The organism is Micromonospora sp. NPDC047740, from assembly GCF_043204735.1.
Taxonomy (GTDB): Bacteria; Actinomycetota; Actinomycetes; order Mycobacteriales; family Micromonosporaceae; genus Micromonospora.
Genome location: NZ_JBIDCT010000030.1, coordinates 1 through 56,684 on the forward strand (window position 1 = coordinate 1; position 56,684 = coordinate 56,684).

General features: G+C 72.0%; 50 protein-coding genes and 2 pseudogenes. 18 read left to right on the top strand and 34 right to left on the bottom strand.

Annotation, left to right across the window (positions count from 1 at the left end):
* Positions 1-233, bottom strand: a pseudogene (locus tag ACGF4F_RS34655) (hypothetical protein); the annotation flags it as partial.
* 1,011 nt (positions 234-1,244) lie between these two features.
* On the opposite strand from ACGF4F_RS34655, the gene ACGF4F_RS34660 reads away from it, so the two are divergent.
* Both ACGF4F_RS34660 and ACGF4F_RS34665 read left to right on the top strand, forming a co-directional pair.
* Positions 1,245-1,571 carry a hypothetical protein gene (locus ACGF4F_RS34660; RefSeq protein ID WP_393084396.1) on the top strand — a complete coding sequence of 109 codons (327 nt, stop codon included), beginning with the start codon at positions 1,245-1,247 and terminating at the stop codon, positions 1,569-1,571.
* A complete protein-coding gene (locus tag ACGF4F_RS34665) occupies positions 1,568-2,221 on the top strand; it encodes a nucleotidyl transferase AbiEii/AbiGii toxin family protein (RefSeq protein ID WP_357447812.1) in 654 nt (217 codons plus the stop codon). Before ACGF4F_RS34660 ends, ACGF4F_RS34665 begins: the two co-directional genes overlap by 4 nt.
* A 21-nt stretch (positions 2,222-2,242) precedes the next feature.
* Here ACGF4F_RS34665 and ACGF4F_RS34670 read toward each other — a convergent pair whose 3' ends face one another.
* Positions 2,243-3,145 (bottom strand): SDR family oxidoreductase, encoded by a 903-nt coding sequence (locus ACGF4F_RS34670; RefSeq protein WP_393084399.1) that lies wholly within the window; start codon positions 3,143-3,145, stop codon positions 2,243-2,245.
* A gap of 221 nt (positions 3,146-3,366) precedes the next feature.
* Between ACGF4F_RS34670 and ACGF4F_RS34675 the strand changes: the two genes are divergently transcribed.
* Complete coding sequence (locus tag ACGF4F_RS34675; RefSeq protein WP_357447806.1) at positions 3,367-5,160, top strand: 5'-nucleotidase C-terminal domain-containing protein; 1,794 nt, start codon at positions 3,367-3,369, stop codon at positions 5,158-5,160.
* Between the two features lie 59 nt (positions 5,161-5,219).
* Here the strand turns inward: ACGF4F_RS34675 and ACGF4F_RS34680 are convergent, their stop codons facing one another.
* Both ACGF4F_RS34680 and ACGF4F_RS34685 read right to left on the bottom strand, forming a co-directional pair.
* Positions 5,220-5,408, bottom strand: coding sequence for a hypothetical protein (locus ACGF4F_RS34680; protein ID WP_357447803.1), 189 nt, complete (start codon positions 5,406-5,408; stop codon positions 5,220-5,222).
* A gap of 210 nt (positions 5,409-5,618) precedes the next feature.
* The gene (locus ACGF4F_RS34685; protein WP_393084403.1) at positions 5,619-6,797 is read right to left on the bottom strand and encodes a geranylgeranyl reductase family protein; all 1,179 of its coding nucleotides are present in this window, start codon (positions 6,795-6,797) and stop codon (positions 5,619-5,621) included.
* A 148-nt stretch (positions 6,798-6,945) separates the two neighbouring features.
* Here ACGF4F_RS34685 and ACGF4F_RS34690 point away from each other — a divergent pair, with 148 nt between their 5' ends.
* Both ACGF4F_RS34690 and ACGF4F_RS34695 read left to right on the top strand, forming a co-directional pair.
* On the top strand, positions 6,946-7,182 hold the full coding sequence (locus ACGF4F_RS34690; RefSeq protein ID WP_073839276.1) for a hypothetical protein: 237 nt from the start codon (positions 6,946-6,948) through the stop codon (positions 7,180-7,182).
* Positions 7,183-7,252: 70 nt separating this feature from the next.
* Entirely contained in the window at positions 7,253-8,704 is a 1,452-nt protein-coding gene (locus tag ACGF4F_RS34695; RefSeq protein ID WP_393084406.1) for an MFS transporter, read from the top strand.
* 249 nt (positions 8,705-8,953) lie between these two features.
* Here ACGF4F_RS34695 and ACGF4F_RS34700 read toward each other — a convergent pair whose 3' ends face one another.
* The 3 genes from ACGF4F_RS34700 to ACGF4F_RS34710 are packed head-to-tail and all read right to left on the bottom strand — an operon-like array spanning position 8,954 to position 11,327.
* The gene (locus ACGF4F_RS34700; protein WP_393084409.1) at positions 8,954-9,832 is read right to left on the bottom strand and encodes a phytanoyl-CoA dioxygenase family protein; all 879 of its coding nucleotides are present in this window, start codon (positions 9,830-9,832) and stop codon (positions 8,954-8,956) included.
* Between the two features lie 26 nt (positions 9,833-9,858).
* On the bottom strand, positions 9,859-10,128 hold the full coding sequence (locus ACGF4F_RS34705) for a phosphopantetheine-binding protein (protein ID WP_357447790.1): 270 nt from the start codon (positions 10,126-10,128) through the stop codon (positions 9,859-9,861).
* Positions 10,129-10,145: 17 nt separating this feature from the next.
* Positions 10,146-11,327, bottom strand: coding sequence for an acyl-CoA dehydrogenase family protein (locus ACGF4F_RS34710; protein WP_393084412.1), 1,182 nt, complete (start codon positions 11,325-11,327; stop codon positions 10,146-10,148).
* Between the two features lie 281 nt (positions 11,328-11,608).
* On the opposite strand from ACGF4F_RS34710, the gene ACGF4F_RS34715 reads away from it, so the two are divergent.
* Positions 11,609-12,988, top strand: coding sequence for an extracellular solute-binding protein (locus ACGF4F_RS34715; RefSeq protein ID WP_393084415.1), 1,380 nt, complete (start codon positions 11,609-11,611; stop codon positions 12,986-12,988).
* Positions 12,989-13,085: 97 nt separating this feature from the next.
* Here ACGF4F_RS34715 and ACGF4F_RS34720 read toward each other — a convergent pair whose 3' ends face one another.
* A complete protein-coding gene (locus ACGF4F_RS34720; RefSeq protein WP_393084418.1) occupies positions 13,086-13,433 on the bottom strand; it encodes a hypothetical protein in 348 nt (115 codons plus the stop codon).
* Between ACGF4F_RS34720 and ACGF4F_RS34725 the strand changes: the two genes are divergently transcribed.
* From ACGF4F_RS34725 to ACGF4F_RS34735, 3 genes and pseudogenes are all read left to right on the top strand, one after another.
* The gene (locus ACGF4F_RS34725) at positions 13,432-14,772 is read left to right on the top strand and encodes a condensation domain-containing protein (RefSeq protein ID WP_393084421.1); all 1,341 of its coding nucleotides are present in this window, start codon (positions 13,432-13,434) and stop codon (positions 14,770-14,772) included. The two genes, ACGF4F_RS34720 and ACGF4F_RS34725, sit on opposite strands and share 2 nt — an antisense overlap.
* A 12-nt stretch (positions 14,773-14,784) precedes the next feature.
* Complete coding sequence (locus tag ACGF4F_RS34730) at positions 14,785-16,026, top strand: acyl-CoA dehydrogenase family protein (RefSeq protein ID WP_357445102.1); 1,242 nt, start codon at positions 14,785-14,787, stop codon at positions 16,024-16,026.
* Between the two features lie 66 nt (positions 16,027-16,092).
* Positions 16,093-16,242: pseudogene (locus ACGF4F_RS34735) on the top strand (4-hydroxyphenylacetate 3-hydroxylase N-terminal domain-containing protein); the annotation flags it as partial.
* Positions 16,243-16,486: 244 nt separating this feature from the next.
* On the opposite strand, the gene ACGF4F_RS34740 reads toward ACGF4F_RS34735, so the two are convergent.
* From ACGF4F_RS34740 to ACGF4F_RS34770, 7 genes are all read right to left on the bottom strand, one after another.
* Entirely contained in the window at positions 16,487-17,047 is a 561-nt protein-coding gene (locus ACGF4F_RS34740) for a dihydrofolate reductase family protein (RefSeq protein WP_357445099.1), read from the bottom strand.
* A 52-nt stretch (positions 17,048-17,099) separates the two neighbouring features.
* A complete protein-coding gene (locus ACGF4F_RS34745; RefSeq protein WP_393084426.1) occupies positions 17,100-18,917 on the bottom strand; it encodes a zinc ribbon domain-containing protein in 1,818 nt (605 codons plus the stop codon).
* A 447-nt stretch (positions 18,918-19,364) separates the two neighbouring features.
* Entirely contained in the window at positions 19,365-19,931 is a 567-nt protein-coding gene (locus tag ACGF4F_RS34750) for a dihydrofolate reductase family protein (RefSeq protein ID WP_357445096.1), read from the bottom strand.
* 247 nt (positions 19,932-20,178) lie between these two features.
* Positions 20,179-20,769 carry a hypothetical protein gene (locus tag ACGF4F_RS34755; protein WP_393084429.1) on the bottom strand — a complete coding sequence of 197 codons (591 nt, stop codon included), beginning with the start codon at positions 20,767-20,769 and terminating at the stop codon, positions 20,179-20,181.
* An 885-nt stretch (positions 20,770-21,654) separates the two neighbouring features.
* On the bottom strand, positions 21,655-22,503 hold the full coding sequence (locus tag ACGF4F_RS34760; RefSeq protein WP_393084432.1) for a hypothetical protein: 849 nt from the start codon (positions 22,501-22,503) through the stop codon (positions 21,655-21,657).
* 233 nt (positions 22,504-22,736) lie between these two features.
* Positions 22,737-23,840, bottom strand: a complete 1,104-nt coding sequence (locus ACGF4F_RS34765; RefSeq protein ID WP_357445091.1) for a DUF3626 domain-containing protein — start codon at positions 23,838-23,840, stop codon at positions 22,737-22,739.
* Positions 23,841-23,890: 50 nt separating this feature from the next.
* Positions 23,891-24,355 (bottom strand): VOC family protein, encoded by a 465-nt coding sequence (locus ACGF4F_RS34770; protein WP_357445088.1) that lies wholly within the window; start codon positions 24,353-24,355, stop codon positions 23,891-23,893.
* A gap of 1,193 nt (positions 24,356-25,548) precedes the next feature.
* On the opposite strand from ACGF4F_RS34770, the gene ACGF4F_RS34775 reads away from it, so the two are divergent.
* Positions 25,549-26,289: a helix-turn-helix domain-containing protein gene (locus ACGF4F_RS34775; protein ID WP_393084436.1), complete on the top strand. Its 741-nt coding sequence runs from the start codon at positions 25,549-25,551 to the stop codon at positions 26,287-26,289.
* 57 nt (positions 26,290-26,346) lie between these two features.
* Here ACGF4F_RS34775 and ACGF4F_RS34780 read toward each other — a convergent pair whose 3' ends face one another.
* From ACGF4F_RS34780 to ACGF4F_RS34825, 10 genes are all read right to left on the bottom strand, one after another.
* A complete protein-coding gene (locus tag ACGF4F_RS34780; RefSeq protein WP_357445082.1) occupies positions 26,347-27,711 on the bottom strand; it encodes a cytochrome P450 in 1,365 nt (454 codons plus the stop codon).
* Entirely contained in the window at positions 27,708-28,244 is a 537-nt protein-coding gene (locus tag ACGF4F_RS34785) for a flavin reductase family protein (RefSeq protein ID WP_357445079.1), read from the bottom strand. Before ACGF4F_RS34785 ends, ACGF4F_RS34780 begins: the two co-directional genes overlap by 4 nt.
* A 30-nt stretch (positions 28,245-28,274) precedes the next feature.
* The gene (locus tag ACGF4F_RS34790; RefSeq protein WP_357445075.1) at positions 28,275-28,715 is read right to left on the bottom strand and encodes an acyl-CoA thioesterase; all 441 of its coding nucleotides are present in this window, start codon (positions 28,713-28,715) and stop codon (positions 28,275-28,277) included.
* Positions 28,712-34,489, bottom strand: a complete 5,778-nt coding sequence (locus ACGF4F_RS34795; RefSeq protein ID WP_393084441.1) for an SDR family NAD(P)-dependent oxidoreductase — start codon at positions 34,487-34,489, stop codon at positions 28,712-28,714. The genes ACGF4F_RS34790 and ACGF4F_RS34795 overlap by 4 nt, the downstream gene beginning before the upstream one ends.
* 46 nt (positions 34,490-34,535) lie before the next feature.
* A complete protein-coding gene (locus ACGF4F_RS34800; protein WP_357445068.1) occupies positions 34,536-35,525 on the bottom strand; it encodes an enediyne biosynthesis protein in 990 nt (329 codons plus the stop codon).
* Positions 35,526-35,530: 5 nt separating this feature from the next.
* Positions 35,531-37,504: a CRTAC1 family protein gene (locus ACGF4F_RS34805; RefSeq protein ID WP_393084444.1), complete on the bottom strand. Its 1,974-nt coding sequence runs from the start codon at positions 37,502-37,504 to the stop codon at positions 35,531-35,533.
* Positions 37,505-37,507: 3 nt separating this feature from the next.
* The gene (locus ACGF4F_RS34810) at positions 37,508-38,482 is read right to left on the bottom strand and encodes a DUF1702 family protein (RefSeq protein WP_393084447.1); all 975 of its coding nucleotides are present in this window, start codon (positions 38,480-38,482) and stop codon (positions 37,508-37,510) included.
* A 171-nt stretch (positions 38,483-38,653) separates the two neighbouring features.
* Positions 38,654-39,652: a DUF1702 family protein gene (locus ACGF4F_RS34815; RefSeq protein ID WP_393084450.1), complete on the bottom strand. Its 999-nt coding sequence runs from the start codon at positions 39,650-39,652 to the stop codon at positions 38,654-38,656.
* A gap of 112 nt (positions 39,653-39,764) precedes the next feature.
* On the bottom strand, positions 39,765-40,844 hold the full coding sequence (locus ACGF4F_RS34820; protein ID WP_357445056.1) for a carboxymuconolactone decarboxylase family protein: 1,080 nt from the start codon (positions 40,842-40,844) through the stop codon (positions 39,765-39,767).
* Between the two features lie 281 nt (positions 40,845-41,125).
* Complete coding sequence (locus ACGF4F_RS34825; RefSeq protein ID WP_357445053.1) at positions 41,126-42,238, bottom strand: carboxymuconolactone decarboxylase family protein; 1,113 nt, start codon at positions 42,236-42,238, stop codon at positions 41,126-41,128.
* 82 nt (positions 42,239-42,320) lie between these two features.
* On the opposite strand from ACGF4F_RS34825, the gene ACGF4F_RS34830 reads away from it, so the two are divergent.
* Positions 42,321-42,782, top strand: a complete 462-nt coding sequence (locus ACGF4F_RS34830; protein ID WP_357445050.1) for a helix-turn-helix domain-containing protein — start codon at positions 42,321-42,323, stop codon at positions 42,780-42,782.
* 43 nt (positions 42,783-42,825) lie between these two features.
* On the opposite strand, the gene ACGF4F_RS34835 is transcribed toward ACGF4F_RS34830, so the two are convergent.
* A complete protein-coding gene (locus tag ACGF4F_RS34835) occupies positions 42,826-44,481 on the bottom strand; it encodes a GMC family oxidoreductase (protein WP_357445047.1) in 1,656 nt (551 codons plus the stop codon).
* Complete coding sequence (locus ACGF4F_RS34840; RefSeq protein ID WP_357445118.1) at positions 44,478-45,008, bottom strand: DUF5987 family protein; 531 nt, start codon at positions 45,006-45,008, stop codon at positions 44,478-44,480. The genes ACGF4F_RS34835 and ACGF4F_RS34840 overlap by 4 nt, the downstream gene beginning before the upstream one ends.
* A gap of 440 nt (positions 45,009-45,448) precedes the next feature.
* Between ACGF4F_RS34840 and ACGF4F_RS34845 the strand changes: the two genes are divergently transcribed.
* The 5 genes from ACGF4F_RS34845 (at position 45,449) to tsaA (ending at position 48,515) form a co-directional block, all read left to right on the top strand.
* Complete coding sequence (locus tag ACGF4F_RS34845) at positions 45,449-46,045, top strand: hypothetical protein (protein WP_357445044.1); 597 nt, start codon at positions 45,449-45,451, stop codon at positions 46,043-46,045.
* A 40-nt stretch (positions 46,046-46,085) separates the two neighbouring features.
* Positions 46,086-46,658: a copper resistance CopC family protein gene (locus ACGF4F_RS34850; RefSeq protein ID WP_393084456.1), complete on the top strand. Its 573-nt coding sequence runs from the start codon at positions 46,086-46,088 to the stop codon at positions 46,656-46,658.
* Between the two features lie 30 nt (positions 46,659-46,688).
* Positions 46,689-47,492, top strand: a complete 804-nt coding sequence (locus ACGF4F_RS34855) for a TIGR03084 family metal-binding protein (RefSeq protein ID WP_393084459.1) — start codon at positions 46,689-46,691, stop codon at positions 47,490-47,492.
* Between the two features lie 77 nt (positions 47,493-47,569).
* On the top strand, positions 47,570-48,028 hold the full coding sequence (aroH, locus tag ACGF4F_RS34860; RefSeq protein ID WP_357445036.1) for a chorismate mutase: 459 nt from the start codon (positions 47,570-47,572) through the stop codon (positions 48,026-48,028).
* Positions 48,029-48,083: 55 nt separating this feature from the next.
* Positions 48,084-48,515: a tRNA (N6-threonylcarbamoyladenosine(37)-N6)-methyltransferase TrmO gene (gene tsaA / locus ACGF4F_RS34865; protein WP_357445033.1), complete on the top strand. Its 432-nt coding sequence runs from the start codon at positions 48,084-48,086 to the stop codon at positions 48,513-48,515.
* A gap of 35 nt (positions 48,516-48,550) precedes the next feature.
* On the opposite strand, the gene ACGF4F_RS34870 is transcribed toward tsaA, so the two are convergent.
* Both ACGF4F_RS34870 and ACGF4F_RS34875 read right to left on the bottom strand, forming a co-directional pair.
* A complete protein-coding gene (locus ACGF4F_RS34870; RefSeq protein WP_357445030.1) occupies positions 48,551-49,180 on the bottom strand; it encodes an MBL fold metallo-hydrolase in 630 nt (209 codons plus the stop codon).
* Entirely contained in the window at positions 49,177-50,265 is a 1,089-nt protein-coding gene (locus ACGF4F_RS34875; protein ID WP_357445027.1) for an S-(hydroxymethyl)mycothiol dehydrogenase, read from the bottom strand. The genes ACGF4F_RS34870 and ACGF4F_RS34875 overlap by 4 nt, the downstream gene beginning before the upstream one ends.
* A gap of 149 nt (positions 50,266-50,414) precedes the next feature.
* On the opposite strand from ACGF4F_RS34875, the gene ACGF4F_RS34880 reads away from it, so the two are divergent.
* Positions 50,415-50,834: a hypothetical protein gene (locus ACGF4F_RS34880; protein WP_387279017.1), complete on the top strand. Its 420-nt coding sequence runs from the start codon at positions 50,415-50,417 to the stop codon at positions 50,832-50,834.
* Between the two features lie 71 nt (positions 50,835-50,905).
* Here ACGF4F_RS34880 and ACGF4F_RS34885 read toward each other — a convergent pair whose 3' ends face one another.
* The 3 genes from ACGF4F_RS34885 to ACGF4F_RS34895 all read right to left on the bottom strand — a co-directional run bounded on the left by ACGF4F_RS34885 (position 50,906) and on the right by ACGF4F_RS34895 (position 54,049).
* Positions 50,906-52,213, bottom strand: a complete 1,308-nt coding sequence (locus ACGF4F_RS34885) for an MFS transporter (protein ID WP_393084465.1) — start codon at positions 52,211-52,213, stop codon at positions 50,906-50,908.
* Positions 52,210-52,872, bottom strand: coding sequence for a GntR family transcriptional regulator (locus ACGF4F_RS34890; RefSeq protein ID WP_393084468.1), 663 nt, complete (start codon positions 52,870-52,872; stop codon positions 52,210-52,212). Before ACGF4F_RS34890 ends, ACGF4F_RS34885 begins: the two co-directional genes overlap by 4 nt.
* Positions 52,873-52,942: 70 nt before the next feature.
* The gene (locus tag ACGF4F_RS34895; RefSeq protein ID WP_393084471.1) at positions 52,943-54,049 is read right to left on the bottom strand and encodes a CapA family protein; all 1,107 of its coding nucleotides are present in this window, start codon (positions 54,047-54,049) and stop codon (positions 52,943-52,945) included.
* A 65-nt stretch (positions 54,050-54,114) separates the two neighbouring features.
* Between ACGF4F_RS34895 and ACGF4F_RS34900 the strand changes: the two genes are divergently transcribed.
* Positions 54,115-54,912 (top strand): inositol monophosphatase family protein, encoded by a 798-nt coding sequence (locus tag ACGF4F_RS34900; protein ID WP_393084474.1) that lies wholly within the window; start codon positions 54,115-54,117, stop codon positions 54,910-54,912.
* Between the two features lie 13 nt (positions 54,913-54,925).
* On the opposite strand, the gene ACGF4F_RS34905 is transcribed toward ACGF4F_RS34900, so the two are convergent.
* Positions 54,926-55,780 carry an alpha/beta fold hydrolase gene (locus ACGF4F_RS34905; protein WP_393084477.1) on the bottom strand — a complete coding sequence of 285 codons (855 nt, stop codon included), beginning with the start codon at positions 55,778-55,780 and terminating at the stop codon, positions 54,926-54,928.
* On the bottom strand, positions 55,777-56,670 hold the full coding sequence (locus ACGF4F_RS34910; RefSeq protein WP_393084480.1) for an SDR family NAD(P)-dependent oxidoreductase: 894 nt from the start codon (positions 56,668-56,670) through the stop codon (positions 55,777-55,779). The genes ACGF4F_RS34905 and ACGF4F_RS34910 overlap by 4 nt, the downstream gene beginning before the upstream one ends.
* Between the last annotated feature and the right edge of the window lie 14 nt (positions 56,671-56,684).

Sequence of the window (56,684 nt, forward strand, 5' to 3'; positions counted from 1 at the left end):
GCCTTCGCGTTCGCGGTCTGCTCGTCGTTCAGGGTGATCTTCGACTGGGCGCCCTGCACACCATGCGGCACCAGCTTGCCCATGTCCGGCTTGTCAGCCTGCACCGCCGCCACCGGCTTCCCAGCAGCGATGGCCGGGGCATCGGCGTGAGCAGCGATCGGACCGGCGAACACACCACCGGTGAAAGCCAGACCAGCAAGACCAAGAACACTCTTACGCAGCATCGAGTTCATGACCAAAGCTCCATTCGGGGGATTGGCGCACACACCGATGGGGGTCGGACAGCGTGCGCAAGCACCGTCAGGCGCTCAAAAGGGGGAAAGTCTGTCGACCAGCGGCTCGCGGGGCTAGGGGTTCGCCTCTTCGCGGCGCCGGGACCATGTACAACGACCGGCGACCCGCCATCATTCCGGGCCCGACCACCCCACCACACGCGGGGCGGCTTCCTCGATCGCGAGTCATGTGCAACGACCGGCGGGCCACCAACATTCCGACCCGGGCCCACCCGGGCGACCCCGGCTCGCGGGGCGCCTTCCTCGGCCGTGCACCCGTGTTCAACGCTCCCGAGCCGGCCGCCATTCCGGGCCGGGGATCCCACCGGCCGCCCGCAAACCGGACACCGCGCACCGCAATCCGGGACGGGAGGAGTAGACGTGCTCCACGTCGCGGAAACGGCGGTATCGGACACCGCCCGATACCGCCACATCCCCGACCCGGAGTCGATCACGACCCCTACGCAACACCCGACACTTTCGGGAACGCGGCCCTTCGGACACCTTCGGGGAAAGTGGCCCTTCGACGCGCCAGGACACCCCCACCTTCGGCGCAACTGCGCCCCTGAACACACGCGGCGAACCGAGGACAGGCCAGCCAGGCCCAACCAGGGGGAGCCGCCCGCAGCAGAGGCACGCACTACGCACCCCGACAATCCGGACGGCGGATGCCACGACGTACACCGGACACGGACCACGCAGGCCGCACAGCCGGACGGCGCAGGACCACGACGCGGGTGTGGCCCGCCGTGACCGGCGCAGGGATCAAGCCTGACCGCCCGGAGCCGGGCACGGCGGGCCACACCCCACACCGCAACCAAGGACAGCAGCGACCCGTGACGGGGCGCAGGCCGCACCCCAACGGCGACCAACGCCGGCAGCGACCCGATGACGGGGCACGGCGGGCCACATCCGCACCACATCGACGAGCAGGACATCGGGAAAACCGGAGACAGGGGTTACCCTGACAGCATGTCGGCCGTCACCAGCGCGTACCTCGCCCGCCCCGGGCGTCCCGCCGTGGTGGCCCGCACCCTCGCCGAGCTCACCGGCCCCACTCGCGGCATCGTCGAGCTGCCGGTACGGCTGATGTGGAGCAGCGAGCGCGCCTTCGATCTCGGCGAGCCGGACGACCTGCTCTGGATGTACGAGAACGTGCTGCGGGAAACCACCCGCGTCGACGACCTGCGCGAGTTGATCGACGGGCGGACGTTGCGCCGGGTGTGGCGGCGGTTGAACCTGCCCCGGGGCGTCCGCGTGGCCTGGGAGAGCCGGCACCGGGATCTGCGTACCGCGTGAGCCATCTGCACGACTTCTACCGCGATGTGGCCCGGGTGGCCCTCGCTGCCGCCGGCCCGCACCGGTTCGTGCTCGGCGGCGGCGTGGCGTGGGCGGCGCACGGCCTGGTCACCCGCCCCACGGAGGACGTGGACCTGTTCGCGGACGTGGAGGGTGCCGCCGCCGCGGCGGCGGCCGGGGTGCGGGCCGCGCTGGAGCGGGCCGGCTACCAGGTGGTGGACGCGGATCCGGGCAGCGAGCTGGCGGAGCTCTTCGACGGCTTCGACCGGGACATGCGGGACTTCGTGGTGAGCCGGGACGGCCGGCAGATCCGGCTCAGCCTGGCCCGGCTGGACCGGTACCGCAGCCCGGTGGTGATGGACCTGGGGCCGGTGATGGACGTCCGCGATCTGATCGCCAACAAGACCGCCGCGCTGGTCAACCGCCGGGAGGTACGCGACTACATCGACGTCTCCGCCGCCCTGGACCGGTACGACGTGACGGAGCTGCTGGCGCTGGCCCGGCAGGTGGATCCGGCGCTGGACCTCGAGGACGTCCGGGCGGCGGGCCGCTACCTGGACGAGGTGCCGGACCGGCGCTTCAGCCGCTACGGGCTGGACGCCGACCGGGTGGCCGAGGTGCGCCGCCGGATGGCCGCCTGGCCCCGCTGACCGGGCAGTTCCGGCAGCGCCTCACCGGGTGAGCTTGCCGCCGGTGACCCCGAGGATCTCCCCCGTCACGTAGCTGGACTCCTGGGAGGCGAAGAAGACGTACGCGGGGGCGAGCTCGGCCGGCTGGCCGGGGCGGCCCATCGGCACGTCGGTGCCGAACTGCTTCACCTTCTCTGGGGGCATGGTGGCCGGGATCAGCGGCGTCCAGATCGGGCCGGGCGCGACGGCGTTGACCCGGATCCCCTGGTCAGCCAGGTCCAGCGCGAGGGCCTTGGTGAAGTTCGCGATGGCCGCCTTGGTGGTGGCGTAGTCGAGCAGTTGCGGCGACGGGTTGAAGGCCTGGATCGAGGAGGTGTTGATGATCGCCGACCCCTCGGGCAGGTGCGGCAAGGCCGTCCGGCACAGCCAGAACATGGCGTACACGTTGGTCTTGAACACCCGGTCGAACTGCTCGGTGGTGATGCCGGCGAGGCCCTTGTCCTGGGCCATCTGGAAGGCGGCGTTGTTGACCAGGATGTCGATGCCACCGAGGTCGGCCAGCGCCCGGTCGATCAGCTGCTGGCAGTGGCGCTCGTCGGTGAGGTCGGTACGCACCGCGACACCCTTGCGGCCAGCCGACTCGATCAGCCGGACGGTGTCCCGGGCGTCGGCCTCCTCCTGCTCGCCGAGGTAGGAGATGAGCACGTCGGCGCCCTCCCGGGCGTATGCGATGGCGACGGCCCGGCCGATGCCGGAATCACCCCCGGTGATGACGGCGCGCTTGCCGGCGAGCCGGTCGCTGCCCCGGTAGGACTCCTCGCCGTGGTCCGGCTTCGGTCCCATCCGCTGCTCGGAACCCGGCGGGGACTGCTGCTGCGTAGGTTGCCCCTGCTGCTGGCCGTACTGGCGGGTGGGGTCCTGCTGGGTGTACTGGTCCTCGCTCACCGGTTTCTCCTCGTGCCGCTTCATCCTGTCCGGTCCGGTTCCGCCCTACCCCCGGGCAGGAGGCGGAAACGACTTTCGGGTGTACCGGGTGTTACCGCCGGGCCACGTCCGGCGCTGACGTGGTGAAACACCGCAGGGCGATGTGGCGCAGGGGGCAGCAGGTCGTTATGGTGCGCAACGGCGCCCACGAGGCGTCTTACACCCCCATGGAAAGGCACCTCATGACTTCCTCCTCCGGCGCCTCGCGCCGCCAGGTGCTGGCCGTCGCGGCCGCCGCCGCGACCGCTCCGCTGCTCGCCGGCGCCCCCGCCCGGGCCGCCGGCGCAGCCCCTGCGAAGACCTGGGACCTGACGATCCTGGGCACCTCCGACACCCACGGCAACGTCTACAACTGGGACTACTACAAGGACGCCGAGTTCGACGACAGCAAGCACAACGACGTCGGCGTCGCGAAGCTGGCCACCCTGGTCAACCAGATCCGTGCGGAGCGCAAGGGCAAGGCGACCCTGGTGCTGGACGCCGGAGACACCATCCAGGGCACCCCGCTGGCCACCTACTACGCCAAGCAGGAGCCGATCACCGTCACCGGTGAGACGCACCCGATGGCCAACGCGATGAACGTGCTGAACTACGACGCCGTCACGCTGGGCAACCACGAGTTCAACTACGGCCTGCCGCTGCTGGCCAAGTGGATCGAGCAGCTCGGGTTCCCGGCCCTCGCCGCCAACGCGATCAACGAGAAGACCGGCAAGCCGGCCTACCTGCCGTATGTGATCAAGCCGGTCAACCTCGGCGGGCACGGCGCGCCGGCGCTGAACGTCGGCATCCTCGGCCTGACCAACCCGGGCGTGGCCATCTGGGACAAGGGCAACGTCGAGGGCAAGCTGATCTTCACCGACATGATCGAGACCGCGGCCAAGTGGGTGCCGATCATGCGGGAGCGCGGCGCCGACCTGGTCATCATCTCGGCGCACGGCGGCGACAGCGGCACCTCCAGCTACGGCCCGGAGCTGCCGAACGAGAACCCGGTGGCGCTGATCGCGGAGCAGGTGCCGGGGATCGACGCGATCCTCTTCGGCCACGCACACAACGAGGTGCCGGAGAAGTTCGTCACCAACAAGACCACCGGCGAGCAGGTGCTGACCTCGGAGCCGTCGCGGTGGGGTCAGCGGCTCACCCGGATGGACTTCACCCTGACCCGGGAGAAGGGCCGCTGGAAGGTGGTCGCCAAGGGCTCCACCATGCTGAACACCAACACGGTGGTCGAGGACCCGGCGGTCCTCGCGGCGGTGCGTGGCCAGCACACCAAGACGGTCGACTACGTCAACAAGGTCGTCGCCCAGTGCACCGTGGAGCTGTCGGCCGTCGAGTCGCGGTACAAGGACACCCCGATCCTGGACTTCATCAACCACGTCCAGACCGACGTGGTCACCAAGGCCCTGGCCGGCACCGCGTACGCGGGCCTGCCGGTGCTGTCGATCGCGGCGCCGTTCAGCCGTACCGCCGTCTTCCCGCAGGGTGACGTGCGGATCCGCGACCTCGCGGGCCTGTACGTCTACGACAACACCCTCGAGGCCGTCGTGATCAGCGGTGCCGAGGTGAAGGCGTACCTGGAGTACTCGGCCAAGTACTTCAAGACCTTCGCGGTGGGCGACACCGTCGACCCGGCGAACATCAGCGACCCGGCCGTGCCGGACTACAACTACGACGTCATCTCGGGCGTCGACTACGACATCGACATCTCGAAGCCGGTCGGCCAGCGGATCACCCGCCTGGTCCTGCCGGGCACCGACACCCCGGTCGCCGCGGACGCCCAGTTCGTCATCGCGGTGAACAACTACCGGCGCAGCGGTGGCGGCAACTTCCCCGGCGTCGTCAAGACCCAGGTCTACAACGAGCAGCAGGAGATCCGCCAGCTGCTCATCGAGTGGGCGCAGGCCAAGGGCGCCATCAACCCGGCCGACTTCTTCGTGCCGAACTGGAAGCTGGTCCGCGCGGGCGTGCCGGTCTTCTGATCCGTACCGGTTCGGCGGGCCGCGGGGTCACCCCTGCGGCCCGTCGGCCGTTTCCGGGCTCAGCCCGGACTGTTGCGCAGGGCCCACTCCTCGGGGCCACCGGTCGGCTCGGGCCGGTCCCGGCGGGCGTCGGTCTCGGTCAGTTCGACCCGCTCCTCGGGGCGGACCGCGGGCGGCAGTTCGCCGAAGCGTACGTGCCGCAGGAACGCGTACTCATCGTCGGTGAACGACTCGCTCGGCTCGCTCATGAGGGCATTGTGCGCCTGCCCGTCCACCGTCGGCATCAACCCGCGCCCGGTGGGTAGACCGCCGCCACGACCGGCAGCGACGGGCTGGAGTACGACGATGCGCGCGGTACAGATGATCTCACCTGGGGTGCTCGAGCAGGACGTTCCCGCTCGACCGGGCGCCGGAGGCGTACGCGCTGCTGCGCCGCGGCGAGATCCACGGCCGGGCGGTCATCCTGCCCTGACCGGCCCCTCAGGCTGCCGGCCTGTCGATCCGTTCCGCCGCATCGGCGGGAGCCGGTCCAGCAGGGCGAGGCCGGCTCGGACCGGACGGCGGGCCAGGGTCCGGTCGAAGCTGGCCCGGCCCTGGCAGAACCGGACGAACATCCGCCAGCCCGGCGGGGTGGCCAGCATCGCGTGAAACACGTCGGGCCGGCGCTCGAAGATCTCCAGCAGCCGGTGCCCGGCCCCCATGGCGGGCACCAGCTCCCGGCGTACCGCCCGTTCGTAGGCGTCCGGGTCGCCGCCGGCGACCGCTTCCCCGGCCAGCCGGCCCGACCGCAGGGCGAAGCTGATCCCCTCCCGGCTCCACGGCTCCAGCAGGCCGGCCGCGTCGCCGGCGACCAGCACCCGGCCGCGGCGCAGCGGCGAGTCGGCCGCCCGGCAGCGGGTCAGGTGGCCGGAGTCCTGCTCCGGGGTCACCCCGGACAGGCCCAGCCGCGCCAGGAAGTCGCGCAGGTAGGCCCGGGTCCGCTCACCCTCGCCGCGGGCGGAGATGACGCCGACGGTCAGCCGGTCCCCCTTCGGGAAGACCCAGGCGTACGACCCGGGGACCGGCCCCCAGTCGATCAGCAGCCGGCCCCGCCAGCGGTCCTGCTCGACGGGCGGGACCGGCAGTTCCAGTTCCAGCCCCAGGTCGACCTGCCGGTAGGCCACCCCGACGTGCCGGGCGGTGACGCCGGAGGAGCCGTCGGCGCCGATCACGACGCGGGCGCGCACGGTGTCGCCGTCGGCCAGCCGCAGGCGTACCTCGTCGGGATCCTGCTCGACGGCGCGGACCGCGACGCCCTCGCGGATCTCGGCCCCGGCGGCGACCGCGGCGGCACGCAGCCGGTCGTCGAACTCCTCGCGGCGGACCATGCTCACCAGCGGCGACGGGTGCCGGCGGGTGAAGGCGCGTCGCCCGTCCCGGGTGAACGTGACCCGGTCGACCCGGTCGTGGACGGGCACCTCGATCCGGGCGGCCACCTCGGCCAGCGAGGTGGCGATCAGTCCGCCGCCGCAGGTCTTGTAGCGGGGATGGGTGGCGCGCTCGACCACCAGCGTGCGGACGCCGGCACCGGCCGCGACACGGGCGGCGGTGAGCCCGGCGGGGCCGCCTCCGACGACGACGAGATCCCAGTTGATCACTGCTGCAGCCTAGGGCACGAGCGGATGCGCGCGCTGGTCACGCGCCCGACGCGACCGCCCGAACGGGTGGGCATCATCGGACGCCGGCCGGGTAACCGCCGGGCGCAGACCGCCCACGGGTTCGGGCGGGTCACCGAGGAGGGAAGCGATGCAGCGGGTACAGCTGTCTGAGGTCGAGGAGCGGGTGTACCAGGCGGTGACCGCGCTGGAGGTGCGGGGTCACGTCCCCTACCCTGACCTGATCGCCGAGGAGACCGGGATGACCGAGGAGGAGCTGCGCGAGCCACTGCACCTGCTCACCGAGCGGGGTCTGTTGCACCGCGAGGACTCCCCCATGGCCGGTCTGGACTTCGGCCCGCGGTGGTGCGCGCGTCAGATGGCGTGACGCGTCGTTTGCCCCTTCGGGGACCGGGTAGCGATCGGGAATGCGTGATCGACGGTCATCGGGGGGCACGATGAGCGCGGATCGGTCGCCGCCACCGGCGGACACCGAGTACGACAACCGCCGCCGCTGGCAGGCGCTCGGCGTCGGCCTGGTCGCCGCGTTCATGACGCTGTTGGACGTCAGCATCGTCAACGTCGCCGTACCGTCGATCGACCGGGCCTTGCGGGCGACGCCGAGCGACCTGCAGTGGGTGCTGTCCGGGTATGCGCTCACCTTCGGCCTGGTGCTGGTGTCGGCGGGGCGCTTCGGTGACGCGCGCGGCCGACGAATCGGGTTCGTGGTCGGCGTGGCGCTGTTCACGGTGACCAGCGCGCTGGCCGGGCTGGCCCGCTCCCCCGAGTGGCTGATCATCGCCCGGCTCGTCCAGGGCGCCGCCGCCGGAGTGGTCAACCCGCAGGTGAGCGGCCTGATCCAGCAGCTTTTCCGGGGCGCCGAGCGGGGCCGCGCGTTCGGGCTGCTCGGCGCCACCATCGGCATCTCCACCGCCATCGGCCCGCTGCTCGGTGGGCTGCTCATCCAGCTCGGTGGCGAGCAGCACGGCTGGCGGTGGGTGTTCTTCGTGAACGTCCCGGTCGGCATCCTCGCCGTGTTTCTCGGCTGGCGGCTGATGCCGGCCCGCCCGACCGGCGCGCAGAACCGCCACCGGCTCGACCCGATCGGCGTGCTGCTGCTCGGGGTCGGGGTGACCCTGGTGCTGCTCCCGCTGGTGCAGCGGCAGCAGTGGCAGGGCGCGGCGAAGTGGCTGCTCATCCCGGCCGGGCTGCTCTTCCTGGTCGCCTTCGGCCTCTGGGAACGGCGGTACGCCCGCCACCGGCCGCCCCTGTTCGACCTGCGGCTGTTCGGACTGCGCTCGTACACCCTGGGGACGCTGATCGGTCTGCTCTACTTCGCCGGGTTCACCGCGATCTTCTTCATCTTCACCCTCTACCTGCAGATCGGGCTCAACTACTCGGCCCTCGCCGCCGGGCTGGCGATCACCCCGTTCGCGCTCGGCTCGGCGGCGGCGTCGGCGCTGAGCGGCCGGGTGGTCACCCGGTACGGCCGGCCGCTGGTCGCCGTCGGGCTGCTGGTGGTGGTGATCGGCCTCGGTGCGGTCGTCTGGGTGTTGGGCGGCTCGTCGCACGTCTCGGTGCCGCTGCTGACCGCGGTGCCGTTCCTGCTGGCCGGGTTGGGTAGCGGCCTGGTCATCGCGCCGAACCAGACGCTGACGCTGTCCGAGGTGCCGGTGCCGCAGGCCGGCAGCGGGGCCGGCATGCTGCAGACCGGCCAGCGGATCGGCTCGGCGGCCGGCATCGCGGGCGTGGGCGCGCTGTTCTTCTCGGTGCTCGGCAGCACCCGGGGCGACTGGGCGACCGCGTTCCGGCACTCGCTGTTGCTGGCCGCCGGGATCGTCGTGCTGGCGCTGATCGCCGCCGTGGTCGACATCGCCGGAGGTCACCCCCGGCCCCGGACAACCTCCTGACCGGGATCGGACGTCGGCTCCCCGGGCCCGATCCGCCTTCCGCATGGGGGCGGTGGGAAGCAGGGCCGTGGTGAGCAGGCGCCGGGTGCGGCCCGGGGCGGGGGCCGCGTACTCGGCGAACGGAAACGCCGCAGCCGGTGCGCCTGCTAGCGCAGAGCGCACCGGCTGCCTTTGGCGAAGGCGCGGATCAGCTTACGATCGGCGGGCTGCCGAGGCCGACCAGGTTGGGTGGGACCTCGAGCAGGCGCGCTACATCAACGGATTTGCACCACGTGGCCTGCTGGCGAGCTCCTGCAGTGTCCGCTCCAGCAGCAGGTGCGGGTCCTGCGTCTCGACCTGGCCAAGGCCGGGCGGGCAGCGGTCCCAGCCGAGCAGCCGCTGCACCTCCTCCGGCAGGGTCAGCACGGTCTCCCGGGGAACGGCGAGGTACTGGTTCTCCTCCTGCCGCAGGTTGCCCAGGTCGAGCGCGACGGAGAGGCTCTGCCGCGGCGAGTCCGTGGTGTTGGCTCCGCCGCCGTGGTAGACACCGCCCTGCCAGAGCAGCGCGGAACCGGCGGGCATGACGGCCGGGACCGCCTCGGCGTACGAGGGCGCCCGCTCGTCGTCCCAGTGGTGACTGCGGGGGACGACCAGGGTTGCGCCGTTGGCGCTGGTGAAGTCGGTAATGGCCAGCATCAGCTGCAGCCGGCACGGTGGCCCCGGATGCCGCCACAGATGCATCGCGTCGTCGCGGTGCAACGGCTGCCGGCCCTGGCCCGGATCAATTCTTATCGCCTGGGTGAAGCTGATCTGGATACTCGGCGTCACCTCCATCCGGACCTTGCCGATCCAAATGTGCCTTGGCTGTTGCAGCAGCCGCCGCGCCGAACCGAGGAACAGGGGCTGGGTCACAACCGGCGTCATGTGTGTCGTCCGCCGGAACAGGCTGGACAGCCGCTTGGTCTTTTGCCCGTCGTAACCGCTCTCGCTGTAACCAGATGCCTCGAGGCCAGGGCCGAGGTCCGCTCGGAGCCCGGCGAGCGTCACCGCGTCGGTGAATCCTTCAACGATCACCGCTCCGTCGCGCTCGAGAATCGCCACCACGTGGTCGAGGTCCGCATCCGGCCGCACGTGAGTCAGTTCTTGCATCGCGGTCCCCTTCGCGGTCCCCACGGTCAGCCGGCCGAGTCGCTGGACGTGGCGAGGACGACGCGGGTCAGGGTCTCCAGGTCCGGGTCCTCGAAGAGATCGCCGATGTCGAGGGTGACGCCTAGTTGTTCCTCGATCGCCGCAGCAATCTGCACGGCGGCGATGGACTGCCCGTTGAGCTCGAAGAACGTGGCGCCGGGCCGATCGGAGCCGGGGCCCAGAACCTCGGTCCAGATCGCCGTGACACGCTGGGTGATTTCTGCCGTGCTGAGAGCCGACTGCTGCTGGGTGCTCATGTCTCCTCCAGGCGAGATCAGAGGTATTGGGTATTGGATGGCAGGCCGCAGGTAAGGCGTCCGTACAGCTCGAAGTTGGTGTCGGGGTGCATGATGGCGTGCAGGTTGAGCGCCTTGATGTCGCGTTCGATGCGCTGGATCGGCACGTCGGTGTGCAGCGAGGAGCCGCCGCTGGCGTCGGCCAGCACGTCGGCGGTCTCCTTGGCCCGCAGGCAGACAGCGCCGAGGTCCAGCCGGGCCCGGGCGCGCTCCTCAAGCGTCCACGCGTCACCGGCGGCCGCCTTCGCGTCGATCGTGTCGGCCGCCCGGAAGATGTGGAATCCGGCCTCGTCCACCCGTACGGTCGCACCGGCCACCTGCAGGTGAGTCAACGGCGCCGCGCTCTGCTCCGCATAGTCGGTGTAGGTGATCTTGCGGCCGGGCAGCCGCTCCAGGAACGCGTCCCTGGCGGCGACCGCCAGGCCATACGCGACCGCACCGACAGTGGTACAGGCGATCGGCATGAACGGCGCCCGCCACATCAGCGCGGACGGGTCCTGCTGCAGCGGGTGCGCACCGACGATCACCGGGCCCATCGGCACCACCCGTTCGGCCGGCACGAAGACGTTCTCCGCCACCGTCGTGACACTGCCCGAGCCGCGCATCCCGACGGTGTGCCAGTCGTCGATCACCTGCAGGTCACTCATCGGGAGCAGCACCATGACAGGCTCGTACTGCCCGTCCGGGGTGGGCCGGACCGCGGCGTTGACGTTCCAGTCACTCTGCTGGGCACCGGTGTTGAACGACCACTTGCCGTTGACCTGGTAGCCACCGTCAACCGGCACGGCCACCGCGCTCGGGCTGAGGATCCCGGCGATCCGCACGTCCGGGTCGGCGAACACCTCCTCGCGCACGGCATCCGGGAACAGGCCGACCATCCAGCTGCTGATCAGCCAGACCGCGGCGGTCCAGCTGGTAGAACCGTCACCGCGGGCGAGCTCGGCCACCACCTCGGCGACGGTCCGCATGTCCGACTCGTAGCCCCCGTAGCGCTGGGGCACCCGCATGCGCAGCAGACCGGAGCCGCCCAGCGCTTCGAGCATCTCATCGCTGAGCCGCCTGCGCTGCTCCGACGCCTGCGCATTGGCCCTCAGCACGGGGCCAAGCTCGACCGCGCGCCTCAGCAGCTCGCTTCGCGGCAGCATGGTGACTGTTTCCATTGACCCTCCTCGAGTCAGGACGGCGTCGGGAATGACTCTGGCAGCCGGGTCACTGCGACACATCTTCTGAGCTGCTGTCTCGCCGTCGGCCGGGTGCGCCGCCTGCTGGCCCGGTTCGGCCAGCAGGCGGCGGTCGACCTTGCCGGTGCCGGGCAAGTCCTCTGCACGCGCGCCGGCCTGCGGGAGGGCCCGAAGCAAGCGTGGAGATGCGACCGCCGACGGCGGCGCGGAGCATGAAATTCCGATGAAGCTCCCGGTACCGACCTGAGATGGCGAGACTCATGCATGAACCAGCCGGAAAGATCACAATCAACGTCTGGCTCAATCGCTGGCCGATGTGGCAACAGCTCGTCGACCCGATCCGGAAACAGGCAGCGGAGTTCAACCGCAGGCACCCGCAGTACCGGGCTGTCGTCGAAGCCGTCAACGTGGGTGCCTTCCCCCGAGAGGTGGCACGGGCCGCGCGTGCCGGAACAGCGCCGCACATTGCCGCGTACCAGTACACGTACCTCCAGGAGGCCCAGGACGTACGCGACCCGGACGGGCGGCCGTTGTTCACCTCGGTGACCAAGGCAGTGGCCGGGCGGGAGGAGATCCTCGGTGAGCCCGTGGTCCTCGACGACATCGTGGCCAACATGCGGGCGTACTACACGTTCGACGGCGACCTGAGCTCGATGCCGCGCAACACCTCCACCGTCCTGCTCTACTCCAACATCGACGCGCTGCGCGCCGCCGGGATCGCCGAACCACCGAGCACCTGGGCGGAGGTGGAAGCCGCCTGCGCCGCCCTGGCGGGACGGGACGGCGCGCGCCGCGCCGGGATCACCTGGCCCAATTTCGGCTGGCTCTTCCAGCAGTCCGTGGCTCAGCAGGGGGGCCTGCTCGCCGACCACGAGAACGGCAGGTCGGGCCGGAGCGAAAAGGTCGACTTCATGTCGCCCGAGATGCTGGCCTACGCGACCTGGTGGAGGGACCTGCACCGGGCAGGCCACTACCTCTACACGGGCAAGCAGTCGGACTGGTGGGGTTGCATGGAAGCGTTCGCCAAGGGAGACGCGGCGATGCTGGTCAGCTCATCGGTCGAGACCGGGCCTATCGTCCGGGCGGCCCGCAAGGCCGGGTTCCGCGTGCAGGTCAGCCGAATGCCCTACAACGAGCGGGCCGGGTACGCGGGGAACCTGATTGCCGGTGAGTCGCTGTGGCTGCGCGACGGGCTGGACGAACCGACCCGCGACGGCGCGCTGGCCCTCATGCAGTTTCTGAACAACCCCCGCAACGCCACCAGCATCTACGACCACGGGCGGACGTTCGTCCCTACTACCGAGGCGTCGATCGACCTGCTCACCAGCGAGGGCTGGTTCGACCAGAATCCGCACTACCGGCCCGCCATCGACCAACTCCGCATAAGCCCCGACTCCCCCGCCACCCGTGGCGCGGTGTTTGGCAATTTCCTGCCCATCCAAAGCGCGGGCATGCAGGCCATGCACGACGTGCTGGTCGACGGCGAGGATCTGGCCGCGCGATTCAGCCGGGCTAACGCCCAGGCTCAGCAACTGCTTGACGGGTACGCGCAACACGTGGAATCGGCCACCGCCAACGACGGCCAAGGCCCGCAGAAGATGCCACAGTCGGAAGCGGAGCGTATCCGGCTCGGCGCCTGACAGGCCGTCGGCAGCCCGGCGGTCTTCCCGGCGCGGACGCCGCCTCCGCAACGGCGTGCTGGCTCTCCATCCTTGCGGGGCGCCGCCGTGGCGCGCGTCATGGGTCCACCTGGCTCACCTCTTGCCCGGTGGGCAGGCTGCGGCAACCACGAAGATGCGGCGGCCCTCCAGGCGGTGATGACATCGAGGCGCGGCCACGTAGCAGGGCAGTGACCATCCGTTCGCCACACCACCCGGGAGCACAAGTGACGACGGTCAGAACGTCGATCTCGACGGCGAGGCGCTCGGCCTGCCAGACACCATCCGGTTGCTCGTGCCAACCCTCGAGGACGACTGCTACCTGGCAGACGAACTCCAGTTGGTCGCCGACGAGCTGGAACGCGGCGCGCTGATTGATGCCCACCACAACGCCGACGTCAGCCCCCACCGAGGAGAGATCCCACATGACAACCTTTCCGGAAGTCCAGCAGGCACCCACGGTGCTCTCACTGCAGCAGCAGTTCCTCTGCATGTTTGCCCAAGGCTTTGAAGCCGGGCCGTTCGGGCCACACTACGTGGAGGTCGGCGGGTGGCGGCTCCACGGACGCGTCGACGTGCAGGTTCTGCGGCTGGCGCTGGCCGACGTGGTCGAGCGGCACGAGGCGCTGCGTACCGTGTTGCACCTTGAGGACGGCGGTGGCACGCAGAGCGTGCTGCCCGCCCGGCAGCCCGAGCTGCAGCTGATCGATCTGGACGGGTCGCCGGGCGCGGACCGGGACCGGCGCGCTGAGCAGCTCATGATCGAGGCGGAGACCCGGCCGTTCCCGATCGACGAGGTCCCGCTGCTGCGGGCCGTGCTGGGCCGCTTCGACGAGCAGGACTCCGTGCTGGTGCTCTGCACCCACCACAGCGCCGCGGACGTCTGGTCGCTCCAGGTGATCCTGCGGGACTTGGCGGAATGCTACGCGGCTCGTGCGGCCGGGGACGAGCCCCAGTTGCCCGAGGTGACCCAGTACCGCGACTACATCGCCGCACAGCAGGAGGAGGCCGCTGGGCCGACGGTGGCTGCCGCACGGGCCTACTGGCGTGAAACGCTGCGCGGCGCCCGGATCCTGGTCGCGCCGGCGCGCCGCGACGAGCAGGTGGCCCCGGCGACGAGCTATCACCGCTTCGCCACCGACGCGCACCTGAGCACGGAAGTGTCTCGGCTGGCCAGGGAGACGCGCAGTTCCCCGTTCATGGTGCTGCTCGCCGCGTTCGCCGTCTTTGTGAACCGGCGCACCCAGGCGACCGACATCGTGGTGCCCACGTTCGCGCCGGGCCGCCAGCACCGCTTCCAGTCCACGGTCGGGTCGTTCTTCAACTTCCTCCCGCTCCGGGTGGATCTGCGCGACTGCCGGACCTTCCGCGATGCCGTCGCCCGCACCAGGACGGCCTGCGTCGGCGCCTTCAAGCATGAGCTGCCGCTGCTGCACGTGCTCGCCGAGGCGCCCGAGCTGATGGCATCGGTCGGCCCCGACGCGGTGCCGTGCCTGTTCCAGGCCGTCCAGCCGCCCTACCTGATGCAGGGCAAGCGGATCGGCGACCTCGAGTACACGGCGATCTGGCGGCGGGTCATCCCGCAGCCAGTCGGCTCCGAGACCCCGGACGGCATGATCTGGTCGATGCACCTGAGCAACACCGAAGTGGTTGGCGGGCTCAGCTTCAGCCGCCACCTGTTCGATCGCGCCGAGATCGAAGAGCAGGTGGCCGGGTATCTCAGCGTGATCGGCGAGATGGTGGCCGACCCGGATTCGACGATCTGAGAGGTTGACACCATGACCGTCACCGCGAACGACGTGCAGGGCATGGCCCTGCCATCCGAGCCCGACGTCACCCCGGCCGTGCTGATCGAGCGGGCCAGGGCCATGGCGCCCGCCCTGGTGGCCCGTCAGCGTGAGACGGAGGAGCGAACCTACTACGCCGAGGACACCCACCGGGCGTTCCGGGACGCCGGCTTCTACCGCATCACGGTGCCCAAGCGCTACGGCGGCTACGAGTTCGGCTTCGACACCTTCCTGCAGATCGTGATGATCCTGACCCGGGCCTGCGCGTCGACCGGTTGGATGTACTGCCTGGGCGCGGCGCATTCGCTGTTCGCCGGCAGCATGTTCGGGGAGAAGGCGCAGGCCGAGATCTTCAAGGGCGGCGACTTCATCGCACCGCTCGTCAACGCCCCGCACGGGACAGCCAGGCGCGCCGCGGATGGCGGCTGGATCCTGAACGGCGTCTGGAAGTACTGCTCCGGCGCGCCGTACGCGACCCACCTGATCGGCAACACGATGATCGTCGAGGATGACGGGAAACCGCCACGCCCGCTGTTGTTCATCGTGCCCCGTGATCAGTGGGAGATGCTCGACGACTGGGGCTGGCAGCTGGGCCTCAAGGGCAGCGGGTCGCACAGCATCCGGATCTCCGACGGGCACATCCCCAGCCACTTCGGCCTGGAGGTGGACTTCACCGAGATCTCGGTGACCGGCGGCACCCCCGGGCGGGACCTGCACGAGCACCCGCAGTACGGCGGTGCGCCGGCCAGCTCGATGGCCTTGGAGGGCGCACACATCGCGGTCGGCATGTGCCAGGGCGCGCTTGACGCCTACACGGAGTTGATGTTCTCCCGCACCACGATCCTCCCGCCGTTCCCGCCCAGAGTGGACGACCCCGACTTCCAGCTCTGGTACGGGCAGGCCAGCAGCATGATCGACGCCGCCGAGACACTCGTGCTCGCCACGGCGCGGCGGTGGCACGAGCTGTCCGAGCAACCGCTCGGAGCGTTCACCGCCGAGGAGGACCTGCGGATCGCGTTGACCTGCCGAGAGGCGACTTCGCTGGCCTGGCGGGCCGTCGACGAGATCATCCAGCCGACGGCCGGCAGCACAGCCGTGCGTGAGGGGGAACGCCTCGAACGGGTCTGGCGGGACCTCTCCACCGGACGCACGCACGTCAGTTCCGCCGTGCTGCTCACCACCGTGGCCAACCGCGGGTTCGCCCAGCTACGGCTGCAGAGCGAGCGCCGGTGACGCCCCGTCACCGGCAAGGGGTATATCGAGAGCCGCCGCGATGATCGGGAGATCTTCCCCTCCGAGGCATGGGCGCGGATGAGCTACGGCTGGATGGGGCGCAGCCCCGATTACAACGCCTCGTTCCTTGGCACACTCGGGGCCAACGCGGACCTCTACGCGCCGTACAGCGCCAACGCCGAGCGTTGGTATCGCGAGTCGCAGGAAAAGGTCGTCAAGCAGGCGGACGGCCGGACCGCCGCCTACACCAACGACGAGATCGACAACCTCGAACCGCTGTAGCCCGCCCACAGCACCCGAGAGCCCCGGACCCCACGCCAGGTGGTCCGGGGCTCTTTCGTGCGCCTACCTGCCCAGAGACGGCCCGGACGTCCGGGCTGCGGCCCGGACGCTCGCGGCGCTGTTCGAGCTGGCGCATCGCGGGGCCTTGCCCGACGGCAGCCTGCGCGCGGATGCTGGGTCAGCCGTCCACGCGATAACGCGCGAAGATCGTGCCCTTCGAGAAGGTGTGCTGGTCGAGCAGGGTCAGGTTGCGGCGGACGCCGTCGGGGAGGGCGCGCGTGCCACCGCCGACGAGCACCGGGCAGATGACCAGGCAGATTTCGTCGACCAGGCCGGCCCGGTGGGCCTGGGCGGCCAGGTTGGCGCCGCCGATCGCCAGGTCGCGCGTGGCCGACTCCTTGAGCGCGCGAACCGCCTCCGGGTCGAACGTGCGCTCGATGCGGGTGCGGGCGCTGCGCGGCTCCTCCAGCGTGGACGAATACACGATCTTGTCGGCGGAGCGCCAGATCTCGCTGTAGTCGAGGATGAAGTCGGGGTGGCCGGGCTCCTCGTGCGCCGTCTCCCAGTAGGACATCACGTCGTAGAGCCGGCGGCCGTACAGGTGGGTGCCGATGCCCCGGTCCAGGTCGTTGAGGAAGCGGTGCACCTCTTCGACCGGCTCGCTCCAGCCGAACTTGACGTTCTCGTCGTTCACGAACCCGTCGAGGGACACGATGTCCGTGTTGATCAGCTTGGCCATCTCTCCGCCCAAGTATCTGGTTGCATTTTGCAACCGCTATCAGCGTCCCTGATCAGCTTAGCGATCCTGAGTCGGATGGGGTTTCCGGGATCGTTTCCCACCGCGGTGGAGATGCATGGACGTGGAGATGGAATCCCGCGCCCAGTGCGGCTCCTCGTGGCCGGTGGCCAGCGGTGGGTGTGCTGATCGTGTTCACGCCCTGGTGTCGGTGGGCTGCGCGGGGCAGCTTCCGGTCCGTTGGTGCGTGTCCCTCCGGACGCTTGCCCGCCTGACCGTGAGGTCTGGTGGGGGAGGGTGCCCCGCGTCGCCTGGGCGCGGGGCGTGTTGGCTTGCGCCGGGTGGGGCCGGTCTTCGACCGGTCCCTCCGACTGGTCTTGGAGGTGCTGGGGGTGACAACGGCTGCGGCTTCGAGCCCGTCGACGACCGAGCGGATCACCATCGCGCCGCTGGTCTTCTCGGTGACGGTCTTGCCCTGGTGGGTGAGGCCGCGGGCGGCGATACGCCGCCAGGCGCCGTGGTCGCGGTCGCCCTGCCAGCGGCAGGACTGGTTGGGGCAGATGGCCCACTTCCATCCCGGTGTGGTGGGCCGGTCGGGGGCTTTACGGTGCTGTAGCGGGGTCAAACATTGCGGGCAGTGCTTGGAGGTGTTCCGGGCGGGGACGGTGACCACGGCGATACCGTGCTCGGCGGCGAGGTGCCGCATCCGGTCGCTGATCTTTCCGCGGACCTGCTGGGACAGGCGCGTGTTCAGGCTGTGCCCCATGCCCCGCGCTTCCATCGACCGCAGGTCTTCCAGATAGATCACCGTCGCCCGGGCGGCGATCGCCTGGTCGACGGTCCAGCGGGCGGCAGCCCACGCAAGCGCATCGTTCAAGTTCGAACGGCGGGCGGACACGTGGCGGATCTCGTCCCGGATCACCGCATGCTTGCCGACAAGGTGATGCCGCTCGTCACCGCCGATGAGCCGCTGGTACTGGTCGGCCTTGGCATGCAGCCCCTCACTGTGACGGCGCAGCCGGTGCTGCTTGGCCAGGACCCCAGCGGCCCGGAACTGTCCACCCGCCCCCAACGCCGTGATCCGCCCGTCCTTTCCCAGTCGTAGGGCACCGGCGCTGAGGAGGGTGTTGAGGCCCCAATCCACACCGACCGCCACCGTGTGGCCGGTGCGCGCGGCTTTCGGCACGGCATGGGTGTATGCCATGTCGGCACGCACCTTGCCGTCGGTGAGGCGGAGGGTGGGCAGGTGCAGCACCGCCGAGGCGGGAACCGTGGACGGCAACCGGATCGGACACGCCACCCACGTCCAGTCCCGATACGTCCGCGGATCCGGACGTGACGGCAGTTGCAAGCGCAGCAGCGCCCTGCCCGGGTCGGTGTCGCTACGCTCGATGATGGCCTGCTGCCGATCACACGCGGCCAACAGCAACATCCGCGGAATCCTCGGAACCCCTTCGAGTTCGAACACATCCACCGGCAGCCGACCGTTGACCTTGACGAACGTGACGACCTGCCGGATACGGCCCTTGATAACGCTGGACGGCAGATACTCGCCGCCGGGGATCGAGGCCCGAACCTGATCCCACTCGCCGGGAGTGCGCTTGCGCGGATCAGCCGGCCACGCCGCCAGGACCCCGCCGGTCACCTCGGCACGCCACGCCGCCGAACGCAGAACACGCCCCGCCTGCTCCTGCACCATCCGCACGACCCGATCATTGACCCTCACACCCCCAGGCGGAGCGACCATCCACCCCAGACGCCGCAACGCCATCCACGCCTGCGACGGCAACCTCCGCCCACCCGCATCCACCCCGCCAGCCAACACCCCCACATCCACGCTATTCCAACGCTCACCGACCAGCGCGGCCACCATGCCCGCCACCAGATCAGCACACCAACCGACCCGCTGCGCCAACACCGCCCGAGACAGCACCTCACCGGTTGCCTCATCCACACCGGTACGCAGCACAGCACGGGCACACGCAGTCCGGGCCATCTCGCCTTCGCCCAGCCGCAGCTTCCCGCTCACCGGCTCAACGACCCACCATCGATCGCGCAGAACCGACCCTCACGGCCGACCCACGCCACCGGAATCCTCCCCGAACCAGCCCAACCACCAAACGTCACGGGTGAACACCGACAGACGCGCCGTAGTCTGTGAGAGTCGAAGAAGGTCCACACGACCAATCTATGATCACTGACGATTCATAATCAAATTGGTCAGCCTAGTGGCTCAGCATGAAACGTTGGCCTGGTAGTCGGAACGGCAGCCAGCAGGGCGAAGGCGGCCGCGGTCAGCGTGTACGCCCGGGGTGTCATGTCAGGCGACGTCCTGGATGCCGTAGCGCAGGTAGACCACGCCGTTCTTGAAGACGCGGTGGTCGAGCAGGTCGAGATCGGCCGGCACGTCGCCGGGGAAGAAGCGGTGCCCGCCGCCGGCGACCGCCGGGCCGACGATCAGCTGGTACTCGTCGACCAGCCCGGCCCGGATCGCGTGCGCCGCCAGGGTGGGGCCGTCCACGGTCAGGTCGCGGTCGGACTCCGCCTTGAGCCGGCGCACCGCCTCCGGGTCGAACGTGCGCTCCAGCCGCGTCCGTCCAGTGGTGACACCGTCCAGCGTGGTGGAGTAGACGACCTTGTCGGCGGCCTGCCACACCCGCGCGTAATCGAGGATGTACGGCGGCTGGTCCGGCAACGTGTGCGCGGTCTCCCAGTAGACCATCGTCTCGTACATCCGCCGCCCGTACAGGTAGGTCCCGACGCCCTCGGAGATCGAGTTGATGAACTCGTGCGACTCCGCCTCGGGCGCGCCCCAGCCGAAGTTGCCGTCGCGGTCGCTCACGTACCCGTCCACCGACGTGATCATCGAGTAGATCAGCTTGCCCATCGCGCACCTCCGCCGCGAGACCCACCCGGTTGCGAAATGCAACCGGTCGGGTCACTGTAGAGCAGCGCTCAGCCGGTCGCGCAGGACATGCCGCCCAGCGTGAGTCGGCCGGCGCGGTGTTGGCGCCGCCGCAGGTGGCCTGAAAAGCCGAACTCAGAGACACTGCTGGCCGGCACCCGTCTTGGGGTGCCGGCCAGCGGCGTGTTCACGTTCTTTCGGTTGTCAGCTGTGGTGCTCGGCTGTGGTGTCAGCTGTTCCAGTGCTGGGCGACGAGGTCGGCGGCCTGCTGTTCCCACTGGGCGTAGGCGTCCGGGTAGGCCGACACCTGCACGGTCTGGGCGGCCTTGGTCAGCGGCATGTCCTGCCAGCCGTCGATCTGCTTCAGACCCTTCTCGAACGCCAGGGTCGCGTACTCCGGGTTGGTGATCTGCTCCGGCGTACCCCAACCCGAGCTCGGGCGCTGCTGGAACAGGCCCAGCGAGTCGTGGTCATTGGCGTCGCCGAGGTGGCCCAGGTTCTCCAGCTTCGACTCCTGCAGACTCGTGGCGATCGAGATCACCGCAGCCCGCTCCGGCAGCCCCGCCTTCTTCGTCGCGGCGATGATCGCCTTCGCGTTCGCGGTCTGCTCGTCGTTCAGGGTGATCTTCGACTGGGCGCCCTGCACACCATGCGGCACCAGCTTGCCCATGTCCGGCTTGTCGGCCTGCACCGCCGCCACCGGCTTCCCAACAGCGATGGCCGGGGCATCGGCGTGAGCAGCGATCGGACCGGCGAACACACCACCGGTGAAAGCCAGACCAGCAACACCAAGAACACTCTTACGCAGCATCGAGTTCATGACCAAAGCTCCATTCGGGGGATTGGCGCACACACCGATGGGGGTCGGCTACATGTGCGCAAGCACCGTCAGGCGCTCAAACAAGAGGGGGAAAAGTCTGTCGACCAGCGGCTCGCGGGGCGAGGGGGGTTCGCCTCCTGCGCGGCGCCGGGACCATGTACAACGACCGGCGGCCCGCCAACATTCCGGGCCCGACCACCCCACCACACGAGGGGCGGCTTCCTCGATCGCGAGTCATCTGCAACGACCGGCGGACCACCAACATTCCGACCCGGGCCCACCCGAGCGACCCCGGCTCGCGGGGCGCCTTCCTCGGCCGTGCACCCGTGTTCAACGACCCCCGGCCGCCAGAGATTCCAGGCAGACGATGCCGGCCGTCACCCGCAAACCGGACATCGCCGAGCACAACGCCCGGGCGGGCGGCCGGCAACCCCCGTAGATCCATTCCAGGTGCCGCACCAGGCGGTACCCAGCACCCGCCACACCACCACATACCGCACGCGGAGTCGATCACCGCTTCGGCGCAGCAAACGAGGCAGCACTTTCGGGGAAAGTGGGCCGCTCAGAGCGCCGCAAGGCCCCCACTTTCCGCGACAGCGCGCCCTGAGGCGGCAAAGGGGCGGACCGAGGACACGCCAGCCAGGACCAGCCAAAGGGGAGCTTGCCCGGACAATCCGGGCGACGAGCGGGCACGACGTACACCGGACGCGAACCACGCAGGCCACAAATCCGGACGGCGCCGGACCACGACGCGAGGTTCGCGCAGTGATCAACCCTGACCGCCCGGAGCCGGGCACGGCGGGCCGCACCCGAACCGCGACCAAGGACAGCGCAGACGAAACCGGCCGGCCCAGAAGGGCCGACCGGTTCGCGAGGTGCGGGAGGTCACCAGACCTGCTGGACGATGTCCGCCGCCTGCTCCTCCCACTGCGCGTACGCGTACGGGAAGGCGGACACCTGCACGGTCTGCGCGGCGGCGGTCAGCGGCAGGTCCTGCCAGTCGCCGACGTTCTTCAGCGCACCGAAGAATGCCTTGGACGCGTAGTCGGGGTCGGTGATCTGTTCGGGCGTACCCCAACCGGACGACGGGCGCTGCTGGAACAGGCCCTCCGAGTCGTGGTCGTTGTACGTGCCGAGGTGGCCGAGGTTGTACAGCTTCGACTCCTGGAGGGAGGTCGCGACGCCGATTACGGCGCCCCGCTCCCCCACGCCGGTCTCCTTGGCCGCCTTGACGATGGCCTTGGCGTTGGAGACCTGCTCGTCGTTGAGCGGGATGCGCGACTGGGCGCCCTCGACGCCGTGCGGGATGAGTTCATCCCGGCTGGGCCGGTCGGCCTTGGTGGGAACCTTGTCGCTGGCGGTGGTGAGACCGGACTCGACCGTGGCGGTCTTGTTGCCGGTGGCCAGGTCGATGGCGGCGACGGCGCCGGCGTGCGGGCCGGTGGTGACCGGCGCGGCGAAGGCGCTGGGGCCGATGGCCAGCCCGCCCAGGACGGCCACACCGGCGATGCTCAGCGCGGCCTTGCGGCGCGGGTTCTTGGCGATGTCGGGAAGCGATCGGGCGACGAGCTCGGCCTTGTCCTGCGCGGTCTTCGCGAGGGCGGGCAGCCGGCGGGCAACGAGCTCGTCCTGCGCGGTCTTCGCGAGGCCGGGGAGGCGGCGGGCGACGAGTTCGGCCTTGTCTTGCGCGGTTTTGGCGATGGCGGGGAGCCATCGAGTGAAGTGCTGCTTCACGATGGTTGCCCTTTCGATCGTTACGACGCGCTCCGGGGTGAGCGAGCCTCGGGGGAAGTACTGACCGGTACGGGTTTACGTTCCGGCCGTACGGGGGACACAACCAGGTTGACGTGTCCGTCATTCCGGATATGCCGGAGTGGTCCCTGGCTGCGGTCCAGGTCACATGGGGTGCGGGACGGGCCGACCGAGTCGTACCGGAACGGGACGAAGACCCCAAGGGCCGACAGCGCTCAGGCTGCCGTCGGGTTACCGAACCGGACGAGGACGTGCCAGAGCTGCTTGAGGTGCTGGAGGGTGACCTCGATCGGCCCCCGGTCGCCCCAACGGTCCGGTTCCCGCAGCACCGAGGCGGCGGCCCGGCCGATCAGGGCGGCGTCGACAGGCTCCCCCGGGCGGGCGAACTCGGCGTGCACCCGCGCGGCCAGCGGCGGGATCGCGGGACCCCGGAATTCGGCGTCGATGCCGTCAACTGGCAGCTCGAAGCCGGCGTGCCAGCGCAGCGGAAAGCCGTGCCGCCGAGCGATGCCGGCGAGGATCCGCTCCACCTCGGTGCCCCGGAACGACGGGTCGACCACCAGGGCCTCGACGTCGCGGGCCAGACTCAGCTCCCCGTGGATCTGGGCCTCGATGTAGTCGTCCAGGGCACGCCCGGCCACGCCGGACTGCCGCGCCCGGCGGCGCAGCAGCGCACGCAGCAGGGTGCTGGTGTCCATGCCGGCCACGCCGAGGCAGACGCCGGTACCGGCAGTGGCCGACAGCAGCGCGGCGAGCACCGGCTCGAAGATGTCGAGCGTGCCGAAGTCCGTTGGCTGCGTGTGGCTGTCACCGAAGCTGAAGGTGGCTCTGGCCAGGGCCTCCGGGCGCAGCCGCAGGTGGCAGGAGCCGAACCGGGGGCAGGCGCCGTCGGCGTGGTCCAGCAGGTTCAGGCCGCCGTACTTCGGGCGTTCCGCGGGGAGCACACCGGGCCGCTGGTACGCCCCGCCGAAGAGCGTCTCCTCCCAGCGGTCCCGGTCCCCGCCGGGGAACGCGGTGAGACCGCCGTTGGAGATGCCGGTTTCGAACTGGCTGCGGTAAACGCCCTCCTGGTCGAGCGCCTCGGCCACCGCGCGGCCGTCGGGCAGCAGCCGGTCCGGGTGGAAGTTCAGCGTCAACCGCCCGCGTGCGGCCACCGCCGCGATGACGTCCTCGGTCCGGTACGGCGGGTCCGCGCTGGCGAGTTGTCGGGCGATGGCGCCCAGCGCCGCAGGTCGGTCCCGCAGCGCCACCTCGCGGACGTACCGCAGGGCGGCGGTCTGCGCCGGGGTGAGCACGGGTGTGGTGGCGGGATCGGGCACGGCCGCGATTATGGCGACTGGAAACGCCGACCGCAGGCGGATTTCGTCCGTCAGGCGTCGGTGCCGAACCCGTCCCGGGTGCTGCGTTCCTCCGAGTCGAGCAGTTCCTGGAAGACGGTGAGGTGCAGGCCGGCGGGTCCGTCGAGGCGGGCGTTGAGCGACTGCCACGGGGTGACCGTCGGCGGGGCGACCTCCGTGGCGCCGGCGGCGACCAGGCGCTCGGTCACCGCGCGGCTGTCGTCCACTTCGAACGCCACCCGTAGCCGGGGCGCGACCTGCCTACCGACCTCCACCTCGTCGATCATCCGCTTCTGCGCGGGGTTGGCCAGCTCCAGGGTCGCCCGGCCGGCTTCCAGGATCACCACCCGGGCACCGTCACCGCCCGAGTACGCCGCCTGCTCGGGCAGGCCCAAGGCGTCCCGGAAGAACGCGACCGCGGCGTCGTAGTCGTCGGCCTCGACGACGAGGCGCAACTGGCGGACGGTCGGTGGTCGGTCGTTTCCCGCTGCGGTCACGGCAGCCGATCATAGTCGTCACGTCCGGACGCGCTCCGCCCAGCGCCGACAGGGCCAACCGCTAGACCATGCCGTCGAATTCGGCGTCGACCCGCGGCCTCGGTCGACCGGTGGCGGGTCCGACGGGGTCCGGACGAGGCCCTCCGTTGGCGGGGCTTCTTCAAAGTTGCTCAAACGCGCCGGACTCGCTACAGGCCGTAACCTTTGGTCGCCATTGGCGTTAACACGCTCGGCGAGATGCCGGTGTCGAACAGCGTGCCGACGTCGCCGCATCTCACACCCACCGAGCCCCCCGCGGCTCGACCCGCCGCCGTCTCCCCCGTTCGGCCATCGCCAGCCCCGCACCGACAGCGCCACCTCGCTGGGCTCCGGCGGCAGCTCGATGACCTGGCTGGCGGGGACGCCGGCGCGCCGCTGGTCGGCGGCCTCCGGCCGAGGTGGACGCCGACGCCCAGCACTCGGTTTCGTTCGGCAACCGACGTGGTTGACCGGACCCGGGGACGACGACAGTCCGCGTCGGGGGCCGCCGCTTCGACCGCGGCGAACCCCTCTCCCGCCGGACGCCCGCCGCAACCGGACCATCACGGCGCGGGCGCCGAAATGGCTCGCGATGCGACAACCGGCCTCGCCGCATGGCGCCTGATTACGCGCAGTGCAGCCGCCCGACGCTTGATGGTTGCTATCGACAACTCACCGCAGTTGCCGGGTTTTCAGGAAGGACATCGAAGTCGGACTATTCGATATAGCAAAGGTTGTGACAAGTTTGCGACAGCGCTCAGCCTCGCACTCCAAGCGTCTTCAGCAACCATTAAGGACACTTCAACGACCTGTTGCCGGATGAAGAATAGGAACCGTGAATCATCATTTTCACGGCCAGGCGGCCATGTCGTTGCGCTGCGTCACCCTTGCACTCCACCTCGATCGTCACTCACTGTAGTCGCGTCATCGCCGTAGATGTTGCACGCCCCAGCAGGCCCCCGCTAGCATCATCTCGGCACGGACAGTGGTGAACGCCAATTGCTCACGCCCATCTGATACGAGCGGACAGGGCGGCCTGCGATGGGGACGAGTCAGCCGTCTCCGCCATTCAGAATGGGAGCGCATTGCACCGAGAGCCACTGTCTAGCCGTTTTGGCAAGGGGGAGGCTTTGAAGGATCCGAGCGTGAGGGCTGCCGAACGAGTCATTGAATACATGCAAGAGAATCTTGCAGATCAATTGACTGTTGACGACATGGCGAAGACGGCCCTGTTCAGCAAGTTCCACTTTACCCGTATCTTCCAACGAGCCACCGGAGTCTCACCGGGGCGGTTCCTCTCCGCCCTGCGACTGCAGCAGGCCAAACGCCTGTTGAGGTCCACCTCGCTCAGCGTCGCGGACGTCAGCCTGCGAGTCGGCTACTCCAGCGTCGGGACGTTCAGCTCGCGGTTCACCCGCAGCGTCGGATTGTCACCCACCACATTCCGGCGCCTGGGGGGATTCACCACCCACGTCCCCATCGCCGACGGGCACGCGGTCGCCGACCGGCCGGGAGGGACGGTACGCGGGCGAATCACCGGAGCTCCGGGGATGCCCGCGAACCGGGTCTTCGTGGGGATGTTCCCGCAGCGAATTCCCGAGGGCCGGCCCGTGCAGTGCCGCATTCTCGACACCCCGGGACAGTTCACTCTCGACCCGGTACCCGCCGGGGCGTGGCACCTGCTGGCCCACTCGGTCGGACCGCATGAGGAGAAGGTGCCGGCGGCGGACGCCACCTGGGTCGGCAGCATCGGGCCCCTGCTGATCACCCGGCACAGATCCCTGGAGGTGGACCTCTCGCTCCAGCCCATGCGGATCGTCGACCCGCCCGTACTGCTCGCGTTGCTGGACGCCCGGCAATCGGCGCTGCGGCGGGAGCGGGCGCGACGGCGGACGATCGGCGCGCGCCACGGCTAACTGCGGCCGTGACACGGCCCCCGCACCGATGTCGGTGCGGGGGCGTCGGTCGCCGCCTCAGCGGACCGGATGGACGTGCATTGGCAGGCCACCCCGGACCCGCAATGACAGCATCGGCTCGGGTACGGCCCGGTAACCGGGCACCTTGGTCAGCCGCAGTTCGCGGGAGATCAGGGCCAGCACGAAGACCGCCTCGAGCATGCCCAGGTGGTTGCCCACGCAGAACCGGGGGCCGGCGCCGAACGGGAGGTAGGCATAGCGCGGTCGGTCGGGCCGGTGCGCCGGGTCGAACCGGCCCGGGTCGAACCGCTCGGGTTGCGCCCAGAAGGCCGGGTGCCGGTGCAACGTGTAGGGGCAGATCAGCACGTCCGCACCGGCCCGTACGTCGTAGCCGGCCACCGTGTCCGGGCCCTGCGCCTTGCGGGACAGCATCCACACCGGCGGGAAGAGGCGCATCACCTCCTCCACCACCATGGTGGTGTAGCGCAACCGGTGCAGGTCCTCGTATGTCGGCAGGCGGTCGCCCAGGACCTCGACCGCCTCGGCGTGCAGCCCCTCCCGCACCTCGGGGTGCTCGTCGACCAGGTGCAGCGACCAGCCCAGTGTGCTGGCCGTCGTCTCGTGCCCGGCCAGCAGCAACGTGATCAGTTCGTCCCGCATCCGCTGCCGGCCGACCCGGGGGTCGCGCTCCTCCCGGGTGGACTGGATGAGCCGGGACAGGGCGTCGTCGCCGGCGACGCTCTCCCCGTCCCGGGCGATCCGGTCGGCCACCAGCCGGTCCACCACCCGTTGCAGGTTGCGCCGCGCCCGCCGGAACCGCACCTGCTTGGGCAGCGGCACCCACATCGGTACGGCGCTCATCGTGGCCAACTCGAACATCGCCTGGTCCTGCATCGCCTCGAACGACCGGCCGACCGAGTGGTAGGCGCTCAGGTCGGTGTCGAGCAGGGTACGACCGAGCACGCCGAGCGTCAGGTCGGTCAGTCCTTCGATCACGTCCACCGGCTGTGCGGGCGCGGTGGCCCGTAGCCGGTCCACGAACCGGGCCCCCTCCTCGGCGACCACCCCGGCCTGCTGCGCGATCCGCTTGGCCTGGAAGACCGGCTGGATCGCCCGCCGCTGCTTGCGCCACAGCTCGCCCTCGCTGGTCAGCAGCCCGTCGCCGAGCGCCCGTCGGGCGTGCACCAGGCCGATGCCCTTGTGGTAGTTCCGGCTGTTGTCGGCCAGCACGTGCTTGGCGTGGTCCGGATGGTTGAAGAAGTAGAACGGCTTCGGCTCGGGGGCGAGTCGCACGGCGTCGCCGAACGTACGGGCCGCCGAGGTCATCAGCCCCAGCCGGTCGAAGCCGAACTTCCACAGTGTCGGCAGCAGGGCGACGCCGGAGGGGCCCGGCGGCACGGCCCGGCTCCTGGTGACGGTCACCGCCCCACCTCGCTGTGTTCCGCGCCGACCTGACGGAACCGGCCGCGGAGGAAGAGCACCGGTTCCTCCTCCCGCTGCCGTTCCACCGACAGCAGCCGACCGATGAAGATGGTGTGGTCGCCGCCGTCGTACGCCTGCCACAGCGTGCACTCGAAACGGGCCAGGGCGCCCTCGATCAGCGGCGCCCCGGTCGCCCGGCCGGGCACCCAGTCGACAGCGTCGAACTGGGCCCGGCCGAGCGGCCGCCACTTGTCGGCGAAGTGGCGGGCGACCTTCTCCTGGTCGGCGGCCAGCACCGACACCCCGAACGTGCCGGCGGCCTGCAGGGCCTCGTGCATGACCGCCCGCCGCTCCACGCAGACCAGCACCAGGGGCGGGTCCAGGGAGACCGACGTGAACGAGTTGGCGGTCATGCCGTGCGGAGCCGGGCCGCCCACGGTCACCACGGTGACCCCGGTGGCGAAGGTGCCGAAGGCTCCCCGTAGCTGTTTGGTATCGGTGACCTGCCCGGACGGTTGGTGGTCGACGCTCACGTTGGTCCCCTCCTCGCGGTCCCTGTCGGGTCAGGCCCGGGCCAGGGCCCGGTACGGTTCCAGCGCCCGGATCAGCGGCTCGGGCACCCGGGTGGGCACGGTGCGGGTGTTCGGCCCGCGCATGCACGCCACCCGTTGCCGTCCCCGGGCGATCAGGGTCTCGCCGCCGCCCGGGTCCAGGCGTACGTAGTCGAAGCTGAACTCGACCTGCGTCTGCGCCAGGTCCACCAGCCGCATCCGAATCGACAGTTCGTCGAACGCGGTGATCTCGGCGAAGAACTCGCAGTCGACCTTCAGGGTGAACAGCTTGAGGTCGCCCTGCAGATCGGCCAGCACCTCGGGGGCGTTGCGCTTGAGGAACATCTCCCGGCACCGTCCCTGCCAGCGCAGGTAGTTCACGTAGTAGACGTTGCCGACGATGTTGGTCTCCTCGAATCCCACGACGTGCGGGTACTCGAAGTAGTCGCTCACCGCTGCTCCCCCTTGCCGGTCAGGATCGCGAAGACCACCGGCTCGGCGCGGTCGCGCAGCCGGGTCAACAGGGTCGCCACCGCCACGGTGCCGGCGGTGAGCACCACCCAGCCGTCCCGCTTCGGCGGGGTCAGGGTCAACGGGGCGCCCGGCAGGCCCGCCTTCTGCAGGCACTCGACGGCGGTCCAGACCCGGCTCGCGGCGGCGTCGACGCTCTCGCCGGCCTCCCGGGCGATCAGCTCCACCAGGTCGTCGTACGAGCCGAGCAGATCCCGCCAGTCCTGCCGGTCCCGCGGCTGGACCTCCTCCACGTCGCAGGCCAGCGGCCCGGCTCCGGCCACCGCGAGCGTCACGCCGGCGCCGTGCGCGGCGGAGACGGCCCGGTCACCGTCGATCTCGGGTGCCCCGTCCGGCCGGTACCGCACCTGGACCGGGGCGCCGACTGCCCGGCCGACGGCCACCGCGGTGCGGGCCCGCCGCCCGGCCACCCCGTCGGCCTCCGTCGGACCGTCCGGCTCCACCGCGACCGCCACCGCGGCGCCGACCAGGTCGCCGAGGGTGCGTTCCAGGTAGGAGCCGAGCAGCGGCGCCACCCAGGGACCAGCCCCGCCCTTCTTGCGTACGGCGTGCAGGCGCAGGCCGGCCCAGCGTTCGACCACCTCGCCGCTGTCGTCGCGGACGGCGATGTCGTAGACGTAGGTGTCGCCGTCCCGGCTGCGCTCGGTGGCGCAGTAGCGCAGTTCCCGGTTCGCGGCGAGCTTGGGACCGCCGGGGTGGATCCGTTCGATGCCCGCCGGGAGCAGCGTCCCGTCGGGCACGCAGACCTGGTTGCCGTGCATCAACGCGTCCCGCATGCCGGGGTCGCCGAGCAGCAGGTCGCCGGGGAGGAACCCGGCGAACCAGTCGGTCCCGCCGACCACGGCCACGTCCACGTCGACGTGCCGGGCCGCCGCCCGGTGGTAGCGGCGCAGCCGCTGGAACCGGCCGCCCTGGAACAGTGTGTCGCCGTAGAGGTCACGCTGCGGGTCGAGCGGCACCTCCGGCAGCCCCGCGCCGACCTGGTCGGGCGGCCCGGCCGGCGTTGGATCGGTGGAGAAGACCAGCCGGGCCCGGAAGTGCTCGGCGGCGAAGCCGGTTTCCGCGCTGCGGATGGCCACCTCCACGGTGTCGTCGTCGGTGGCCACCGCGGCGATCCGGATCGTGGTGGCACCGTCCGGCGGCACGACGATCGGCCGGCTGAACTCGGCCTGCTCGATGCGGGGCACGGTGCGGCGGCCGGTGAGGGCGGTGCCCACCTGGGCCATCGCCTCCATCCCGAACACCGCCGGGAAGAGCAGGTTGCCGTCCAGCAGGTGGTCGGCGAGGTAGAGGTCGGATCCGGCGCTGAGCGTGGTCTCGCAGACCAGCTCCACCCCGTGGTAGTTGACCAGGGGCTTGTCGACGAACCGGAGCAGCGGCAGCTCGGGCCGGTCGTACCGGACCGTGTCGATGCCCTGGGTCCGCCCGCTGACCACCACCACCGGCGGCACGTCCGGGTCGGCGACCAGGCGCCGCATCAGCGCCACGCCCTGCTCGGGTGAGATCGGGGTGACGCCCTCGCGGGCCAGGTTCTCCACCACGGACAGCCGCTCCCCCATGCCCACGCCCGACCAGACCGACCACTCCAGGCAGAGGGCGCGGCACCGCGGGTGCCGGCGGCCGAAGTCGGTGGTCAGGCCGGCCAGCCACTCGTTGGCGGTGGCGTAGTGCGCCTCGCCGCGCAGGCCGGCGCGGCCGATGATGCTGCCGAAGGTGACCAGCAGGCGCAGCCGGTCCGGGTCGACCGCGTCGAGCACGGCCCGCAGCCCGCCGACCTTCGGCGCGAACGTACGCCGTACCGCCGCCATGTCGACGCCGGTCAGCGCGGCCGGCTCGTTGCGGCCGGCGCCGTGCAGCACCGCGGTGACCGGTCCGAGCGCCCCGGTCACCTCGGCCACGGCCCGGCGGACCTGCTCGGCGTCGGTGACGTCGGCGCGGGCGTAGTGGACGGTGACCCCGCTGTCGGCCATCCGGCGCAGGTTGGTCGCCAACTCGTCGTCCTCGGCCGGGTCCGACCGGCCCAGCACGGCCAGCCGCGCCCCGGCGTCGGCGGCCAGCGCGAGCGCACACTCCGCCGTGATGCCCTTGCCTCCGCCGGTGACCAGCAGCACGTCGTCGGCGCCCAGCGGCTGTTCGGTCCGCCCGGCCCGCACCGGCAGGGCACGCAGGACGGGCACCCGGCGTACGCCGGTCTCGTCGTAGTGGACCTCGGCGTAGTCCGCCGTCGCGGCGACCTCGTCGAGCACCCGGTCGACCATCTCGCCGGCCTGCGGAGCGTCCACGACCGTCACCCGCAGCTGGGGCGCCTCCAGCCGCAGCGTCCGGGCCAACCCGGCCGCTCCGGCCCCGTGCTGCAGCAGGACGAACCGGGTGTCCGGGCCGGCCGCCAGCGCGGCGCGGGCGCCGAGCAGCGCCAGCTCCAGCTGCTCCTCGGCACAGTCGGGCGGCAGGCAGACCAGTACGCCCGAGCCGACCCCACGCTGCTGCAACGCCTGGCGCAGCCGCGCCGCGAGCGGGTGGTCGTCGGGGGCGAACACCTGCCAGCGCCCGTCGCTCTCCTCGGCGCGCACCGCCGGCAGCGCCGCCACGTCCAGGTCGACGCGGAACGCCCTCGCCCAGGGCGCCGCGCCGGTCACCACCGGCGCGGCGCCGGTCTCGCCGGGCCGGGCGGTCGCCGCCAGCTCCTCCAGCGCCTCGGCCAGCTCGCGGACGGTGGCGGTGGCGAAGTTGGTCGGCGTGGCCGAGGCGGCGATCCCGCGCTGCTGGGCCGCCTGGTTGACCACCTGCCCCACGGTGATGGAGCTGAGGTGCAGGTCGTCGAGGAGCCGGCTGTCGTCGTGCACCATCTCGACCGGCAGCTCGGCCCGCTCGGCGGCGAGCCGGCGGAGCAGGTCCAGGCTGGACTCGCCCTCGCGGGCCGGCTCGACCACCCCGGTCGGCCGCGCCTCGGCGGGCCGGGCGGCCTGCCGGACGGTCACCTCGGGGGCCTGTTCGCAGGGGCTGCCGAAGAAGGTGAACGTCTGCCCCACCGCCAGCGGCCGCACCAGCCGGCCGTGGAACAGCCCGCTGTGCACGTCCGGCGCGCCCACGACGTACGCGGCCGCGACCACCCGCAGCAGCCCGCCGAGGGACTCGTCGTCGGTGTCCAGGGCCACCGCGGGAATCTCGGTCGTCGCGGCCGCCAGACCGGTGAGCACGTGCCCGGGCCCGACCTCCACGAACAGGTCGATGTCCTTGGCCGCCACCGTCACCGCCTGCCGGAACAGCACGGCGTCGGTGATCTGGCGGTGCAGCAGCGCCGGGATGTCGGTGTCGGGGCCGAGCACCTCACCGGTCACGGTGGAGACCACCGGGCGGCCGACCGGACCGAAGTCCTCGGCGGCGAGCCGCTCGGCGAAGGCCGCGGCGGCGGGGGCCACCAGCGGCGAGTGGAAGGCGTGCGACACGTTGAGCCGGGTCGCGCCGAGGCCCGCCTGGCGGGCCTCGGCGCAGAACTCCTCCACCGCCTGGACCGGGCCGGCCACCACGGTCTGCTCCGGGCCGTTGTAGCCGGCGACGACCAGTTCGGTGCCGTCGATCATCCGGGTCACCGTCTCGGCCGAGGCGGCGATGCCGGCCATGGTGCCGGAGGCGCTGTGCTCGGCCATGGTGCCGCCGCGTACGCCGGCGACCTGCAGCAGGGTCTCCGCGTCCATGGCGCCGGCCCAGTGCAGGGCGGAGAGCTCACCGAGGCTGTGCCCGACCGCCACGGCGGCCTCCAGCCCGAGGTCGGTGAGGGCGGTGAGACCGGCCATCGAGCCGGTGACGATCCGCGGCTGGGCGACCGCGGTGGCCACCATGTCACCCGAGGTGGGCAGGGCCGCCCGCCGGTACACCTCGTCGACCTCCGGGAACCGCCGGCGCAGGGCGCCGCCGCTGGTGCCCCGGCCGGAGCCCTGACCGGGGAAGAGGTAGCCGATCCGGGCGGTGCCGGTGGCGTGGTTGAGGAAGCAGCGCCCGTCCGGGGAGAAGAGCCGCGCCTCCCCGGCGTCCAGCGCGTCGGCGATCCGCTGGAGCTGCCGCTCGGCCTCCTCGGGCGAGGAGACGACCACGGCGGCCCGGTACGGCAGGTCGCGCAGCTCGCCGTGCAGGGTGGCGGCCAAATCGGCGAGCTGCGCGTACGACACGTGCGGCACGAACTCGAGCAGCTTGGCCACCCGCTCGCGCAGGTCCGCCACGGACAGCGCGTCCAGCAGCAGCAGCTCCGCGTCCTGGCGGGACGAGGCGAGGCTGCGGGTCCGGCTGTCCAGGCTGGAACGGCGGCGCGCCTGACGCTTCTCCAGCACCACGTGGGTGTTGATGCCGCCGAAGCCCATCGCCGTGATGCCGGCGCGGACCGGCACGTCGGTGGGCCAGCGCTCCGCCTTCGGCAGCACCCGCAGCGCCGCGTCGTCGCTGGTGAGCAGCTCGTGCGGGTCCGCGCAGCCGATCGCCGGCGGCAGCACCTCGTGGTGCACGGCCATGGCGGCCTTGATCAGCCCGGCGACGCCGGCCGCCGCCTTGGTGTGGCCGATCATGCCCTTGATGGAGCTGATCGCGGCCGGAGCGGCGGCGGAGTCGGCGGCCCGCCGGGCGGTGGACAGTGCCCGCAGCTCGGTGGCGTCGCCGACCGCGGTGCCGGTGCCGTGCCCCTCGAAGAGGCCGACCGTCTCGATGCCGAAGCCGGCCCGCTCGTACGCCCGGCGCAGCGCCAACTGGTAGCCGTTGACCTCCGGGCGGGTGATGCCGCCCTTGCCGTCGGAGGAGATGCCCCAACCGGCGATCGTGGCGTAGATCCGGTGCCCGGCCTCCAGCGCCTCCCGCTCGCGCATCAGGACGACCATGCCGCACCCCTCGCCGGGCCAGAACCCGTTGGAGTTGCGGTCGTACACCCGCATCTCGTTGCGGGCGAGCGCGCCGGTCTTGGCGAACCCGACGATCTCGAACGGGTCGATGGACAGGTCCACCCCACCGGCCACGGCGACGTCGACCTCGCCGTCGAGCAGCGTCTTGCAGGCGGTCGCCACGGACAGCAGGGAGGACGAGCAGGCGCCGTCCACGGTGTAGCCGCCGCCCTTGAGGTCGAAGTGGTTGCAGATCCGACCGGCGATGGTGTTGGAGAGGCCGCCGGCGAGGGTGTCCTCGTCGATCTCAGGGAACGGCGACTTGTAGCGGGTCTCGAAGTCGGCGAGGAACTCGGCGAGCTGGTCGTCGTTCCAGTCCTGCTCCTTGAGCGCGGCGGCGACCATCCGCCGGACGTACGGCCAGCGCAGCCGCAGCTGGTTGGCCCGGGAGAACTCACCGGTGAGGCTGTTGCCGACGATGACGCAGGTCCGGTCCCGGGGCAGGCCTTCGGCCATCGGGAAGCCCGCGTCGGCGAGGGCTGTGGCCGCGACGTCCAGCGCCAGCCAGTGGGTCAGGTCGGTCGAGCGGAACGTGCTGCCGGCTACCTTGTAGGCGACCCGGTCGAACTCGTAACCCTCGATCACCGCGGCGTTGCGGGCGTAGAACCGGTCCGGGGTGGCCGGGTCGGCGTCCCAGTAGTCGTCCAGCCGCATCCGCACGTCGGGCAGGCGGCGGAACGCCCGACGCCCGGCGATCGCGTTCTCCCACAGTTCCCTCGGTGAGGTGGCGTCCGGGTAGCGACACGCCATACCCACCATGGCGATCCTGCTCATGCCAGCACCTCGCTGCTGTACTGATGGTTCGCTCGCTGACGCTCGCTCATGCCAGCACCTCGCTTCGAGTCCCGTTGACGTTCGCCGCGGGCGCGGGCGAGACCGGCGCGTCCCGCAGGGCGGCCGGCGGCGTGTCGGCCCGCTCGCGGGCCTTGTTCACGAAGTGCAGCGACCAGTGGAAGATGCCCCGGCCGAGGCACACCAGCGCGGTGGCGAAGAAGATGCCGTACGCGATCCCCGCGCCGGTGAGGAAGGCGTACACGATCGCCACGCTGGCGCCGAAGAGGAACTGGGGCCAGGGCTTCGACGGGCTGGTGCCCGGGTCGGTGACCATGTAGTTGGTGAAGAGGACGAACGCGGTGCCGGTCATCATCGCCAGCGCGCCGGGGATGGAGGTGTCCAGGATCAGGCCCCGGACGACGGCCTGGAGCGCGAAGACGAGCACCCAGCCGAGGATCAGCCACATCCGCCCGGTGAGCTTTCCGTTGATCATGGTGCCGCCGACGATGATCAGGGCGGGCAGCGCCCAGTCCAGCGGCCCCGAGATGTGCTCGGTGAAGTGGTACGGCGGGGCGATGCTGGCCCACGGGAAGACCAGCAGGATCACGGTGATGCCGAAGTTCGACGGGTTCATGTAGTGCCGCATCCGCCCGCGTACCGGTGCCTGGAGCACCCACTTGGCGCCGATGGCGACGCAGACCCCGAAGATCAGCGCGATGATCTGGTCGTTGACGTAGATCAGCATGTTCATCGCGAGGCTGGTGATGTGGGCCGGGTAGAGGAACTCGACGAGCCCGCGGAAGCCGTTGCCGGTGAACCGGGGGCGGCGTCCCTCGGCGCGGGCGCCGATCACCTCGAGCACGATCTCCAGGGAGTAGCCGGTGGCCAGGGCCACGAACGGCCAGACGAAGGGCTGCTCGAATCCCAGCAGGGTGTAGCCGACGATGTTGAACACCGTGATCGAGATGGCGAAGTTGCGCAGAGCCTTGATGACCTTCGGGTCATGACGAGGCGCGCCGATCGTGGTCGCGGCCATCAACGTCACCTTTCCTGAGCCTGGGAGCCGAGCTGGATGTCGTGCCAGCCCGGGGACAACTGAAGCTTCTGTTCGTGGGTCCGGCCGTCCCGGTCGCGCCAGTTCAGCTGCACGCTGACCGGGCCGGAGGCGTCCTTGCCGAGGCCGATGTGGGCCTCGTTGCTGCGCTTGCCGGAGTGCCCGCTGCCGCCGTCCACCCGGGTGATGAAGGTGCGGCCGTCGGAGGTGGTGACGGTCACCTGGGCGCCCACGGCGGGAGATCCGGAGACCGGCCGGCCGGCGCTGGTCTGGCCGGCGTCCGCCGCCGGCTCGTGGGTCAGGCGCAGCCCGAGGAACGCCCCGACGGACGGGCTGTCGTTGTGGTAGAACACCGGCTCGTCCCACTGTCGGGCGACGGCGAAGTCCAACCGGCCGTCGCCGTCGGCGTCGCCGGTGGCGATGCCCCGGGTCGGCACGGGGATCGCCAGGCCGAGCTCCCCGGCCAGGTCGACGTACCGGCCGTCGCGTCCCTTGGCGAAGAAGTGCAGCCGCTGGCTGCCGCCGATGTCGTCACCCGACTTGACGTGCGGCCACCACAGCGGGTTGTCCAGCAGGTCGTCGTTGGCCGTGGCCAGCTCCTGCAGCTGCGGCCAGCGGTTGACGTCGCCCTTGACGAAGCCGGTCGCCTGCGCCACCACGAGCTGTCCGCTGTTGTTGAAGTCGGCCATCTTGACGTCCCAGCCCCAGCCGGACCAGGCCAGCCCGAGCGGTGCGCTGCGGTCGTCGAACGGGGCTCGACCGGCGGTCAACTGCCGGCGCAGGTCCTCCCGGTCCTTGGCCGAGCCGATGAACGCGAAGTGGCTCTCCTCGATGCCGAACGAGGTGGTGATGTTGCTGACGAACAGGTCGTACAGTCCGTCGCCGTCGAGGTCGCCGTAGTCGATGCCCATGCCCTTGAACGAGTCGAGCCCGACCCGCTTGGACTTGGGCACCACCGCGCTGCTGCGGGCGCTCTGGACCAGCTCGAAGGCGATCTTGCCGGGGACCGAGCGGTTGTGCAGGAGCCGGTCCGGGCCGAAGTCGTGCGCGAGGTACAGCTCCGGCAGCAGGTCGCCGTCGAGGTCGTTGGCCCCGGCGGCCAGCGCCCAGCCCTTCGACACGTCCCGGGGCAGGACGTTGTCGACCTTCTGGAAGGTGGCGGTCGGCCGCGGCCCGGCGGTCGCGCCGGTCCAGCGGAAGAAGTAGTCCTCGCCGCCGTTGAGGCCGTTGGACATGGAGTGATTCATCTCGACGCCGCCGAAGACGGTGTCGTCGAGCACCGGGCCGTGCGGGAAGTAGTTGGCGACGAAGATGTCCACGTGGCCGTCACCGTCGAAGTCGTCGACGGCGACCGCGTTGGTGTTCCACTGCGGCTCGGTGTATTCGGTGGTCGACCCGGGCACCAGCTCGGTCGGCTGGTAGGCGTCCATCGACAGCGCCCGGGCGTCGGAGCGGGCGAGGTAGAGGATCGGCGTCCGGCCCCAGAAGTAGACGAGGAGGTCCATCCGGCCGTCCTCGTTGAAGTCGCCCGGGACGCAACCCATCGGCGCCATCGCCTTCTTCATCGGCAGCGGCTCCGGCCGCAAGGCGAACGGGGCGTAGCGGTCGCTGCGGGCGCCCGGCGTCGGGGTGACCGTCACCTGGTCGGTACGCGGGTCGGTCACGCACAGGTCGTTGGCCAGCCCGTCGCCGTCCAGGTCGTTCATGGCGATGGCCGAGCCGACCGAGGAGATCCAGGCGTCGATGTTGCGGTACCGCTGGTTGACCTTCCGGATGCTCTGCTGGGGGAAGCCACCCGGCAGGGCGATGGCCGTGGGGGTGAAGGCGAAGCCGTCCGCCAGCTGCGCCCGCTCCGCCGCGGAGGCGCTGGGCAGGCGGGACGCAAAGAACAGGCTCACCACGAGGATGAGGGCGACGACCCCGGCGAGGTGCCGACGAAGCCAGCCGACTGTCATGGACATGTGTCAGTTCCTCCCGATGGCCACGAGGTCGTTGGCGACACGCTGTCGCCAGAGTTCGTACGCCGGTAGCTGGTCGCCGTCCGGTCCCTCCGGGCGGCGCTGGTCGGTCAGCGCGGACGCTTCCGCGGGCGTCATGCCGCACAGGACGGCGGTGCCGGTGGTCACGTGGGGCACGACCAGGCCGGCCCGGACCCGCGCGGCGGCCGCGAAGGCGCTGCCCTGGGCCACCTGCGGGCGGTAGCGGCCGGCGCGGCGCAGGAAGGACCGCAGCTCGTCCTCGTCGGCCCCGCCGGCGTAGGTGGCAGCCAGGCCGGCACCGCTCCACAGATCCGCCCGCCGGTGCTCGGGGAAGCCGTCGATGGTGTCGGCCACCCGGTCCGCCGCAGTGCCGCAGACGAACCACAGGGCCCGGCCGATGCCCTGGTCGACGGCCCGGTTCACATAGGACCGTGGCCCGCCGGCGGGCCACGGGAACGCGGGTTCCTGGTAGTGGGCCCGGACGTACCGGTCGGTCTTGAAGTACGCCTGGTGGAATCCGTAGCCGTCGAGAGCCAGCCAGCGCAGTAGCGGGTCCGGCATCGCCAGCCGGCCGAACCGGAAGCGCGGGACCCGCGCCATGGCCCAGCCGATCCCGACGTAGGCCATGTAGACGTGTTTGTCGGCGGCGCCGGCGAGGAAGCGCGACACGTTCGTCGACCCGCCGAAGGGCAGGGCGTCGAGAACGGCGAAGCCCATCGTCGCGCCCTCGTAGGCGAACCCCCGAAAACGATTGGGAATACCTTCCAGCCGACGGACGGCGTCGTCGTGCCTTGCCGCCTCGACAGCGAATGCGTAACCGGCGAGAAAGGTTTGACCGATGGTTTCCAGCAATTCCCGGGAAGCCGGGTTCTTCACGTGGAATCCACGCACGTCAAGCCTGGTCTCGGAGACGTTCGGCGTGAGAATTCGGCGCCGGAGCGCGCGCGTGTGACTGGTCAAAGCGCCCCCAGGGGATATCACCAACGGTCATTCCGACAGGTCTGAATGGATTTTGCCAGCCACCCGACGGGACTTCTTCTTCTAAGATGCGAAGGGCCGCCAGCAGCACGAATCAACAATTTTGCGGGTAGCTTGATCGCAATTTCACGACCAATCGACGCGACGTCTGAGTCAGCGCACCGGCCCGGCCGACCGCAGGTCCCGGCAGCGCTGCCGGATCCGCTGCCGCCACGTCTCGTACGGTGGCACGTCGCCGCTGCCGCGCAGGTCGTCCGCCACGTCGTCGGCGAGGACCGCCGCGTCCCGTACCGACATGCCGGCCAGCACTTCGGTGGCGGCCTCCGAGTGCCCGGGGACGGTGCCGCTGAACGCCCGGGCCTTCGCGGCGAAGACCGCGCCCAGGGCGAGCTCGGGCCACTCTTCCCCGGCCGCCTCGCGGAGCCGGACCAGCTCCTCCCGACCGCAGCCGCCGGCGAAGACGGCGGCGAGCCCCACCCCGCTCCACAGATCCGGGCGGCGGTCGACGGCGAAGCGACGCACCGCGGCGTCCACGTCCGCCGGCCGGGCGGAGTGGACGAACCAGAGCGCCCGGCCGATGCCCTGGTCGACCGCACGCGGGAAGTAGCCGGCGAACCCCTGCCAGGGATAGGACTTCGGGCGCTCCTGTGTGTCCACGATCCGCCCGGTGTCGAAGTACGCCCGGTCGAAGCCGTACCCGTCCACCGCCAGCCAGCTCATCGTCGGGTGGTACGGCATGCCGGGCAGGTCCGGCAGGACGGTCCGCCACAGCGGGCGCGGCAGCCGGGCCATCGCGAAGCCGATGCCGATGTAGGCGAGGAAGATGTGCGGCCGCCCCGGGCCGAGCAGCAGTTCCCGGGTACGCGTGCCGCGCCCACCGCGCATCGCGTCCAGGACGGTGCAGGCCATCGTGGCCCCCTCGTAGGCGAAGCCCCGCATGGCCGGCTCGACCAGCTCCAACCGGCGCTCCAGCTCCCACTGGTCACGCGCGTCGATCCCCCACTCGAAGCCGCAGACGACGGACTGTGGCACGGCCTCCAGCCAGTGGGTGGCGGCGAGGTGCGGGCCGGGGAAGCCCCGGCGGGCGAAGCCCACCTCCGCCAGCGACGGCGCCAGCACGAGGCGGCGCAGGGCACCCAGAACGGTCGACATGGTTCCTCCAGCGGGTGTGGGTCGTCTGGGGCGGGTGCCTCAGAAGCTCGGGGCGGCAGGGCGCGGCGGAGGGTTCGGTGGTGGCCTGCCGGGAGCGGTCGCACCGGGCCGTTCAGCCCCCGGCGGGCCCCGACTGGGCCGGCACGTAGCGGGCACCGATCCGGCGGGCGACGGCGTAGCTGGCCCAGGCCGCCGCCTCGACCAGGCGCCGGTCATCGGGGTCGTGGCGCCGGAAGTCCTCCACCACGCTCTCGTCCACCTGATGGGAGGCGAGAGCGGTGAGCAGGGCCAGACGCGCGGCGGCCCGCTCCGCCGCGGGCAGCCGGGCGACCAGGTCCTCGCACCACTGCCGGCTCAGCCCGGTCTCCTCGCCCCGCCAGTCCGCCAGCCGGGTGTGCACCAGCGCCCGGACCTCGGGCGACAGCGCCCGCTCACCGGCCGCCTCCAGCGCCGCGTACGCCCGGGAAACCGCCTCGGCCACCACGTGGTTCCCGGCGGCCCAGCCGGCGTCCACCGGCAGCGCGGCGGCCGGCAGCAGCGACAGCGACCGGCCCGGCGGGAACGCGCCGCGCAGGGTGGGGCTGAGCAGGTGACTGATGCCCTGCTTGGCCCGCCGGCGGGCGGCCGGCGACAGTCGCGGCGGCAGCAGGAAGCTGGCGAGGAAGACGTTGACCATCCGGGTCAGGTAGTGGAAGGCGACCATCACCCCCACCAGCTCGGGACGCTCGGCCTCGGTGAACACGGCTCCCGACGGCATCGGCGCATCCAGCAGGTGCGCCTCGCGAGCCCAGCCGGCCAGCCGCCGGAGGCGCTCGTCGCGCACGTCGTCCAGCCGGTCGGTGGCGATCGCCTCCGCGTCGTCGGGGCCGGCCAGGCCGTACATGTTGGTGCTGTGCATGTCCAGGCAGTACGGGCAGATGTTCGCCACCGACACGGCGGAGGCCACGGCCTCCTTCGCCGACCGGTCCACCGCGCCGCCGGTGGTCAGCGGCTCCCGCATCAGCATCCAGTACGCCGCGGTGGCCGGCGGCGACGGCGAGTGCAGCAGCACCGGTGGGACCACCAGACGCATCTCCCCCGCCACCTGGTCGTACACCTCGGCGACGATGCCCTTGGCGGACTCCCGCGGGACCGGCTTGACGTACTTGACCTGACGCTGGACGACCGATGAAACGACCCGGCTGGCGAGCACTCCGCCTCCATGGTTGTGCTGACGTGGGCCGGGACCGGAGTCCGACTCGTCCCGGCCCTGGCGGGACGGTGTCCCGGCCGGGTCGGAGCGGAGGTCCGGTCCCCTCCGGCAGGCCGGTCGTGGTCGGCTCCCTCGAGCCCCCGACCGGCGGCCACCGCCCCGGAACGGCGGGACTGGTGCCAGAATGACCGACCGCACCGAGGTGGCAGAACTCCGAGAGTGCGAACCTGAGCCGCCGCGGCGGGCCGGCGTCGCGACCCGTGCCGACCCGGCACGCCGGCTCACCGCTCGGCGGGCTGGCCCGGGGTCCCACTCCCGGTGGCCGGGCCGGTGCCGGCCCACATCCAGGCGCCGATCCGGCGGGCCGCGGTGAGGCTGGCCCAGGAGGTCGCCGCGATCAGCCCCCGGTCGTCCAGGCCGGCCCCTCGCGCGTCGTCGATCACCGACGCGTCCACCTGATAGGAGGCGAGGGCCGCGAGCAGAGCCAACCGCGCGACCGGCCGCTGCGCCGCCGGCAGGTCGGCGACGGCCGCCCGGGTCCAGGACCGGCTCGGGCCGAGCGGCCGACCGTCCCACCGGCTCACCTCGGCCACCACCCGGTCCCGCACCTGCGGGGCGAGCGCCCGGGCACCGGCGGCCTCGATGGCCGCCCCGGCACGGGCGAAGGCGTCCGCCACGGGCGCGGAACCCCGCGCCCAGCCGAGATCCGGCGGGAGGGCGGCCGCCGGCAGCTGGCCCCGCGCGGCACCGGCGGCGCGGGCCGTCCGGCCGGTGTGCCGCATCACCGTACGCAGCAGCCGGCGCAACGCCGACCGCACGGCGACCGGCGCCGCCGTCGGCAGCGGTGAGTCGTCCAGGAAGATGTTCACCATGCGGTTGATGTAGTGGAAGGTCACCGCGACGCCGATCACCTCCGGCGCCTGCGCCGGCCCGAACGGGGGCGCGGGGCGGTCGGACGACTCACGGGCCCCGCTGTGCCGGGCCCAGGTCGCCATCCGGCGCATTTCGGGGTCGGTGACGAGGTCGACCCGGTCCCGCGCGACCGCCGTGGCGTCCGGACCGCCGGCCAGGGCGTCCAGGGTCGTGCCGTGCACCTCCACGCAGTACGGACACCGGTTGGCGACGGAGACGGCTGCCGCCACCGCCTCCTTGACCCCCCGGTCCACCCGTCCGGTGGCGACCAGGGTCTCGCGCAGCATCGCCCAGCAGGCCGCGAGCGCGTCCGGCTCGGGCGAGTGCAGCACCACCGGCGGTGCGAGTACGCCGAAGTCCCGCTCGACCTGGTCGTAGAGCGCGGCCACCGGTGGCGGGGCCGCCGCCGGTGCCACCGGTGTCACGTACCGGATCTCCACTATCGACCGGCGCACGGCCGTCCTGAGCAGCCAGCCTCGCACAGTCCACTCCCTCGTCCCGGACGGCGCCGCCCGGCGGTCCGTCATCATCGGTCGATGTCGACGCGGTCACTAAGATGACCGGATGTACAACCGGATCTACGCCGACCAGACCTGTTCGATCGCCCGTTCTCTCGACGTGGTCGGCGAGCGGTGGAGCCTGCTGATCGTCCGCGAGGCGCTGGTCGGCGCGACCCGCTTCGACGTGTTCCTGCGCAACCTCGGAATCGCCCGCAACGTGCTGGCCGACCGGCTCGGCACCCTGGTAGACGGGGGCGTGCTGCAGCGGGTGCCCTACCAGGAACGCCCGCTGCGGCACGAGTACCACCTCACCGACCGTGGCCGGGAGCTGGTGCCCGTGATCCTGGCCCTGATGCAGTGGGGGGACCGGCATTTCGCCGGCCCGGCCGGCGCGCCCCGGATCGCCGAACACGACGGCTGCGGGGGCGCGGCCCAGGCCGTGATGCACTGCGTCGAGTGCGACCGGCCACTCACCCCCGCGGAGGTGACCACCCGTCCCAACCCGGATCATGTCCCGCCCCGGTGACGCCGGTCCGCCGCGGCGGCCCGGGCGACGGCGCGCCACCCGCTCAGTTCGCGGTGTGGCCGGCCACCAGGGGCAGGACCCCGCGCCGACCCGCCGTGCCGCCGTCCGGCGACGGAGCGCCGTAGCGGACCTGCACACCCCGCTCCTGGGCCGCCCGCACGATGGCCGGCACCGCGCGTTCGGCGAGCGCCGCGATGGTCATGGCCGGATTGACGGTGAGGGCGCCCGGTACGGCGGATCCGTCGGTCACGAAGATGCCGGGGTGGTCGCGCAGCTCGTGCCGGTCGTCCAGGGCGGAGGTGGCCGGGTCGTCCCCGATCCGGCAGGAGGCCAGCGGGTGCACGGTGTAGGCGCCCACCACCTCGTTGGTCCACGGCATCACCCGGGACAGCCCGTCGCGTTCGAGGATGTCCCGCACCGCCGCGTCCGACTCGGCCCAGCCGCGCAGCGTGTTGGGCGTCGGCCGGTAGCGCAGCGCCCCCCGGCCGAGCATCTGCTGGGACAGCCGCTGCGAGTTGCCGGACTCCGGGGGCGGCCCGAACACCCCCTCGTTGTCGTCCTCGCTCATCGTGAAGATGGTCAGCCAGGACCGCCAGCGGCGGAGCAGTTCCTTCTTCTCCGCGCCGAACCAGGTGGGGCCAACGGCGTCCGGCACCTGGGCGAGGATGGTGCCGAAGCCCGGCGGGAAGTACAGCTGCTCCAGCGAGAAGCGGGTGTACTCGGCCAGTGACCCGTCCAACTTGTCCCAGCTGGCCACGCACGGCCCCTTGCCGATCTGGTAGCCCTCGTACGGCACGCCGTCGGCCCGGGACAGGCCGAGCACGTCGCGCACCCGGTCCTCGTCGAAGACGGCCGTGTTGAGCCGTTCCCCGTTGCCGGAGAAGTACCGACCGACGGCCGACGGCATCGGCCCGAGGTGCGGCTCGGAACGTTGCAGGATCACCGGCGTGGCGCCCGCACCGGCGGCGAGCACGACGACCCGGGCGTCGATCGCCCCGGCGCCCACCTCGACCCGGTAGTCGACCTCGTCCAGGACGCGGTAGTGCACCCGGTAGCCGCCGTCGTCGGTGCGGGCCAGGTACTGCACCTCGTGCATCGGCCTGATCTGCGCGCCGTGGGCCAGGGCGGCCGGGAGGTAGTTCAGCAGCAGAGACCGCTTCGCGTCGAAGCGGCACCCGGACATCATCCAGTTGCAGTTGGTGCAGCGCTCCCGGTCGATGGCGACCGGGACCGGGTTGGCGGTCCGACCGGCATGGGCGCAGGCCGCGCCGAACAGCCCGCCGGAGTACGGCACGTCCGTCCAGGTCTGCTGGCTGACCGGCAACGCCTCGGCGACCCGGTCGTACCAGGGGTCAAGGGTGTCCCGGGAGATGGCGGCGGGCCACATGCGACGGCCGATGCTGCCCTGCCGGTCGAAGACGAAGCGGGGCGCGCGGGGCATGGCGGCGAAGTAGACGACGCTGCCGCCGCCGACGCAGTTGCCGCTGAGCACGCTCATCCCGTCGCCGATGACGAAGTCGAACACCCGGGTCGAGGACGAGCCGAACTTGAAGTCCTGGTCGAACTCCTCGCCCTGCAGCCACGGGCCCCGTTCCAGCACGACCACCCGGGCGCCGCCGGCGGCCAGGTGGTACGCGGTGATCGCGCCGCCGAAGCCGCTGCCGATCACGAGGACGTCGGTCTTCTCGGTAACCGTCATGCCGGGCTCCCTGAGGGGGTCGTGTCGGGGTGCGGACGGGCGAGCACCCGGCCGTAGGAGTACTCCGGGAACCGCCAGATCCCGTCCCGGTCGGGTGGGTAGTAGCCGAGGGTGGCCAGACCGGGGTGGCCGGCGGCGAGCGCATCGGTGGTGTGCAGGTGCGCGGCGGCGTCGAAGGCGATCGTGCTGAACATGGCCAGGCTCACCCAGGCCTCCCGCTCGGGGTGGTCCGCGCCGGTCAGCTCCTGCACCAACGCCACCCGGTCGGGGTAGGCGAGCGCCACGAACGGCGGTACGTCCGCTTCGGGCGTCAGCCGGTGCTCCTCGGCGTACCGGCGGGCGTGGCCATTGAGCGCCTCGGCCAGGCCGTCCAGGGCCGGGGCCATCCCGCCTTCCGGAGTGCGCAGCACGTCCACCGCGCCCGACGCGACCGCGCCGCCGCCGGCGGAAACCCCGGCGACGCTGCGATCGTCGGGCGAGCGCTTCTCGCCGGGCAGGATCGTGTCGGCGAACGCCTCCAACGTCATCGTCACTGCCGGGTCGGCATCAGGGGTAGTCGGTTGCACTGGCGTGTCTCCTGTCGTCGGTGAGGAGCACTGGTCGGGAGCCGGCACCGGGTCCGGCGGCAGCGGACGCCGCCCGGCTGCGAGACCCGTCCCGTGGGAGTGCCGGCGGCACGCCGGCCCGGTCCGCCGCGCGCCGGGACGGACCGACAACGGCCGCCCGGTCCCGGCCAGCCGGGGCTCCGCACCGGCCGGGTGGCGCTGGCCCGGTACGGGCGGTCCTATCGTCCGAATCGCCGTCCAGACGCCGCATCTTCCCAGTTGCTAACCAGAACCGAGCAGTTCAAAGCGGTGTGAGGCAGCTCAGCCGGCGCTCCGCCGAACTGCGCAACATCGAAGAGCATGGCGGTCCCGGACGCCGTTAGCGTGGCTGGTGCAGCCCAGTCACACGGATGGAGACAGTCATGCGCGTCCATGAGGCAGAGCGCGGCCGAGGCCTCGTCGCCCGGATCAACGGCCGGTACCACCAGACGGCGCTCCGGCTCTACCTGCTCGTCGTCGTGGCGCACTGGGCCGAGCACCTGGTGCAGGCCTACCAGATCTGGGTGCTGGGCAAACCCCGGCCGGCGGCCCGCGGTGTGCTCGGCCAGTTCTACCCCTGGCTGGTCACCTCGGAGTGGCTCCACTACGGCTACGCCCTGCTCATGCTCGTGGGCCTGTTCCTGCTGCGACCGGGCTTCGTGGGGCGGGCCCGCACCTGGTGGACGGTCTCGCTCGCCCTGCAGTTCTGGCACCACATCGAGCACGCCCTGCTGTTCATCCAGGCACAGACCGGCGCCTACCTCTTCGGCGCGAAGGTGCCGACCAGCATCCTGCAGCTGGTCCTGCCGAGGGTGGAGCTGCACCTGTTCTACAACTCGGTGGTCTTCGTCCCGATGGTGGTCGCGATGTACCTGCACCTGCGGCCCAGCCCGGCCGAGAGCGCGGCCATGTCCTGCGCGTGCGCGGCGAGCCACCGCCCGTACCGCGAGCCGATGCCGTCCTCGCCGATGCCCGCCTGAGATGGCCGGCCGTCACCTGATCCGGGCAGTGGTTCCGGCCGTGCTCACCGTCGCGCTCGCCGTGCCGGCCGCGCCCGCGGCGGCGTCGGGCGGGGACGACGCCACGGCCAGCGTACCGGCCGACGGGGCCGCCCTGCCCGCCGCGCCGACGCAGGTGGAGCTGACCTTCTCCCGGCCCCCCGTCGCGGCCCGCTCGCACCTGGCCGTCGTCACCGAAGACGGCCGGCGGGTGAACCCGTCCGACACGCCGACCGCCGCCGGGCGCCGGCTCGTCCAGGCCGTCTCGATCCAGCGGCCCGGTGTCTTCACCATCGCGTACCACGTGGAGTTCGCCGACGGCGGCGAGGCGCAGGGCAGCCGGCGCTTCAGCGTCGGCACCGGAGCACCACCCCCGGCCGCACCGGTGCCGGCGGAGGCGGCGGCGGTGTCGGAACACCAGCACGGCGTCGACCCGGTCAGCGCGGTGCTGCTGGTGGTCGACGGCCTGGTGGTCCTGGGCGCAGTGACGATGCTGCTGCGGACCCGCCGGCCACGGCACGCCGGACCGGACCCGTCCGCCCTGCCCGGGCCGTCCGCCACCCATCCCGGACCCGGCATCCGGCCGGTTCCCTGACCAGCGCCCGACCGATCGAGAGGAAGACCCGTGACCGCACAACCCGATGTGTACGCCCAGCTGACGGCCGAGGGCCAGGACGTGGACAGGTTGGTGGCCGACCTGGACGCCGCCGGGTGGGAGCGCCCGACGCCGGCGCCCGGCTGGACCATCGCCCACCAGATCGCCCACCTGGCGGCCACCTTCCGGATGGCCGAGCTGGCGGTCAGCGACCCGGACGCCTTCACCCGGCTCACCTCCGGGCTCAGCGCCGACTTCAACGCGAACGTCCAGCACGCCCTGGCCGGCTACCTGGCCGAGCCGCCGGAGGTGCTGCTCAAGCGCTGGCGGGCCGAGCGGGCGGCGGTGGACGACGCGCTGACCGCGACGCCGCCCGGGCAGCTGGTGCCGTGGCTGGTCCGCCCGCTGCCGGCGGCGGTCCTCGCCGCGGCCGGCATGATGGAACTCTTCGCCCATGGTCAGGACATCGCCGACGGGCTGGGCGTGCGCCGGCAGTACGGCGACCGGATCCGGTATCTGGTCGAGTTCGTGGTCCGGACCTGGGACTTCGGCTACCAGTCCCGCGGCCTGGCCGTACCCGACGTGCAGCTGCGGTTCGAGGTGACCGGGCCCTCGGGAGCATCCTGGACGTTCGGTCCGGCCGAGTCCGGCGAGCGGATCAGCGGGCCGGCCGTCGACCTCTGCCTCCTGGCGACCCGTCGTCGCCACCGGGATGACCTGGCGCTCACCGCGACCGGCGCCGAGGCGGACCGCTGGCTCGACATCGCCCAGGCCTATCGTGGCCCCGCCGGCGCCGGGCGGCAGCCGGGACAGTTCGCCGGCGCGACGGCCTAGGCAGGGCCGGTCACCAGCCGGCGAACCGACCGCGCGGCCGTCGCCGACGGCGGCCGCGCCCGAGCGGAGGTACCCAGATGCGGCCGGGACAGCGGATCCGACACCGGGCCGGGCCGCCCGCAGTCGTCCGGGCGGTGCGCGGTGCCGTCCAGGTGGAGCGGGACGACCCCGAGGTCGTCGACACGCAGACGCAGTTGCTCCTCACCGAGGTGATGCGCCGCAACGGCCTGACCGCCGCCGATGTCATCAGCATCCTGTTCACCGCGACACCCGACCTGGTGAGCTGCTTCCCCGCGGTGGCCGCCCGCCGGCTCGGACTCACCGACGTGCCGCTGCTGTGCGCCACCGAGATCGCCGTGCCCGGCGCCCTGCCGCGGGTGGTCCGGTTGCTGGCACACGTCGTCACCGCCCGGCCGGCGTCGACCCTGTCGCACGTCTATCTGAACGGCGCCGCCCGGCTGCGCCCCGACCTGTCCCCCGCCGAGGAGGTCCGCTCCGACCCGAACCGGCCCGGCGGCCCCGTCGCCGGCGGGTAGGGGTGACCCGGCGGCGCGCCTCGTCATCGGGCCCACCCTGTGCGACGTTGTACGGATGCAGACTCATCCGTCCGGCCCGGAGGCCGCGTCGTACGCGCTGCGGCCCGTCGGCCGGGTCGAGTCCCCGCTGACCGATCCGGCGCTGGCGCCGAAGCAGGGCGACGAGGGAGCGCCGGAGGCGTGGCTGGTCTTCGACGAGACGTACGCCCCGGCGCTGCGCGGCCTGGGGCCCGGTGCGGACCTGCTGGTGCTGACCTGGCTGGACCGGGCGCAGCGGGACGTGCTCGTGGTGCACCCACGGGACGACCGGTCCCGGCCGGAGACCGGGGTGTTCGGCACCCGCTCGCCGCACCGCCCGAACCCGATCGGACTGCACCGGGTACGGGTGCGCGAGGTGGCCGGCCTGCGGGTGCGGGTGGCCGACCTCGAAGCGGTGGACGGCACCCCGGTACTCGACCTCAAGCCGGTGCTGGACGGCGAGCGCTGAGCCCGACCGGGTCGGCGACCCGGCCGGGCGGTGGTTCAGTGACCCCGAGCGATCCACTCGGCGACGTGCGGTGCCTCGGCGCCGATGGTGGTGTCGTCGCCGTGTCCGGTGTGGACCACGGTTTCCGGCGGCAGTGTGAGCAGCCGGGTCCGGATCGAATCGATGATGGTACCGAAGTCGCTGTAGGAGCGGCCGGTGGCGCCGGGCCCGCCCGCGAAGAGGGTGTCGCCGGTGAAGACGGCGCCGAGGTCGGGGGCGTGCAGGCTGCACGCGCCCGGGCTGTGCCCGGGGGTGTGCAGCACCCGCAGCGTGCTGCCGCCGACCGCCACCGTCTGGCCGTCGGTCAGCTCCCCGTCGGGTGGCGTGTCCGGGTGGACCTGGTCCCAGAGCACCCGGTCGGCGGGGTGCAGCAGCACCGGAGCGCCGGTGACCCGGGCCAGCTCGGGCGCGACCCGGACATGGTCGTCGTGAGCGTGGGTGGCCAGGATGGCGACCACCCGGCGGTCGCCGACGACCTTGCGGATGGCGGCCACGTCGTGCGGGGCGTCGACGACGACGCACTCGGCATCGTCGCCGATCACCCAGACGTTGTTGTCGACGTCGAAGGTCTGCCCGTCGAGGGAGAACGTGCCGGAGGTGACGGTGTGGTCGACGCGGGCGGTCACGGGAACACCACCACCGAGCGGAGCACGTCGCCGTGGTGCATCCGGGTGAACGCCTCCTCGACCTGGTCGAGGGCGATCTCCTCGGTGACGAACGCGTCCAGGTCGAGACGGCCCTGCCGGTACAGCTCGGTGAGCATCGGGAAGTCCCGGCTGGGCAGGCAGTCGCCGTACCAGCTGGACTTGAGCGCCCCGCCCCGGCCGAAGACATCCAGCAGCGGCAGCTCGATCTTCATCTCCGGGGTGGGTACGCCCACCAGCACGACCGTGCCGGCCAGGTCCCGGGCGTAGAAGGCCTGCTTCCAGGTCTCCGGGCGGCCCACCGCGTCGATGACCACGTCGGCGCCGAACCCGCCGGTGGCGGCGCGGATCGCCTCGACCGGGTCGTCCTCCGAGGCGTTGACCGTGTGGGTGGCGCCGAACCTGCGGGCCCAGTCGAGCTTGCGGGAGTCGGTGTCCACCGCGATGATCGTGGTCGCCCCGGCCAGGGCCGCCCCGGCGACCGCCGCATCGCCGACGCCGCCGCAGCCGATCACCGCGACCGAGTCGCCGCGGGTCACCTGACCGGTGTTCATCGCCGCGCCGAGGCCGGCCATCACGCCGCAGCCGAGCAGACCGACGGCGGCGGGTCGGGCGGCCGGGTCGACCTTGGTGCACTGCCCGGCGTGGACCAGGGTCTTCTCGGCGAACGCGCCGATGCCGAGGGCGGGGGCGAGCTCGGTGCCGTCGGTGAGAGTCATCTTCTGGGCGGCGTTGTGGGTGTTGAAGCAGTACCAGGGACGGCCCCGGCGGCAGGCCCGGCACACCCCGCAGACCGCCCGCCAGTTGAGCACCACGAAGTCGCCGGGGGCCACCCCGGTGACCCCCGCCCCCACCTGCTCGACCACACCGGCGGCCTCGTGCCCGAGCAGGAACGGGTACTCGTCGGTGATGCCGCCCTCGCGGTAGTGCAGGTCGGTGTGGCACACCCCGCACGACTGGACGCGGACCACCGCCTCGCCCGGCCCCGGGTCGGGCACCACGATGGTGGTGACCTCCACCGGCGCGCCCTTGCGCCGCGACACGACTCCCCGGACTTCCTGGCTCACGGGCCCCTCCTGCGGTCGGTATGCGATCACGTCCCTGGAGCGAACCTACCGCCCGATCACATCACCGGCTCGCCGCTGTGGGGCGGGTTATCCCGCGCGTCGCGGGGTACGCGGGGGCCCGGGCTTCTCCGGCACTGACGGGAGTGATCATGAAGCTGACGCATGCGCCGCTGCGGGTCGCCATCGGCGCGTTCATCCTGAATTCCGGGCTCAGCAAGCGGAGCCTGGAGGGCGAGGCCGCCGCGGGCATGCACGGCATGGCGGTCGGCGCGATCCCGCAGCTGCAGCAGTTCGCGCCGGACCAGTTCGCCAAGCTGCTGTCCCGGGCCGAGCTGGCCCTGGGCGCCGCGCTGCTCGTCCCGTTCGTGCCGTCGTTGCTGGCGGGTGCGGGGCTGACCGCGTTCGGCGCCGGCCTGGTGCAGCTCTACCTGAAGACGCCGGGCATGCGGGAGCAGAACAGCCTGCGACCGACCCAGGCGGGGATCGGCCTGGCCAAGGACGTCTGGCTGGTCGGCGCCGGGCTGACCCTGGTGCTGGACGCGCTGACCCACCGCCGCAAGCACCTCTGAGGCACTCCGCGCGCTCGACGGTACTCGCGGGGCGGGACCCGCGCCGAGGGCGTATCCGGCTCGGCCGCCGGTCAGGCGCCGGCCGGCGCGGGCACCGGGGCGGCGGTGCGCTCGGCCGCCTGCCGACGACGGGTGGCGTTGCGGTAGCGCAGCACCTGCACCGCGCCGAGGCCCCACAGCAGGTACTGCACCGCGAACGCCCAACGGAACGCGTCCAGCGGCGGGGTGCCGCGGCCGGCCGGGGTGGCCAGGTCCAGCACCACGCCGACGGCCAGGATCAGCAGGATCGAGGCGACGAACCCGCCGACGTTGACGATCCCGGTGGCGCTGCCGATCCGGTGCATCGGGTTGAAGGTGCGCGCGTAGTCGAAGCCGATCATCGAGCCGGGACCGTTCACCGCCAGGACGACGACGAGGGCCACCAGCAGCCAGTGCGGCGCGCGTCCCGGCCAGGCCAGCACGACCGCCCACACGGCGGCGGTGGCCGCGGTGATGGCGAAGACCACCACCGACCGGTGGAACGGGTGCCGGGCGCACAGGTGCGCGATCACCGGCCCGCAGATCAGGGTCACCACGGTCATCAGGGTGAGCAGGGACGCCGCCGCGGTGGGCGTGAAGCCCTGGCCCTGGACCAGGAACGGGTAGCCCCAGAGCAGCGCGAAGACCGAGCCGGAGAACTGGGTGACGAAGTGGGCCCACAGGCCGAGGCGGGTGCCCGGCTGGGCCCACGAGTCAACGAGCTGCCTGCGGATTGTGGCCAGGTCGGCGGCGACGGCGGCGGGGTGCGCGGCGTGCGGGGTGTCCCGGACCGCGACGAGGACCAGCAGCAGCACGGTCGCGCCGAGCGCCGCCGAGGTGAGGAACGCGGGCGTCCAGCCGACGTGGTGCAGCAGCGCCACCAGCGGTACGGCGCCGAGCACCGCGCCGAGCTGCCCGACGGTGCCGGTGAGCTGCACCAGCAGCGGGTTGCGCCGCCCGGGGAACCAGAACGCCACGATCCGCAGCACGCTGATGAAGGTCATCGCGTCGCCGAGCCCGACCAGCACCCGGGCGGCGACGGCGAGCCGGACGTCGGTGGCGAGGGCGAAGCAGAGCTGGCCGGCGGCCATGAGCGCGCCGCCGGCCAGCAGCAGCCGGCGGGAGCCGAACCGGTCGAGGAGCACCCCGACCGGGACCTGCATGGCCGCGTACACGGCGAGCTGGGCGACGGAGAAGGTCGCCAGGGCGGCGGCGTTGATGTGGAAGCGGTCCGCCGCGTCCACCCCGGTGACGCCGAGCGAGCTGCGGTGGAAGACGGCGGTCACGTACGCGGTGACGGCGACCGCGTAGACCAGGGCGGCGGAGCGGCGTGGGGCGACCGTAGGGGCGACGGCGCTCACCGCAGTGTCCGCAGCACGGTCGCGGCGTTGTCGACATGCGCGCCGACGGCGTCGAGCCAGGCCTGCATGTCGTCGCCGTCGAGCGCGGCGAGCTGGCCGGCGTGCTCGGCGAGCACCACCTCGGCCCAGCCCGGCGAGAGGCGGAAGCTGGCCTCGCCCATCCGGAGCTGCCGGTCGCGCAGCCGCTGGTACAGCTCGGCGAGGATCTCGTTGCCGGCCGCCTCCACCACACTGGCGTGGAAGGCCCGGTCCGCGGCCATCAGGGCGGTGACGTCGCCGGCGGCGTGCGCCCGCCGCATCTCGTCGAGCCAGCGGGCCAGGTCGGCCCTGATCTCGGCGCGGCGGGGCCAGATTCGCTCGGCGGCGTGCAGCTCGACCAGGCGTCGGGCCTCGATCACGTCGGTGATCTCCCGGGTGGAGACCGGCCGGATCAGCGCGCCGCGCTTCGGGTAGAGGGCGACCAGGCCCTCGGCCTCCAGGCGCAGCAGCGCCTCCCGGACGGGGGTACGGGAGACCCCGGCCGCCTCGGCGATCTCGCCCTCGCTGATGAGCTGCCCGCCCGGATAGACCTGTTCCAGGATGGCCCGCTTGAGGTGCCGGTACGCCCGCTCGGCGGCCGAGGGCCCGGCGGTACGCGCCGAGGCGGTGGGATGCGTCATGTATCTATGATGCGTGCCGGGCGGATGGCAGTCCCCTGCCGCCCCCGCGAAGGTGACCCGTCCCACGCGCTCAGTCGGGGCGCAGGGTGATCAGGCCGTCGTCGCCGAGGTTGAACCGGGTCCGGTACGCGGTGCCGAGCCCGTCGAGCAGGTCCGCCAGCCAGCGGGCCTCCTCCGGGGCGGCCCGCTGCAGCCGCATCCGCCGCATCCGCACCGGCACCAGCCGCAGCCGGCGCAGCTCGCCGGTCTCCGCGTCGAGCGTGGGCAGGTGCAGCAGGCGCAGCTCGGGCCGGTACGACTCCTGCCCGCCGATCCCCTCGTAGTCGTCGATCAGGTCGCCGCAGCCGTAGAGGACGAGCCGCCCCCGGTACCGCTCGATCGGGCGGGGGTGGTGCGACGAGTGGCCGTGGACCACGTGCACCCCGGCGTCGACCAGGGTGTGCGCGAAGCGGACGTGCTCGTCCGGCACCTCGTGGCCCCAGTTCGACCCCCAGTGCACCGAGACCAGGAGCAGGTCCCCGGGCCGGGCCTCCCGGGCGATCCGCTCGGTGAGCGCCTCGGCCGACCTCGCCGAGGCGTCCGGCAGGTACGCCACCCCGGGCCGCCCGTCGGCCGCCGCCCACTGGGGGTACACGCCGCTGGACGGGGTGCCCACCGACCAGACCAGCAGCCGGTGGCCCCCGGTGAGCCGTACCACGGCGGGCCGCCACGCCTCGTCGGCGTCCCGGCCGGCGCCGGCGGTCCGGATGCCCGCCGTGTGCAGGGTGTCGAGGGTGTCGGTGAGCCCGGTGGGGCCGAAGTCGAGGACGTGGTTGTTGGCCAGCGCGCAGACGTCGAGCCGGGCGGCGGTGAGACAGGCCAGGTTCGCCGGGTGCATCCGGTAGTGGATGCCCTTGCCGGGGGCGTACTCGCCGCGGCCGGTCACCGACGTCTCCAGGTTGACGATCCGGGCGTCCGGGCGCAGCGCGTTCAGCAGTTCCAGCGCCTCGCCCCACGGCCAGTCCGGCGGCACCGGGCGCGGCACGGGGCCGGTGACGGACTCGGCCAGCTCGACGTAGCGGCGGGCGTCGGTGACGGCCGGCTCGCGCAGCGCGGGCGGCCCCGGGTGGGGCAGGATCTGGTCCACCCCCCGGCCGGTCATCACGTCGCCGGCAAGGAAGAGGGTCACCTCGGGCATGGCGGTTGTCTTCCCACCCCGGGCGCTCCCGCACCTGCCGGACGCACCCGTTCTATGCTCCAGCCATGATGATCATGGATCGGGACGTGGCGATCGCCGCCGCGGAGGCGGGGGCCGCCGTCGTGCGGTCCCGATACGGGGCCGCGCTGGCGCGAGTGGAGAAGTCGGGGGGCGACTTCGCCACCGCCGCCGACCTGGAGGCGGAGCAGGCCATCCTCGACGTGCTGCGGGCCGCCCGGCCCGACGACGCGGTGATCGGCGAGGAGAGCGGACGCACCGGGGCCGAGCGCGCCGACCGCACCTGGCTGGTCGACCCGCTCTGCGGCACCCTGAACTACGCGGCGCGGATGCCGCTGGTCGCGGTGAACGTGGCGCTGCGGACCGGCGCGGGCGTCGCGGTGGCCGCCTCGGCCGACCCGTTCGCCGGGGAGCTGTTCTGGACCGACGGCGGCCCCGCCCAGGTACGCCGGGACGAGGTGGACGAACCGCTCACCCCGTCGGCCGAGTCCCGGCTGGTCGACGTCAACCTCGACCCGCCGTTTCCGAACGGTCCCGCGTTCCAGGCCGCCCGGCTGCTCGCGCACCCGGAGTTCGGGGCGCGGTTCCGGCCGCGGGTGGTCTCCACGACCCTGGCGGTGGCCTGGGTGGCCGCCGGCCGGCGGGCGGCGTACGTGACCGACGGCCACCTGGCGGACAGCGTGCACTTCGCCAGCGGGATCGCCCTGTGCCGGGCCGCGGGCTGCGTGGTCACCGGCCTGCGGGGACAGCCGCTGCACACCGGCGCGGGCGGGCTGCTGGCGGCGGCGGACCAGGACACCCACCGCGCCCTGCTGGCCCTCGTCGAGGAGCAGTTCGCGGGCTGAGGCACCGTACGCATCAGCTGGCGGCGGGGCGCGACCAGAAGTCGGTGACCAGGGCGTGGAACGCCTGCGCCCGCTCGATCTGCGGCATGTGCCCGGTGTCGGGGAACAGGTGGGTCCGCGCCCGCGGCAGTCGGGCCCGGGCCGCCGCCAGGTGGTGGGCGGGCAGGATCAGGTCCCGGTCGCCCCAGACCACCAGCACGGGCAGGTCCAGCGCGGCCACCGCGGCGAGCAGTTCGGCGCGCCACTGTGGCCGTACGCCCCGCCAGGTGCCGAGGTTGCGGACCAGTTCCAGCATCACCTGCGCGGCGTGCGGCTGGCGGGCCACCGCCAGCGCGAGCGCGATCCGCTCCTCGGTGGCGTACGCCGGGTCGTGGAAGATGGTCCGCTCGGTGCGTCGGGCGATCGCCGGGTGCGGGCGCAGCAGCAGCCGGGCCAGCGGGCGCAGGGCGAGCAGCCGCAGCGCGACGGTGACCTCCGGGCCGAAGCCGGCGCTGTTGACCAGCACCAGGCTCGCCGCCCGGGCCGGCTGGTCGGCGGCGAGCCGCATGGCCACCGCCCCGCCGAGGGAGTTGCCCACCAGGTGCGCCGGACCGGTGACCTCGGCGGCGTCCAGGAACTCGGCGACCGCCCGGGCGAGGGCGGGCAGGGTGTGCGGCGCGTCCAGCGGCGCGCTGCCACCGTGGCCGGGCAGGTCGACGCTGATCACCCGGTGGTCGCGCGCCAGCAGTTCGTGCTGGGCGGTGAAGTCCTCCAGGGTGCGCCCGATGCCGTGCAGCAGCACCACGGGCGGGCCGGAACCGGCGATGCGGCAGCGGACCGGGCGGCCGGCCACGGTCACGCTGTCGGCGGGCGGCAGGGCGACGGTCACGATGAGCGCTCCGTCTCCGACGCGACCGGCTCGGGGTCGGGCCGCGGCGCCGGCACCCGGGCGGCCCGGCGGTTCATCCCCAGCGCCAGGACCTTCCCGTACGAGGCAGGGGCGAGCCGGGCCAGCAGGTCGGGCAGCTTCGCCGACCAGCCGATCAGCACCCGGCCCCGGCGGCGCTCGACGCCGCGCAGGATCACCTCCGCGGCCTTCGCCGGGTCGATGGAGAGCAGCTTCTCGAACTCCTTCCGGCCGGCCTCGTACTCCTCGCGGGCGACGCCACTGCCCACCCGGGCGCTGGCCGCGATCCGGGTGCGGATGCCGCCCGGGTGCACGGAGGTGACGCCCACCCCATCCTCGACCAGCTCGTGCCGCAGCGCCTCGGTGAAGCCGCGGACGGCGAACTTGCTGGCCGAGTACGCCGCCTGCCCGGCGGGCGCGATCAGCCCGAACAGGCTGGAGATGTTGACCAGGTGGGCGCCCGGCTCCGTCTTGAGCGCGGGCAGCAGCGCGTGGGTCAGCCGGACCACGGCCCGGAAGTTGATCTCGATCACCCAGAGGAACTCCGCCAGGGTGACCTGGTCGAAGCGACCGCCCAGCGCGACGCCCGCGTTGTTGATCAGCAGCCGGATCCGGGGATGCCGCCGGCGGAGCTCGACGGCCACCCGGTCGGTGGCGTCGGCGTCGGCGAGGTCGACGAGGTGGGTGTCGATCCGCCGTTCGGGGTGGGCGGCGCGGATCGCGGCGACCACGGCGTCGAGCCGCTCGGCGTCCCGGTCGAGCAGGACCAGGTCGGCGCCGCGCCGGGCCAGCCCGTGCGCCAGAGCCTCGCCGATCCCGCTGGCCGCGCCGGTGACCACCGCGGTGCCGCCGGGAAAGACGAAGTGACGCATCGTGCTCCTCTCGG

Excerpts from the sequence above, each read along its gene's own strand:
- ACGF4F_RS34725 (WP_393084421.1), top strand. The coding sequence starts at position 13,432 with ATGACAACCTTTCCGGAAGTCCAGCAGGCACCCACGGTGCTCTCACTG.
- ACGF4F_RS34845 (WP_357445044.1), top strand. The coding sequence starts at position 45,449 with ATGCGCGTCCATGAGGCAGAGCGCGGCCGAGGCCTCGTCGCCCGGATC.
- ACGF4F_RS34690 (WP_073839276.1), top strand. The coding sequence starts at position 6,946 with ATGCAGCGGGTACAGCTGTCTGAGGTCGAGGAGCGGGTGTACCAGGCG.
- ACGF4F_RS34795 (WP_393084441.1), bottom strand. The coding sequence starts at position 34,489 with ATGAGCAGGATCGCCATGGTGGGTATGGCGTGTCGCTACCCGGACGCC.
- ACGF4F_RS34910 (WP_393084480.1), bottom strand. The coding sequence starts at position 56,670 with ATGCGTCACTTCGTCTTTCCCGGCGGCACCGCGGTGGTCACCGGCGCG.
- ACGF4F_RS34800 (WP_357445068.1), bottom strand. The coding sequence starts at position 35,525 with ATGGCCGCGACCACGATCGGCGCGCCTCGTCATGACCCGAAGGTCATC.
- ACGF4F_RS34805 (WP_393084444.1), bottom strand. The coding sequence starts at position 37,504 with ATGTCCATGACAGTCGGCTGGCTTCGTCGGCACCTCGCCGGGGTCGTC.
- aroH (WP_357445036.1), top strand. The coding sequence starts at position 47,570 with ATGCGGCCGGGACAGCGGATCCGACACCGGGCCGGGCCGCCCGCAGTC.
- ACGF4F_RS34840 (WP_357445118.1), bottom strand. The coding sequence starts at position 45,008 with ATGACGTTGGAGGCGTTCGCCGACACGATCCTGCCCGGCGAGAAGCGC.
- ACGF4F_RS34710 (WP_393084412.1), bottom strand. The coding sequence starts at position 11,327 with ATGGAAACAGTCACCATGCTGCCGCGAAGCGAGCTGCTGAGGCGCGCG.
- ACGF4F_RS34750 (WP_357445096.1), bottom strand. The coding sequence starts at position 19,931 with ATGGGCAAGCTGATCTACTCGATGATCACGTCGGTGGACGGGTACGTG.
- tsaA (WP_357445033.1), top strand. The coding sequence starts at position 48,084 with ATGCAGACTCATCCGTCCGGCCCGGAGGCCGCGTCGTACGCGCTGCGG.
- ACGF4F_RS34705 (WP_357447790.1), bottom strand. The coding sequence starts at position 10,128 with ATGAGCACCCAGCAGCAGTCGGCTCTCAGCACGGCAGAAATCACCCAG.
- ACGF4F_RS34890 (WP_393084468.1), bottom strand. The coding sequence starts at position 52,872 with ATGACGCATCCCACCGCCTCGGCGCGTACCGCCGGGCCCTCGGCCGCC.
- ACGF4F_RS34775 (WP_393084436.1), top strand. The coding sequence starts at position 25,549 with ATGCAAGAGAATCTTGCAGATCAATTGACTGTTGACGACATGGCGAAG.
- ACGF4F_RS34730 (WP_357445102.1), top strand. The coding sequence starts at position 14,785 with ATGACCGTCACCGCGAACGACGTGCAGGGCATGGCCCTGCCATCCGAG.
- ACGF4F_RS34880 (WP_387279017.1), top strand. The coding sequence starts at position 50,415 with ATGAAGCTGACGCATGCGCCGCTGCGGGTCGCCATCGGCGCGTTCATC.
- ACGF4F_RS34660 (WP_393084396.1), top strand. The coding sequence starts at position 1,245 with ATGTCGGCCGTCACCAGCGCGTACCTCGCCCGCCCCGGGCGTCCCGCC.
- ACGF4F_RS34720 (WP_393084418.1), bottom strand. The coding sequence starts at position 13,433 with ATGTGGGATCTCTCCTCGGTGGGGGCTGACGTCGGCGTTGTGGTGGGC.
- ACGF4F_RS34695 (WP_393084406.1), top strand. The coding sequence starts at position 7,253 with ATGAGCGCGGATCGGTCGCCGCCACCGGCGGACACCGAGTACGACAAC.
- ACGF4F_RS34900 (WP_393084474.1), top strand. The coding sequence starts at position 54,115 with ATGATGATCATGGATCGGGACGTGGCGATCGCCGCCGCGGAGGCGGGG.
- ACGF4F_RS34830 (WP_357445050.1), top strand. The coding sequence starts at position 42,321 with ATGTACAACCGGATCTACGCCGACCAGACCTGTTCGATCGCCCGTTCT.
- ACGF4F_RS34700 (WP_393084409.1), bottom strand. The coding sequence starts at position 9,832 with ATGCAAGAACTGACTCACGTGCGGCCGGATGCGGACCTCGACCACGTG.
- ACGF4F_RS34755 (WP_393084429.1), bottom strand. The coding sequence starts at position 20,769 with ATGAACTCGATGCTGCGTAAGAGTGTTCTTGGTGTTGCTGGTCTGGCT.
- ACGF4F_RS34745 (WP_393084426.1), bottom strand. The coding sequence starts at position 18,917 with ATGGTGGCCGCGCTGGTCGGTGAGCGTTGGAATAGCGTGGATGTGGGG.
- ACGF4F_RS34835 (WP_357445047.1), bottom strand. The coding sequence starts at position 44,481 with ATGACGGTTACCGAGAAGACCGACGTCCTCGTGATCGGCAGCGGCTTC.
- ACGF4F_RS34680 (WP_357447803.1), bottom strand. The coding sequence starts at position 5,408 with ATGAGCGAGCCGAGCGAGTCGTTCACCGACGATGAGTACGCGTTCCTG.
- ACGF4F_RS34815 (WP_393084450.1), bottom strand. The coding sequence starts at position 39,652 with ATGTCGACCGTTCTGGGTGCCCTGCGCCGCCTCGTGCTGGCGCCGTCG.
- ACGF4F_RS34895 (WP_393084471.1), bottom strand. The coding sequence starts at position 54,049 with ATGCCCGAGGTGACCCTCTTCCTTGCCGGCGACGTGATGACCGGCCGG.
- ACGF4F_RS34715 (WP_393084415.1), top strand. The coding sequence starts at position 11,609 with ATGCATGAACCAGCCGGAAAGATCACAATCAACGTCTGGCTCAATCGC.
- ACGF4F_RS34740 (WP_357445099.1), bottom strand. The coding sequence starts at position 17,047 with ATGGCCAAGCTGATCAACACGGACATCGTGTCCCTCGACGGGTTCGTG.
- ACGF4F_RS34675 (WP_357447806.1), top strand. The coding sequence starts at position 3,367 with ATGACTTCCTCCTCCGGCGCCTCGCGCCGCCAGGTGCTGGCCGTCGCG.